43 protein-coding genes and 5 pseudogenes (2 of these 48 only partly in view) are annotated in these 57,671 nt (G+C 57.4%); 24 read left to right on the plus strand and 24 right to left on the minus strand.

The features are described 5' to 3' along the window. A protein-coding gene (locus tag KH389_RS26175) for an ammonium transporter (protein WP_043863350.1) crosses the window boundary here: on the minus strand, positions 1-887 show its 5' portion. The gene continues 439 nt to the left of window position 1, outside the view; only the first 887 of its 1,326 coding nucleotides appear in the window; its start codon is at positions 885-887; the stop codon falls past the left edge of the window. 41 nt (positions 888-928) lie between these two features. After that, positions 929-1,267, minus strand: coding sequence for a P-II family nitrogen regulator (glnK, locus tag KH389_RS26180; RefSeq protein ID WP_002555808.1), 339 nt, complete (start codon positions 1,265-1,267; stop codon positions 929-931). A gap of 341 nt (positions 1,268-1,608) precedes the next feature. Here glnK and KH389_RS26185 point away from each other — a divergent pair, with 341 nt between their 5' ends. Further along, entirely contained in the window at positions 1,609-1,872 is a 264-nt protein-coding gene (locus KH389_RS26185) for an accessory factor UbiK family protein (protein WP_213606529.1), read from the plus strand. Positions 1,873-1,914: 42 nt separating this feature from the next. On the opposite strand, the pseudogene KH389_RS27440 reads toward KH389_RS26185, so the two are convergent. Beyond that, positions 1,915-2,028, minus strand: a pseudogene (locus tag KH389_RS27440) (GNAT family N-acetyltransferase); the annotation flags it as partial. A gap of 156 nt (positions 2,029-2,184) precedes the next feature. Here KH389_RS27440 and KH389_RS26190 point away from each other — a divergent pair. Continuing rightward, positions 2,185-2,391, plus strand: a pseudogene (locus tag KH389_RS26190) (magnesium chelatase domain-containing protein); the annotation flags it as partial. Positions 2,392-2,444: 53 nt separating this feature from the next. Here the strand turns inward: KH389_RS26190 and KH389_RS26195 are convergent. Continuing rightward, positions 2,445-2,750: a hypothetical protein gene (locus KH389_RS26195; RefSeq protein WP_213606531.1), complete on the minus strand. Its 306-nt coding sequence runs from the start codon at positions 2,748-2,750 to the stop codon at positions 2,445-2,447. Between the two features lie 187 nt (positions 2,751-2,937). On the opposite strand from KH389_RS26195, the gene KH389_RS26200 reads away from it, so the two are divergent. Then, on the plus strand, positions 2,938-5,247 hold the full coding sequence (locus tag KH389_RS26200; protein ID WP_213606533.1) for an AAA family ATPase: 2,310 nt from the start codon (positions 2,938-2,940) through the stop codon (positions 5,245-5,247). After that, positions 5,244-7,118, plus strand: a complete 1,875-nt coding sequence (locus KH389_RS26205) for a UvrD-helicase domain-containing protein (RefSeq protein ID WP_213606535.1) — start codon at positions 5,244-5,246, stop codon at positions 7,116-7,118. Before KH389_RS26200 ends, KH389_RS26205 begins: the two co-directional genes overlap by 4 nt. A 367-nt stretch (positions 7,119-7,485) precedes the next feature. On the opposite strand, the gene KH389_RS26210 is transcribed toward KH389_RS26205, so the two are convergent. The 3 genes and pseudogenes from KH389_RS26210 to KH389_RS27895 form a co-directional block, all read right to left on the minus strand. After that, on the minus strand, positions 7,486-8,628 hold the full coding sequence (locus tag KH389_RS26210) for a hypothetical protein (protein ID WP_213606537.1): 1,143 nt from the start codon (positions 8,626-8,628) through the stop codon (positions 7,486-7,488). A 575-nt stretch (positions 8,629-9,203) separates the two neighbouring features. Further along, positions 9,204-9,359, minus strand: a complete 156-nt coding sequence (locus KH389_RS27445) for a hypothetical protein (RefSeq protein WP_244988740.1) — start codon at positions 9,357-9,359, stop codon at positions 9,204-9,206. A 60-nt stretch (positions 9,360-9,419) separates the two neighbouring features. Then, positions 9,420-9,527: pseudogene (locus tag KH389_RS27895) on the minus strand (hypothetical protein); the annotation flags it as partial. A gap of 675 nt (positions 9,528-10,202) precedes the next feature. Here KH389_RS27895 and KH389_RS26220 point away from each other — a divergent pair. The 3 genes and pseudogenes from KH389_RS26220 to KH389_RS26230 form a co-directional block, all read left to right on the plus strand. Next, the gene (locus KH389_RS26220; protein ID WP_213606539.1) at positions 10,203-10,841 is read left to right on the plus strand and encodes a helix-turn-helix domain-containing protein; all 639 of its coding nucleotides are present in this window, start codon (positions 10,203-10,205) and stop codon (positions 10,839-10,841) included. A 20-nt stretch (positions 10,842-10,861) separates the two neighbouring features. Continuing rightward, positions 10,862-11,377 carry a hypothetical protein gene (locus KH389_RS26225; protein ID WP_213606540.1) on the plus strand — a complete coding sequence of 172 codons (516 nt, stop codon included), beginning with the start codon at positions 10,862-10,864 and terminating at the stop codon, positions 11,375-11,377. A 673-nt stretch (positions 11,378-12,050) separates the two neighbouring features. Then, a pseudogene (locus tag KH389_RS26230) lies at positions 12,051-12,245 on the plus strand (IS5/IS1182 family transposase); the annotation flags it as partial. Between the two features lie 17 nt (positions 12,246-12,262). Here the strand turns inward: KH389_RS26230 and KH389_RS26235 are convergent. After that, a complete protein-coding gene (locus KH389_RS26235) occupies positions 12,263-12,739 on the minus strand; it encodes a helix-turn-helix domain-containing protein (RefSeq protein ID WP_213606541.1) in 477 nt (158 codons plus the stop codon). 176 nt (positions 12,740-12,915) lie between these two features. Between KH389_RS26235 and KH389_RS26240 the strand changes: the two genes are divergently transcribed. The 5 genes from KH389_RS26240 (at position 12,916) to KH389_RS27900 (ending at position 15,752) form a co-directional block, all read left to right on the plus strand. Beyond that, positions 12,916-13,650, plus strand: coding sequence for a metallophosphoesterase (locus KH389_RS26240; protein ID WP_213606542.1), 735 nt, complete (start codon positions 12,916-12,918; stop codon positions 13,648-13,650). Between the two features lie 76 nt (positions 13,651-13,726). After that, positions 13,727-14,044 carry a hypothetical protein gene (locus KH389_RS26245; RefSeq protein ID WP_122716538.1) on the plus strand — a complete coding sequence of 106 codons (318 nt, stop codon included), beginning with the start codon at positions 13,727-13,729 and terminating at the stop codon, positions 14,042-14,044. 98 nt (positions 14,045-14,142) lie between these two features. Next, on the plus strand, positions 14,143-14,640 hold the full coding sequence (locus tag KH389_RS26250) for a hypothetical protein (protein WP_213606543.1): 498 nt from the start codon (positions 14,143-14,145) through the stop codon (positions 14,638-14,640). 81 nt (positions 14,641-14,721) lie between these two features. Beyond that, entirely contained in the window at positions 14,722-15,351 is a 630-nt protein-coding gene (locus tag KH389_RS26255) for an HAD family hydrolase (RefSeq protein ID WP_213606544.1), read from the plus strand. Between the two features lie 134 nt (positions 15,352-15,485). Next, positions 15,486-15,752, plus strand: a complete 267-nt coding sequence (locus KH389_RS27900; RefSeq protein ID WP_213606545.1) for an antitoxin Xre/MbcA/ParS toxin-binding domain-containing protein — start codon at positions 15,486-15,488, stop codon at positions 15,750-15,752. 897 nt (positions 15,753-16,649) lie between these two features. On the opposite strand, the gene KH389_RS26265 is transcribed toward KH389_RS27900, so the two are convergent. From KH389_RS26265 to KH389_RS26280, 4 genes are all read right to left on the minus strand, one after another. Continuing rightward, positions 16,650-17,027, minus strand: a complete 378-nt coding sequence (locus KH389_RS26265) for a papain fold toxin domain-containing protein (RefSeq protein ID WP_213606546.1) — start codon at positions 17,025-17,027, stop codon at positions 16,650-16,652. A gap of 35 nt (positions 17,028-17,062) precedes the next feature. After that, positions 17,063-18,052: a protein NO VEIN domain-containing protein gene (locus KH389_RS26270; RefSeq protein WP_213606548.1), complete on the minus strand. Its 990-nt coding sequence runs from the start codon at positions 18,050-18,052 to the stop codon at positions 17,063-17,065. Between the two features lie 227 nt (positions 18,053-18,279). After that, on the minus strand, positions 18,280-19,008 hold the full coding sequence (locus KH389_RS26275; RefSeq protein ID WP_213606550.1) for a DUF4365 domain-containing protein: 729 nt from the start codon (positions 19,006-19,008) through the stop codon (positions 18,280-18,282). A gap of 465 nt (positions 19,009-19,473) precedes the next feature. Beyond that, a complete protein-coding gene (locus KH389_RS26280; protein WP_244988664.1) occupies positions 19,474-20,634 on the minus strand; it encodes a TauD/TfdA family dioxygenase in 1,161 nt (386 codons plus the stop codon). 75 nt (positions 20,635-20,709) lie between these two features. Here KH389_RS26280 and KH389_RS26285 point away from each other — a divergent pair, with 75 nt between their 5' ends. The 5 genes from KH389_RS26285 to KH389_RS26305 all read left to right on the plus strand — a co-directional run bounded on the left by KH389_RS26285 (position 20,710) and on the right by KH389_RS26305 (position 27,919). Next, positions 20,710-21,675, plus strand: coding sequence for a hypothetical protein (locus tag KH389_RS26285; RefSeq protein WP_213606552.1), 966 nt, complete (start codon positions 20,710-20,712; stop codon positions 21,673-21,675). A 2-nt stretch (positions 21,676-21,677) separates the two neighbouring features. Beyond that, on the plus strand, positions 21,678-24,983 hold the full coding sequence (locus tag KH389_RS26290) for a UvrD-helicase domain-containing protein (protein WP_213606553.1): 3,306 nt from the start codon (positions 21,678-21,680) through the stop codon (positions 24,981-24,983). Positions 24,984-25,025: 42 nt separating this feature from the next. Then, positions 25,026-26,171 (plus strand): hypothetical protein, encoded by a 1,146-nt coding sequence (locus KH389_RS26295; protein ID WP_213606555.1) that lies wholly within the window; start codon positions 25,026-25,028, stop codon positions 26,169-26,171. A gap of 45 nt (positions 26,172-26,216) precedes the next feature. Then, complete coding sequence (locus tag KH389_RS26300; protein ID WP_213606557.1) at positions 26,217-26,930, plus strand: hypothetical protein; 714 nt, start codon at positions 26,217-26,219, stop codon at positions 26,928-26,930. Positions 26,931-27,115: 185 nt separating this feature from the next. Next, the gene (locus tag KH389_RS26305; protein ID WP_244988665.1) at positions 27,116-27,919 is read left to right on the plus strand and encodes a hypothetical protein; all 804 of its coding nucleotides are present in this window, start codon (positions 27,116-27,118) and stop codon (positions 27,917-27,919) included. On the opposite strand, the gene KH389_RS26310 is transcribed toward KH389_RS26305, so the two are convergent. Next, positions 27,838-28,818: an IS5 family transposase gene (locus tag KH389_RS26310; protein WP_213605882.1), complete on the minus strand. Its 981-nt coding sequence runs from the start codon at positions 28,816-28,818 to the stop codon at positions 27,838-27,840. The genes KH389_RS26305 and KH389_RS26310 overlap by 82 nt on opposite strands. A gap of 48 nt (positions 28,819-28,866) precedes the next feature. Between KH389_RS26310 and KH389_RS26315 the strand changes: the two genes are divergently transcribed. Then, the gene (locus KH389_RS26315) at positions 28,867-31,521 is read left to right on the plus strand and encodes a hypothetical protein (protein WP_244988666.1); all 2,655 of its coding nucleotides are present in this window, start codon (positions 28,867-28,869) and stop codon (positions 31,519-31,521) included. A 515-nt stretch (positions 31,522-32,036) separates the two neighbouring features. Further along, positions 32,037-32,450, plus strand: a complete 414-nt coding sequence (locus KH389_RS26320; RefSeq protein WP_032856845.1) for a hypothetical protein — start codon at positions 32,037-32,039, stop codon at positions 32,448-32,450. A gap of 206 nt (positions 32,451-32,656) precedes the next feature. On the opposite strand, the gene KH389_RS26325 is transcribed toward KH389_RS26320, so the two are convergent. From KH389_RS26325 to KH389_RS26340, 4 genes are read right to left on the minus strand one after another with little or no spacing between them, the layout of a single operon-like run. Next, a complete protein-coding gene (locus KH389_RS26325; protein WP_213606559.1) occupies positions 32,657-33,079 on the minus strand; it encodes a hypothetical protein in 423 nt (140 codons plus the stop codon). Then, the gene (locus tag KH389_RS26330; protein ID WP_213606560.1) at positions 33,072-35,156 is read right to left on the minus strand and encodes a hypothetical protein; all 2,085 of its coding nucleotides are present in this window, start codon (positions 35,154-35,156) and stop codon (positions 33,072-33,074) included. Before KH389_RS26330 ends, KH389_RS26325 begins: the two co-directional genes overlap by 8 nt. Further along, the gene (locus KH389_RS26335) at positions 35,153-36,787 is read right to left on the minus strand and encodes a hypothetical protein (RefSeq protein ID WP_213606561.1); all 1,635 of its coding nucleotides are present in this window, start codon (positions 36,785-36,787) and stop codon (positions 35,153-35,155) included. Before KH389_RS26335 ends, KH389_RS26330 begins: the two co-directional genes overlap by 4 nt. Continuing rightward, a complete protein-coding gene (locus tag KH389_RS26340; protein ID WP_213606562.1) occupies positions 36,784-38,094 on the minus strand; it encodes a tyrosine-type recombinase/integrase in 1,311 nt (436 codons plus the stop codon). Before KH389_RS26340 ends, KH389_RS26335 begins: the two co-directional genes overlap by 4 nt. Before the next feature lie 514 nt (positions 38,095-38,608). Between KH389_RS26340 and KH389_RS26345 the strand changes: the two are divergent. Both KH389_RS26345 and KH389_RS26350 read left to right on the plus strand, forming a co-directional pair. Next, a pseudogene (locus KH389_RS26345) lies at positions 38,609-39,901 on the plus strand (YifB family Mg chelatase-like AAA ATPase); the annotation flags it as partial. A gap of 100 nt (positions 39,902-40,001) precedes the next feature. After that, a complete protein-coding gene (locus KH389_RS26350; protein WP_213606563.1) occupies positions 40,002-41,786 on the plus strand; it encodes a monovalent cation:proton antiporter-2 (CPA2) family protein in 1,785 nt (594 codons plus the stop codon). A gap of 3 nt (positions 41,787-41,789) precedes the next feature. On the opposite strand, the gene KH389_RS26355 is transcribed toward KH389_RS26350, so the two are convergent. From KH389_RS26355 to amaB, 4 genes are all read right to left on the minus strand, one after another. Then, positions 41,790-43,604: a M48 family metalloprotease gene (locus KH389_RS26355; protein WP_213606564.1), complete on the minus strand. Its 1,815-nt coding sequence runs from the start codon at positions 43,602-43,604 to the stop codon at positions 41,790-41,792. 5 nt (positions 43,605-43,609) lie between these two features. Next, on the minus strand, positions 43,610-45,610 hold the full coding sequence (locus tag KH389_RS26360) for a DUF4034 domain-containing protein (RefSeq protein ID WP_213606566.1): 2,001 nt from the start codon (positions 45,608-45,610) through the stop codon (positions 43,610-43,612). A gap of 245 nt (positions 45,611-45,855) precedes the next feature. After that, positions 45,856-47,142 (minus strand): L-pipecolate oxidase, encoded by a 1,287-nt coding sequence (amaA, locus tag KH389_RS26365; protein ID WP_213606568.1) that lies wholly within the window; start codon positions 47,140-47,142, stop codon positions 45,856-45,858. A gap of 112 nt (positions 47,143-47,254) precedes the next feature. Next, entirely contained in the window at positions 47,255-48,745 is a 1,491-nt protein-coding gene (amaB, locus tag KH389_RS26370; RefSeq protein WP_043863343.1) for an L-piperidine-6-carboxylate dehydrogenase, read from the minus strand. 139 nt (positions 48,746-48,884) lie between these two features. Here amaB and KH389_RS26375 point away from each other — a divergent pair, with 139 nt between their 5' ends. Both KH389_RS26375 and hglS read left to right on the plus strand, forming a co-directional pair. Beyond that, positions 48,885-49,784: a LysR family transcriptional regulator gene (locus KH389_RS26375; RefSeq protein ID WP_043863342.1), complete on the plus strand. Its 900-nt coding sequence runs from the start codon at positions 48,885-48,887 to the stop codon at positions 49,782-49,784. Positions 49,785-49,879: 95 nt separating this feature from the next. Continuing rightward, on the plus strand, positions 49,880-51,280 hold the full coding sequence (hglS, locus tag KH389_RS26380; protein ID WP_088514606.1) for a 2-oxoadipate dioxygenase/decarboxylase HglS: 1,401 nt from the start codon (positions 49,880-49,882) through the stop codon (positions 51,278-51,280). A 62-nt stretch (positions 51,281-51,342) separates the two neighbouring features. On the opposite strand, the gene KH389_RS26385 is transcribed toward hglS, so the two are convergent. Together KH389_RS26385 and KH389_RS26390 are read right to left on the minus strand one after the other, a co-directional pair. Then, positions 51,343-53,328, minus strand: coding sequence for a methyl-accepting chemotaxis protein (locus tag KH389_RS26385; RefSeq protein WP_058541724.1), 1,986 nt, complete (start codon positions 53,326-53,328; stop codon positions 51,343-51,345). 153 nt (positions 53,329-53,481) lie between these two features. Further along, entirely contained in the window at positions 53,482-54,426 is a 945-nt protein-coding gene (locus tag KH389_RS26390; RefSeq protein ID WP_043863339.1) for a LysR substrate-binding domain-containing protein, read from the minus strand. Between the two features lie 150 nt (positions 54,427-54,576). Here KH389_RS26390 and KH389_RS26395 point away from each other — a divergent pair, with 150 nt between their 5' ends. Then, the gene (locus KH389_RS26395) at positions 54,577-55,962 is read left to right on the plus strand and encodes a NorM family multidrug efflux MATE transporter (protein ID WP_058541723.1); all 1,386 of its coding nucleotides are present in this window, start codon (positions 54,577-54,579) and stop codon (positions 55,960-55,962) included. Positions 55,963-56,021: 59 nt separating this feature from the next. Here the strand turns inward: KH389_RS26395 and KH389_RS26400 are convergent, their stop codons facing one another. Beyond that, a protein-coding gene (locus tag KH389_RS26400; RefSeq protein WP_058541722.1) for a putative bifunctional diguanylate cyclase/phosphodiesterase crosses the window boundary here: on the minus strand, positions 56,022-57,671 show its 3' portion. It continues 15 nt past the right edge of the window; 1,650 of the gene's 1,665 nt are visible here — the last part of the coding sequence; the start codon falls outside the window, past its right edge; the stop codon is at positions 56,022-56,024.

Below are 57,671 nucleotides of genomic sequence, written 5' to 3' on the forward strand. Positions count from 1 at the left end.
AGGGCGCTGGGTTTGCCGTGGGTGATCCACTCGGCGAACATCCAGCCCAGCGCAGCGGCGGCCGTGGCGATCTGGGTCACCAGCATGGCCATGCCGGCGGTGCCGTTGGCAGCGGCTGCGGAGCCGGCGTTGAAGCCGAACCAGCCGATCCACAGCATGGCCGCGCCCATCAGGGTGTAGCCCAGGTTGTGCGGGGCCATCGGGGTGGTCGGGAAACCCTTGCGCTTGCCCAGCACCAGGCACGCCACCAGGCCCGCGATACCCGCATTGATATGCACCACGGTGCCACCGGCAAAGTCCAGTACGCCCCAGTCCCACATCAGGCCGCCGGCACCGGACCAGACCATGTGCGCGATCGGTGCGTAGACCAGGGTGAACCACACGGCCATGAAGATCAGCATGGCCGAGAACTTCATGCGCTCGGCAAAGGCACCGACGATCAGGGCCGGAGTGATGATGGCGAAGGTCATCTGGAAGGTGATGAACACCGCCTCGGGGAACAACGAGGTCAGGCTTGCGGGGGTGACGCCGGCCAGGAAGGCCTTGGAGAACCCGCCGACGAAGGAATTGAAGTTGACCACGCCCTCTTCCATACCCGTGGTATCGAACGCCAGGCTGTAGCCGTAGACCATCCACAGAATGCTGATCAGGCCGGTGATGGCGAAACACTGCATCATCACCGAAAGCACGTTCTTGGAACGCACCATGCCGCCGTAGAACAACGCCAGGCCCGGGATGGTCATGAACAGCACCAGCGCGGTGGCGGTCAACATCCAGGCGGTGTCGCCGGAGTTGAGCACGGGGGCGGCTGCCTCCTCTGCCATGGCCATGCCAGGCATTACGAGGGACAAAAGGGCTCCTAGCCCTGCGAACTGACGCAGAGTCATATTGTTATCTCCTGGGGCGTTGGGGTTTGGGGCGGCGTTACTTAGATCGCGTCGGTATCGGTTTCACCGGTACGGATGCGGATGGCCTGTTCCAGATTGACCACGAAAATCTTGCCGTCACCGATCTTGCCGGTGTTGGCCGCCTTGGTGATCGCCTCGATGACCCGGTCCAGGTCCTTGTCGTCGATGGCGACATCGATCTTCACCTTGGGCAGGAAATCGACTACGTATTCAGCACCGCGATACAGCTCGGTGTGGCCTTTCTGCCGTCCGAAGCCTTTGACTTCCGTGACGGTAATGCCCTGCACGCCGATTTCGGACAGCGACTCGCGCACGTCGTCCAACTTGAATGGCTTGATGATGGCAGTGACTAGCTTCATGAAACTCTCTCCCGAATTGGTGGACTTGCCCCAGGAAAACAAACCCGTCTCAAGTCTAAGCGCAGTGCCTGGCTTTGTAACGCTTCGTCGGCCTCAATCCCAAGGCCCGACACCAGTGCATGAGTCACTTGGCTCTAAGCAGAAACCTTGCCATGTCTGCCAAAGCCACCAATTACAACGGCTTGCGTGCCTTGCGTGGAATTGGCCAGTCGCCAGCAGCGCAAACACGCACAAAAACGGTGCGCTACCGATCGGGGGAATGCGCGAAAAGCGTGCGGGGCGAGCGGGCGTGGGGTGCGTGTTACACTGGCCGCCTCTTTGCATTTACCGGACGGACCAACATGCTCGCGCCCAAAGCCTTTCTCGATGCCCTGAGCGGCCAGGCCTCGCGCCTGTTCAGCGGTGACACCGCGCAGCCGCGCAGCGAACTGGAAAGCCAGTTCAAGGCGCTGCTGCAAAGTGGTTTCAGCAAGCTGGAACTGGTCAGCCGTGAGGAGTTCGACAGCCAGATGGTAGTGCTGGCCCGCACCCGCGCACGCCTGGAGGCGCTGGAGGCCAAGGTCGAAGAGATGGAAGCGCGGTTGAGCCCGGCGGCTGCCGAGTAGAGCGCAGCGCAGCCTTCGTCGGTAGGGCCGGCGCCTGCAGGGTCATGCAGGGGCCTGCCTCACCTTCTCATACCGCACATCCCCCTCCTCCAACTGCGCCACCACCTCCCACCCCAAGCGGCGATAGAAGCCATTGGCACGCACGCCGTCGCGGCCCGAAGGCTGCACCGGGGCGCCGTGATCTTGACCAGCGCCCCTGGCCCCGTCAACCGCTGCAAAACCTCGACTCACTCTCCCCCGCGCACCCTGCGCGCGCACCACTATCCTTGCCCCAGCCGCAGGACGCGGCATTGTCCCGATCATGGAGTGTGCATGTCCCTCGCCCTTGTCCACAGCCGCGCCCAGGTGGGCGTGCTGGCCCCTGCGGTCACCATCGAAGCGCACCTGGCCAACGGCCTGCCCAACCTGACCCTGGTCGGCCTGCCCGAAGCCACGGTGAAGGAAAGCAAGGACCGTGTGCGCAGCGCCATCCTCAACTCCGGCCTGGAGTTCCCCGCGCGGCGCATCACCCTCAACGTCTAAAGGTCAATGATTGAGGGTATGGACACGATTTGGAGCCCGTACGCATGGCGCTAGACATCATAGGTATGGACGTCCATAGCTATGACGATGTCCACACTGTTTTCTGCAATATTGAGATAGCCATCAGCATCGCATGCGGCGACGTCGCCGCATGCCAGGTGGATTTTCCAGACGAACAGGGAGCAATGCCCGAAGCGGACGAACCGTAAAAATGGCTCGCCACCAAGCTCATGAACATGCGCGTCGGCACGAACACAGCACTGGCACGTATGATCGCGGTATTCGGTGTTGAGAAGCCGCACTGCGCTTATCTGTTCACCAGCCGCCGCGCCAATCGGATAAAAGTGCGCGTACATGCCAACGCAGAAGGCTAGCGAGATCGAATAACTGCTGCCGCATCGGTGGACACCGAGTTGACCTGTGCAGGGTATATTTCCCGTACCCTTTCTTCTCTACGTCTATTGGAGCACTGCAGGCATTGGGCTAGAGTTTTAGATTCTATCAGCCCGGCGTATTACCTTACGCCGTCACAAGGAAGAGGCTATGCAGATCCAGTACTTGGAGATCGCGAATTTCCGCAAGCTCCTGTCCGTTCGAATAGATCTAGCAAGCACAACCACCCTTTTGGTTGGGGCCAACAACAGTGGTAAGTCCTCGGCGATGTTGGCGCTGCGTAAATTTCTGCTCTCGAAGGCGAGCGCTTTCCGCCTCCAGGATTTAACGCTTGCTCACCTCACGACCATTAATGCCATTGGTGCCGAGTGGGAAGAGGCTGACGAAACCTTTGAAATACCAGCGGCAAACCATTGGACGCACTGGTTACCTACCCTCGACTTATGGGTGGAAGCCTCGCAAGGAGAGTTGCATTACATCAAGGATCTGATTCCTAATTTTGCCTGGAAAGGCGGCTGCGTCGGGATGCGCTTTAGGCTTGAGCCTAAGGATATGGCCAAACTCTTCACCGATTATCGGAAAGAGCGTAACCGCGTAAAAACGCTGTTGCAGGAGATATTGAGCAAGACCGAGGAAGGAAAAACTCCGCCCACCCTCTCACTTTGGCCGCAAAGTCTGCACGACTATTTAAACCGGCGCTTGGGAGCGATGTTCACCATACGCTGGTATCGTCTCGACCCGGCACAGCTCTGTGAACCAGATCCCAAGACTCGTCACGCTCGCCTTCAAACACTATCTGCGAATGCACTTCCTCTGGAGAGCAATCCACTGACCGATCTCATACGCGTGCACGAGATCAATGCGCAGCGCGGCTTTGGTGATAGCGCCGAGGAGTCCGTCACTGAGGGACGAGGTGGTTCAGGGAAAAAACTAACGGAGCAATTGCGTGCTTACTACAGCCGGCATCTGGATCCTGGTGACAGCCCTGACATTTCGGACTTGGAAGCGTTGACTGCCATTCAAGCTGCTCAGTCGGCTTTCGATTCCCGACTTACCTCCAGTTTCGCTCCTGCACTTGTGGAGGTCGCAGGCTTGGGCTATCCAAATAATACTGACCCGGCGATCAGGGTAGAAACCCGGCTTTCCCCTACGGACGGCATGAACCATGAAGCTGCGGTTCTGTTCGAGTTGGATTCGGTCGCAGGCGCACCTGGTGCTCCTCCCATGCGACTCCCCGAGACATCCAACGGCCTCGGTTATCAGAACCTGATCTCAATGATCTTCCAGTTGATGGCATTTCGGGATGAGTGGCTGAGGAAGTACAAAAATACCGAGGAGCAGTCCGACGCAGGCGTTGAACCGATCCACCTCGTGCTGATTGAGGAGCCCGAAGCTCATCTCCATGTCCAAGTACAACAAGCCTTCATCAAGCACGCGTATCATGTCCTATGTAATGAGCCGCTTCTCAAGAAATACCCGAGGCTCAAAACACAGCTAGTGGTGAGCTCCCACTCCAGCCATGTTGCTCATGAGACTGATTATGCGAACCTTCGGTATTTCCGAAGGCTACCCGCAGGAATGGCTGGTGTACCTATACCGGTGTCAACCGTCTCTAACTTGAGCACAGTGTTTGGTGACAAAAACCGTCACAGGCAAACCAAAGAATTTGTGACTCGTTACCTGCGAGCGCAGCATGCCGATCTCTTCTTCGCTGACGCGGTGATCTTGGTTGAGGGCGCTGCGGAACGAATGATGTTGCCGCATTTCTTACGCAGTCAATTTCCCTTCCTTGATCGTTGCTACATCACCATCCTGGATATTGGAGGCAGTCACGCACATCGCCTAAGGCCATTAATCGATGTGCTGGGAATTGTGACCCTGGTGATCACGGATTTGGACGCCGGACTGAAGAAGTCAGCTGTACCCGTCAAGCGCAAGGCCAAACAAGAAACCAACAACCCCACCCTGCGTAGTTGGGTAACCGCCCTGGGAGTAGGGCACGATGTCGACACATTGCTGGATCTGGATGGGGAGCAAAAATCGCAGCATATAGACCACTTGTTTGCGATCCGTATTGCGTATCAGACACCCATTAACATCGTTCTACCTAAGACTAAAGGTGAAGTCCAGGCGCTGCCCAACACGTTTGAAGACAGTCTGGTGCTGAGCAATGTGCAGCACTTTGCAACGAAGCAGGGGCGGGGTCTGACCAAGGCTTTCGCCAAAGCGCTGCGTGATTCTGCAAGTGCAGACGACCTTGGTAAGGCTTTGTTCGACGCGCTCAGGTCGGGTGACAAGGCGGAGTTCGCGCTACAGGTGCTTGGAGACCCCGACTTCGCCACGGTCGCTGTTCCAGAATACATCCGGGAAGGGCTCGCCTGGTTAGAAGAAAAGCTGCAGAAGAAGAGCAAGGAGCTCTTGATTATCCCGACGGCCAGTGTCGAGGTGACTGCCGAATGAGTGCCATAAAGGATGTCGCCGATGAAGTCACGCCGACTGCGGATGACGTTATCCAGGAATGCCTGAACCTGGAGACGCCACGTAGTTTCTTCCTATACGCCGGTGCCGGCTCAGGCAAGACCCACTCACTCGTCGTAGCGGTGAAATCACTCAAGGAACGTGAGCGTCAGCGCCTCACGTTTGAGGGGCGGCAAATAGCGATCATCACGTACACCAACGCAGCCTGTGAGGAAATCGCACGTCGCCTTGAGCACGATCCGCTGGTTGAGGTCTCAACCATTCATGCTTTCTCTTGGAAGATGATCAAGGGCTTCAACGACGATATTCGTGAATGGTTACGTATCAAACTTGCGAGCGACATCGCTGAGTTGGACGACAGGCTCGGTCGGGCGAGAACAGTGAACAAGACGTCTCTGGCTAACCAGGCGAGCCGGGATAGCAAAGCTCGTCGTTTGGCGGCCCTTGATGAAATTCCTGAATTTACCTACAGCCCGACGGGAGACAACGTAAGTAGGCAATCGCTGAACCACAGTGAAGTCATCCAGATGTCTGCAGCGTTTTTACCCCAGCCGCCTTTACTCGATGTTATGGCGGATCGGCATCCGGTGCTGCTCATCGATGAAAGCCAAGATACGAATGGCGCTCTCATGGATGCATTTCTGAAAGCTCAGGCAGCGATTCCTGGGAGATTTTGCTTAGGACTGCTCGGCGACACGATGCAGCGTATCTATAGCGACGGGAAGCCAGGGCTTGATGCGGCGATACCACCAGATTGGGCCAAGCCTGAAAAACGTATCAATCGCCGTTGCCCGATTCGGGTTGTCGAATTGATCAACAATATCCGCGCCGGCGCCGATGATCATCTGCAGATACCAACGCCGGAAGCTGCCCAAGGTGCCGTACGTATGTTCTGCACCCGGCAAGCGCCCGGGCAGGATTTCAGCTTGGAAGACCAGATCGCTGAGCAAATGGCAGAGATCACGGGTGATGCTCAGTGGGCCACCGGCAGGGATGGCCGCAAGACGCTGATCCTAGAGCACAAGATGGCTGCCCGTCGGATGGGGTTTGAAGGCGTGTTCGCTCCGCTCTATGCAGTTGCACATCTGAATACCGCGCTGATGGACGGTACGCTACCCATCCTCAAGGTTTTCTTCGATGGGGTCGCTCCAATCGTCGCCGCAGCCCGTTCGGATGATTTCACGCTCATGGAGGCGGTGCGGCTGCGCTCTCCTTTGCTTGATCCTAAGCACCTGGAGGCGGCTGGCAACAATCAATTCGAGCTGCTGGAGTCTGTTGGGGTCGCGACCCATGCACTCTGCGAGATGCTCAAAGATAACAATCCCTTGATTGAAGAGGTGGCTCAAATCCTCCAGAGTTCGGGTTTGCTTGCGCTGCCTGATCGACTCGTTGCTGCAATGGCTCAAGGTGCCACTGCAGACCCAGTACCAGAAACGTCCGATCGCGAGGCGCTAGAAATCCATGCTTATCGGGTTGTCCTAGGGCGTCGTTACTCAGAGATGGCGGCCTTCGCAGGCTATGCAAATGGCCTCTCGCCCTACGGTACCCATCAGGGCGTCAAAGGCCTGGAGTTTCCCCGCGTGATGGTCATCCTGAACGACGAAGAAGCTGGTGGTTTTCTGTTCAGCTACGAGAAATTACTCGGTATTACACCTGCCTCCGCCACAGATATGAAGAATGAGAGCGAGGGTAAAGATACGTCGCTGTCACGCACACGCAGGCTTCTGTACGTCACCTGCAGTCGTGCAGAGGAGAGCTTGGCTATCGTGGTTTACAGCTCTCAGCCAGAGGCTGCGAGGGATAGAGTCATTGACGCTGGCTGGTTGACAGCCGAAGAGGTCGTAGTGCTTTAAAGCAGCTCTTGAGGGGGCAGGCACAGGCGCTCAACCTTGCAACGCTGCCGATTGGGCGCAACGCCTATTCACCGTCGCCTTCGGCGGCAGCTTCAACAAGATGAAGCTGCAGGACGGCTACCGGCCTGACTTACGCATGGTGAGTTGGCCGGACGCTTACCGTCAGCCCCTTTTTAAGCCCAAACAGGCGGGCACCGGTTATTGTTACCTCGCGTTCCGCTTATGAAAAGGATAGACCGTCCGTATTTAGCTGTACGTCAGCATCCGTAACCCAGCCTTGCAGTACCGCTCCGTGGGGCGGCACTGTAATCTTTAGCCCACATATTCCAGGTCTGGACTGACACCAGCATGGCTTAGCAAGCTAACGTTAAGGCTCAGATCTAACTGGCATTTTATATTTAGCCAATAGCGGCTCCAGCCTTATCAACTCTGCTTGAATCTCGCCAATGTAATCCGTTGACTCTGGCGAGTGCCAAGCACTCAGTAAACCTTGAGCATCAATGGGCTCACCACAGAACGCCATGTAGTTGGATTCGCACTCAGCAGCCCAGGACAGTACCGTTTCCTTGGCAGTATCGGTACTTAGGCCGAACTCTTCATCACTCAAAACTCCTGCACTAAACACATATACAAGGTAGAGCATTCTAATAGGTGGCAGAGGGTGAGACTGCCCCGCCTGGTACTTTCGCTCCCAACTTGTGTGCTGAAATAGCCTTAATGGCAAGTACATCACTTGAAAGGCAAATTTAGCCGCTCTCAGGGAATCTGCGTACAAGGACTCCAGCCCCTTGATAGCCGCACCATCCGAGCTAGTGATCGCCCCTTTTGAAAGCTGCTCCTGCACGACGCTGAAATAATTGAAGACCTCCTCAACAGCCCCTTCATCTGCGTCAAACTCTATCGCCTGCAGAGTCAGCGGTTCCAGGTTAGAGATTGGACGACCTCCGCTTATGCTAGGTCGCAAGCCAGCACTCTGCTTCAGCCCTAAATGGCCACGTGTAATATGACTAGCCTCATGCATGAAAATGCTTTCGACAAAGCGCACAGCCAGGAACGCCGAGAACGCCTTCCGAACGTTACAGATTGGCTCTAAAGCATGCAGCTCTGAGTCGGACATGGTGCTAGGCATATAGGTCAGCGATACCGAGCCCTTTTCAAGGTCTGGCGAGCCAACTTCTGAGAGCATGTCACGGCGTGCGGCCATCAGGCTTGCCAAACAGACGCTGTTGAAAATAAAGCCGTAGCTAACGCCGATGAAGGCGATTTTCTTTGGGTGAGATGCTGGTGAGAGATAGGAAAACGCCGCAGCCTCATGCGAGTTGTAAACAGCGCACTTCAGTTCGATGCCAGCCTGAACGAAATACATCTGCTCTACTCGACTTCGATACTGCTCCATGGCCTTGATGACCTGAGCTATCAGATGCCTAGTCCATGCGTCAGCGTGCCTTGGCAGATCCAGCCCACCACGGTATGTAATCTCACGCTGCAGATCCTCAGGAAAATCCATCATGCCTGTACTCCTTGGTTGCGCTGCCTGGCCGCTGGTTACTATAAAGCTCCGGGCTTAGACGACAACAGAGCCGCCCCGCTACACCCAGGCTCCTACCAGCGTTCAAAATTGTCAGCCGAAGAGATTACCTCACCGAAAGTGACCATTGCAGTACGAACGGGATACAAAAAAGCCCCAATACGCACAACGCGCAATGGGGCTTAAACGAGTTAGCGCCGTTCGCGACAACCCCAGCGGCCGCGGCAGGGCGACCGTCCCAACCAGTCCATTCTAGGCCCACACATTCACCACGGCCTCGCTGAAGAGTACGTATTCGATGGCATTCTGGAACTGCTTGGCGACCCAGAAAACGGCGGCGCGCTGTGCATCAAGGACGGATAGGTCTTACCCACCGCAAATGCCTGAGCATACTCAGCTTCGATCTGTGAAAAGTCGGCCCCTTGGAGTGCCTCACCGGCAGCGACCCTTGTCATTGGCGATTGACTGCTGCCTGAGCTCAGGCTCCTGCCCTTGGACTGGGGTCAGGTTGAGGTGGTCGTTAAAAGAGACTCATTGAACTGGCCCAAAAAGTCGTTTTAATGATCCATGCCAAACAGTGCCGCGATGAGCTCGTTTTTCTGTCCCGCAGGCTTGGCTGCAATTCTTGAAAATGAGTCGATCCGGTTTTTCTCAATGAAGCAGAACCGATAGTCATCGGCATCAGCCTCAATCGTGACTATGTTGCCGGTCAAATCAGTGGCTCTTAGTCGTGGGGACTCAAAGCGCCTCTCATGGACGTTCCGAAGATACTGGCCAGCATCTATTCGTTTCTGAGCAACCTCGTCTACAGCACCTAGTGGGGCATACTCAAAGGCTTCGCATAGACTGGTTTTTCCACTGCCATTGGGGCCGTAAAACAAAACAAGCCGCTTGGTGAGATCGAATGATTCAGGATTACGGAACCCCCTAAATGGCCCGACAGAGTTCGGTCAGATTTCTCCACCGCCACTCGGCACCCGCCGCGATAGCGTCAATCAAGGATAGTGCGCTGTTCGTTCTAGCAAATTGATCCCGAGCCAGCTCAGCGATACGAATTGCACGCTGACTGCGGTTGCGCGTCGTGACACCGACCGCGTCAAAATTGTTGAGCACCAGGTTGGCAATGCGGCGCGCGTCCTCTGAGGCGCCGGTCTCGGGGACATGGAGCCAGCGTACGAATGCTGATAATCGTGTGCTTCAGATGCCATCCTTGCTTCCTCAGTGAGAATGACCACGAAAAACGCCGCAGCAACCCATATAAACGGGGCAACTTGGGTGAAAATGAAAATAAATTTTGACTGCCTATAAGACATCCACGCCTCCAGGGGGGAGACGACAAAACCTCCCCCCTAGAGTCACTATAGCCTCCCAGAGGGGAGGCACTGGCACCCTACTAAGTAGACCCCTTCCCAATTACACCCATTACCAACACACCCAGTGACACTACACTCATTACACTTTAAAAGGGGGAGGCGCCAGTGTCTCCACCTCCCCCATTGTCAGCTTATAAATCACCCCACCATAATCGGCTCCGACAACTTGATATGGAGCCAAACATGGCCAAGGTACCCACCAGTAGAAAGGCAACAGCCGCAACACCAGCCCCCACATCCACTACGCCTGCAGCGCCCGCGAAGAAGACAATGTCATCGGAAATAGCTTCAGCTACTCCCAAGACTAAATCACCGGTTAAGCCTGCGGCCACAACTGGGGACGCCAAGACCAAACCGACGGCCAAAGCCAAAGCAGCCAAAACTGCAGAAGGAACTATCGAGGAACGCTGGGGAAAAGATCTCACTGGATCAGGTTGGACAGCAATCCCCAACGCGCTCTTTGTTTACTCCCAAGACCTGGGGCTCACGTCCCTGGATATCGTGATAATCCTCCACTTGGCGAAGTTCTGGTGGCGCAAGGGTAATGATCCGCATCCGAGCAAAAAGACTCTCGCTGCGATGATAGGCGTGAACCCTCGGACGATTCAGCGTGCAATCGCCAAACTGGAGGATAAACAGTACATCAAACGCACGGAGCGTAAGTCTGCGTCGCACGGTGGTAACACGAGCAACAGCTATTCCTTCACCGGTCTCATCAAAGCCGCCAAGCCTTTCGCCAAGAAACTGCGAGATGCCCGCGATGAGAAGGCAGCGGAATACGAGGCCACTAGCGTCAAGCCCGCTACCAAGTCAGCACGGTAATTTTTGAGAGGAATCTGAGCATGAGTTCAATCACCTACAGGCAGGGGGACGCGAGCCTCGCAGACGCATTCAGAACCCTGGCTGACCAGGTGATAGCGGTGCAAGACTCCGGCACGCCACGACACAAGCGTGTCTCGGTAGCCGAGTTCACTTATCTCATGACGAGCAAGCAGTTTGACCGCATCCGCAGCATATGTATGAAAATGGGCTGGCCGGTACCGAACTGTCGGGGCATCCACATTGACTACGAGGCAATCGCTCACCCTCTTCACGCTCGGATACAGAAAGACAACTGCACTGTCGAAGAGGTACTGGAGATTTTGATAGCTGCTTATTGTGGCTACAGTGAGATGGCCCTGAACAAGCCCAAGCACTCTCAAGGCATCCTTTTCAATCGGGGACGCCGTGTGAAGGTAGGAAAGGGACACTACCGCGCCTTGGCGGTCTACAGACTGTGCGAGGAGAAAGGAAGGCGATTCTTGGCACCGATTACGGCGTTCCATACGACGGATGCCAAGATTCGGAAAATAGTATGACTACCAAGGAAGGACGGCCTTGAAAGCTAGTCTTCCGTACCAAAACAGAACAACCTAACGCTTTCAATTTCCCTTCATATGGCCCCATCATGCGTTGGGCCTACGCAGCATCGCCGACAAATTTTCTGCTGTCTGGGTAGTCGATGATAATGCTACGGACGTCGCCAGTGTAATGCAATCCCTGGCCAGGCCACATGCCACTGTGCGTTGCGCTTACCGACAGGATGGACGAAAAGCCGATGACCCAATCTTTGCCCTGCAAGGCAGCGAGAAATTACCTGCTCGCTGCCTAGCCCCCTTCCACATCAGCCAAGGCATGGTAGACGTAACCCACCCAAACCTACCTCAGCAGTATTCGAGCCAAACCCCGACTGCGTCAAGTTTTGGCCCTACGGGCTTTCATTCTCAAGCCTTTGGCCCGTCGTGGGTCGGTGCGCTCCGCTTGCGCTTTTGACAGCGAATTGCTGGATACTGTCGTAGGCAACCAAGGTTAGAGAACTACCCACCTGCGCAGGGACTTGGGCGAATCTGGAGCAGGCCCTTGCTGACCTGGATACCGATAACATCATCTCCGACATGGAGTCCTAGAGAGCGTCCAGAAGTTAGGCCTCAGCCCTGACCACACCGCCTTCAAGCGGTGGGATCAATTGTAGGTAGCACAGCATGCCTCGGTAAGCCTAGGCTACCCCGCCTATTTGATCGCCCAAAGTACCGTCAACGCAATGTGATCAAGCGTACGTTTGGCTGGCTGAGGGAGAACCGAAGGATCGTGACTCGTTTCGAAAAGCTCGCGAAAAGTTATGCGGCGATGGTCTCGCTGGCCTGCGCCATGCGGTGTGTGAGACATCTTTTTTCAGACAGAGTCTAGTCGTGACTTCTGAGAGATTAGCCCGGCAAATCCTTGAGCCAGTAACGCCTGACAGTCGCTTCAGGCAACCCCAGCGCTCGACTCACCTCCGCCTTCGACATGCCACTGGCCTTGAGCTCTAGCACAGCTCGGATTCGATCTGGGCTGCTGGGTTTGCCTCGCGTGCGCTTTACCAGCCCTGCACCAGCGTCCCAGTGCTTCTTAAGGCCCTGCAAGCCTCCCAGGGCTATGAAGCTCTCCAAATCCTGCGAAGCCTTTGCCATGACATCGATAGGTGATGACCCATCTTGGAGGGCCTGACACAGTGCGACCAGTGCCACGAGGTCGAAATCTAGGGTCAGCGCGATCTTGCTCAGCTTGACCAAAGAGACCTGCGTTTTCCCTTGCTCCAATCGCGACAGATTCGCTTGGGAACTGATCTCGGCGAGCTCCTCCTGGGCCGATCCTCTAAGGTCGCGCAGAGCTCGGACTATTGCTGCTATCTCGTTCTGCATGCTGAGCGCTCAAAACGAAGAATAGGGCCACAGCGCCATGCGTCGATAAATATCGAAAGCTGGTAATAATGGCGGTCATCGTTTATCGTGGGCCGACAGATGACAGCCTCGCCGCGTCCGGGCGACCGGCCAGGGAGTGATCAATTTATTAGAAAGTCGACGTCAGCAGGCTAGGGATGAAGCTTCACATACTGTCTGATTTACATTGTGAGTTCGCCGATTTCGTCCCCCCTGTGGTGGACTGTGACGTGGTCGTATTAGCCGGCGACATCCACGTGAAGTCCAGGGGGGCCAGATGGGCCAGCCTGGCCTTCAGCACGCCTGTCGTCTACGCCATGGGCAATCATGAGCACTACAGCGGGAATATAGATCGAACTCACATCAAGCTGCTTGACGCTGCTGAGGCGCACGTCCACGTCTTGGAAAATCAGGTTTTAGAGTACGGTGATGTGCAGTTTCTCTGTGCTACGGCTTGGACAAGCCTGGCCGCGACCGGAGACCCAGTAGCTGCTTCTTGGTGTGCTCGTGACTCACTGAATGACTTTCGCGCTATCCGTGTTGGTGAACAGTACCGGCGTTTGCGCCCTGACGATCTGATCGCGAGAAATCGAGAGACGAAGGAGTGGTTAGAGGCTCAGCTGTCGCTGCCATTCAACGGTAAGCGTGTAGTTGTGACTCACCATCCGCCTCTTATGAAGTTCGTGAGTGACCAAGGAGCCGATCCTCACTTGCGAGCAGCCTATGGAAACAATTGGGATGGCCTGATGGATTTTAAGATCGATCTATGGATCTTTGGCCATACCCACGAAGCTGTGGATGAGGTTGTTAATGGCGTCCGGTTTGTAAGTAATCCTCGTGGTTATCCCACTGAAGAAACTGGCTTTCGGCCAGATCTAGTTGTCAGTGTATGAAGACTGACAGGGCTGCCGGCGTTTAGCTTTTTTCAGTAAGTGAGTAGGTTTCAAATTCGAACGTGATGGAGAATCCATGAGTTGTCTGAATTCCCAGGACTGGACGGCTGAGGGCGGAATACGACTGCCCATTCTGGTGTCAGCTAAGTTGGCGATTGCGCAGGCCCATGATTGGGGTGCACTAGTGGACGCGTACCTGGTAGATGCAGCTGAAGTTGGCGATCGTTTCGTTGCGTATGTGTATGGCGATCTTTCAGGGCAACTGGTTGATGGGATGACAATTGTCACACCACCTAGTGAGGTGATAGCGGAGGTTGAAGGCATGGCGTTATTGCGGACAGTGTCAGGCAACGATCATTACGTCATGGTCAGCCGATTGCCTGCCGCCGCTTGAGTGCCCACGCGTCGTCGAGGCCGACGTCTCAGCCTGCTTCATTAGGCCCCGCCGTCATCTAATCCATTAATAGTTAATGTGTGTTTAAGGGAAGAAGCATGCCCGAGTTAAAGAAACTGACATTGACTGTTAAGAACTATGATGCTCAAGCGAGCGGTGATCTAGACGCTCTCTATCGACGTGTTAGATATGAAGATGAGCACGGCACTACGCTCTATTTCAAAGAGGTTGTGATGCTGAAGTATCTTGCGAAGCATGGTGCTTTGGCGACTGATGCTCCGCGAACTTGGTACTATAAGCATGCCTCAAAGAAATCGATAATTGTTGTCGCTTTTGAGAAGCCTGGCGGGAAAGTCGAGTGCGACTTGGATGATCTGCGAATTATTGCAAGGTCGACTTTGATAAAGGGTGTGGTTATTTCGCTAGCAGCGGTTCCAGCTGGGATTATTGCCGCAACTGCCACCTTTGGAATTGGGCTTGTCATTATTCCTATGTTTCTGTGGTATGGGTACAGGAACGTATTCAAGCTTCCGAAAATGCTGGGTCGAAAAACGCTGTTGGATGAATTTTCAAAATTTGGCGTTACTCTTCGGTAGCTTGGTTTTTTGGTTGTTGAACTTGATTCTCGTTAGAGTGACTGGCTGTCTTGCGGACGCTGACCAGCGAAGGAAACTCAGATGAAGACCAATGCCGTTATCTTTGACGCCTTCGGAACGCTGGTCGAGATACAGCAGCCGACACATCCGTTTCTACAGTTACTGCGAGAAGGGCGACGCCAAGGCCGCTTGCCTCGCGCTGATGACATTCGAATGATCATGACCCGTTGCCTTTCTCTAAGAGAGGCTGCGCTGTCCTTTGGTATCAAGATCTCGCCCTCCCGGCTCGCATTTCTCGATCAATGCCTGGAGGAAGAGCTGGCAAGCATTCGGCCTTATCCAGACGCGGTTGAGGCCATTGAGCTACTGCTAGCTGCAGGGGTGAGACTGGCCGTATGTTCAAACCTGGCAATGGCCTACGGCCCAGTAGTGGAAAGGATTTTCCCGCACCTTGGGGCCTATGGTTTCAGCTATCGCATTGGTGTTATGAAACCGCAAGCGGCCATCTACCAGCACACCTGCGATCTACTTGATGTTCGGCCAGGAAATGAGCTCAGTGGTCAGAGACGGATCGTCATGATTGGCGACTCAGAAAGGTGTGATCGGAATGGGCCTGGCCAGGTCGGTATCAGCGGTTACCTGTTGCGCAGGAATGGAGACGGGGCTTCCAATCTTTCCCATTTTGCACGATCAGTGCTGAGTGATAGGTAGCTGCGAGCAGATGCTCAATTCGATGGTAAGCGTTGCGTCTGAGCTAAAGGGCCGCGCCACGAAGTGGCCTTGCCGGTATGCCCCCTGCACAGAGTACTAGGGGCGACCAGACCAGTATCTCCAGAGGGTGAAGCATGAACGAGGTTAGGATTGTCGGGCGATGCGTTCGCTCCCCGATCGGCTGCTGGAGTGCTAGACATCGGTGTTTTCAGGCGCGTTACGAGCAGGTCTTCTCAATCGCGCTTGAAGTGTTTGGAAGCCGAAAGAAGGCGCAGCGATGGCTTGTAAGGTCTTTAGTAGGTGTAGGCCGTCAGGCACCCTGCGGGGAGCTGTGCACACCTATGGGATTCACAATTATCCATGACGAGATTATGCGGCTTGATCACGGCATACGTGCCTAATCCCATTTAGCCTCCGCTGAGCAATTTCCTCAACGCTTGGCGGGGTCTCTTCGAATGAGATCGCAGTATTTAGAGCAATGGGAGTTCTTATATTTGAGAGCAAGAGAAAAGCGGCAGTGGCCAGGCGCCGCCTTTCCCACAGACTACCACCGGCTTTTACATCTGATATTTACGGCTTCTAGATCACACGGTTTGAGGGTCTGGTGTGAAGCTGAGGTTGGAATGTATGGGCCGGGGCCAAGGAGAAATCGCTTTCCTTTGCAGCCGCAGGCTGCTGCTTTCGCTTTGACGTCAAACCAATGGGGCTTTTTTGCTGGAATCAGTCCGTCTGAAATTCCATCCGTCTCGGACAACAGGCGTCTGCAAGCGTCCGTCACCGTCATATTTCTAGCGAAACGCATTCGCTGACCTTGTACGCACTTTGAAAATTCTGGCCTGTAAACCAAATTTTTAAACTGTAAAGTCCTGCGATTAACACGTTAAAAAATTGGTTTACAGGTTTCCGAGATGCGTCGTTCGAGTATGAGATTCATGGGCGGGGCGATCGCATACTGCTAAAAATGTGCGAACATTATCGTCCTTGGCGTCGGACTTCGGAACGAGTTTGCCGGACGCCTGCAGCACCTTGGGTTCGGGGCGCGCTTGGGGCTATGTTGCCATTTATTCATAATGACACCCTGCCATCGGATCCTATGACCGCACTGCCTGATAGTCAGCTCTGTCTAGAGAACCAGGGGCGATTCAGACATCCTCCCAAGCCTAGTGTCCCGTTCGGGTAATTCGTTAATCTACAGGCCCCGAAATCACTGGGCGAATCTATTTAAATAGATAAACTAATTAACCGCGCATGGCGCTAGCGCCCAGGGTCTCCGACTTGTGCAGAAATTTACAATCGACCTACCGCCCTGTGGATTTTACAACACCGACATTGAGCTGAAGCAAACTACAAAAAATGTTTTCCCAGTCGGATCTAGCGATACCACAGGGAAAGACATTGTCATATACTACGCCATTCACATCCACACCATAATGTAGCGTGGCGTCCGAAACAGACTTGTCGTAACGAGCAGTTTTCATCCATGAGGCGAGAGTTACACTAGTCAATGTCTCATAGAGTTCCCAATTTAACTTAAGTGGTTTTTCGTTACCTCTCTCTCCAGGTGTATCAATCTTTAGATATTCAGCCGCAAGCCCTAGAGCCTCACACTCTTGCCAGACTGCATCCGCGCACTCCACACACTTAAACTGACCGTACTCATTACAGATATTATTCACGCCCTCTCCTTTATCCGACCTACGTCAAAGGCTGATCACCCAATCGACGGCGAGGCATCACTTATCTCTCCAGCCTTCGCCGCTATCTTTTCGGTTAGCGCTATTTTCACTGCCTGATCCTGACTTTCCAGCATCCAACCGCATTCGTGCTCTTTGGGAACCAGTATCGATAACTCGGGACTTCCTAGACAGGTTCTTACCATGCAGACTCGATAAGTCATCATCTTGGACTTCATTTGCGAATATTCATTAGGCGTAAGCTCAAACTGAACGACATTCCCGATATGCCCCTTAACTTCAAGGTGCAAAATTTCATCTCCTTTGACTGCTTCGAGATCCCAGCCTCTGTTGTCTTTCTCCACAGAAGCGAGGGCATACCCAAGCATTTCGAAATGTGTCCATACTTTATCGACAGCTGCTTTTTCGATACGACTAATCAGATCCTTGTCAGCGGGTACCCGCGACTTCCCTTTTCTTTCCTTTTTAGCTAAAACAACGCTGACCGAGTTCAGGTACTTCCTCAGGTCAGCCAAGAAATTCAGGCTATTTTCTGCACCATCTCCGCCGTACCAGATATTGGCGTGCCCCGGAAATCCTTTACCATGGGCCGGGGCATAAGGAACCTCAAAGTCACGGGCTTCCGAATCCAGGAGCACCGTATTTTCAACATCGGCCTCACATAAATAATAAAGCGATTCCCAGTCACCCTGATGTCTCTGGCCTCGTCGTTTACGATAGGATTTATGAAACAGCTTTGCGTCTCTATACCAGCCCACTACTGCCTGCCTGCCACCAGGCTGCTTGGCAAAAAATACCACATCTACCCCATCAAGCTCGTCATTCTCGTTCCAGGCCTGCGAGTTATCCAGACGAAGAAGATCTACTCCGCTAAAATTTTTGGTCATGGCATATCCGTAAACCTTTCCACCCTCCGCTCGGAAGTTCCACATCTCGCCGCCGTTGCCATTTATATCAACGTGAGCACCACCGCCGCGTATTTCACCAACACCATCATAGGCAACCATGTGCCCGATCCTGAACATCAAAAGTGGTCTTTCTAGCATTTCCCTATCCTTTCTATCCAATGTGTTATCTCCCTAGTGCCCCGTTCGTGTAATTCGTTAATCTACAGGCCACGAAATCACTGGAGAAATCTATTTAAATAGATAAATGGATTAACCGTGCATGACACTAGAGGGCACTGTGAACATCAGCACATATCCTAACGCCCCATTCTAATCGTGCGGTAGTGCTACATACCGTTGATGCCATTTCGATAGCTTACTTCTGCATGATTCAAACGAGCGTACATTCTTAACTTCATTGTTTCAATCTGAGCAGCAGTGAAGCCGCTGATCCGCCAAGGATAGTGGCATCTGATTTCGTCAACTCTGGAAATTAGGTATGAAAACTTGTCGTAGTCACTTTTAATTATTTCCATTTCTTCTGCGGATATATCGAACACGTCTGACGCCATGGCATTATTGTAAATCTTAGTCGCATCAGAAATGATTTCGAAAACGTCCTTGAATTGATCTGGAGCAGAAAGATTTGCGATTTTTTCCCTCGCATCAGGCTTAAGCTCATCATTTACCAGATCAAATGTAATCTTTCGGGATGCGCCGCTGGTTTGATAGGCCTCAGTCGAACTTATCGGCTTCCAATAAACCTTCTCGGTGTTAAGGTCTACACACACAACGATGGTCGGGACAGAAAATCTTTGCCAATACGCAATATCGGCATCTTCGACATAGACATCGTGTTTAACAGCCGATGTCAGTTTCTCGAATGATTTGACTTGCAGCTTTACAACGTTGCCTGTCGCTCCATTGCTGTCATCACATATTTCTATCTCCGCATCAATACCTAAATCTATACCTTGTAATCTGCATGGCCAGTTGAGTGTTCTCGTGAATTTGAACGCAACTAAATGCTCGCCTGCGTCACCATTTATGGTTCGCTTTGGATAGAATTTTGTCATCATGCTCATCCTTGCATCGGGAATAGGGTGTGCTTGCCCGCCCTGAGGTAGATATCCCCGCCAGGCTGTTGTAGCAACTGCCTGGTAACCTTCACCAATCCGCAGGATTCCAGGCCGGTGGTGGGTGAGCTATGTTGAAATCTTCGTGATGGTCGAGCTCGAAGGGTATCGCCTGAGGCGGCGGCGCCTTGAAACGTGACATGCCAGCAATCCTTTACTAATTGATGGCTCCATTCTCACGTCACGACTGGCCGTGTCAAAAGCGCACTTTCCCATTTTACAGAATTTAATGATGCCGATGGTCATTAGGTGTCTGCGGCGAGGACTCCAGATGGAGAAGCTGAGCCGGGGTGATCCCTAGAATCGTGCAAGTGGCTCGACGACTCAATAGGTTTGGATTACGGATTTCGGACTTGCAGAGGCTCGCAGCGGACGAGCTCACTTGTGATAGCCAAGCGCTGAGGTTTACGGGTATAGCTTGAAGTCGCTGCCCTCATGCCACTGGCTAGGATCGATATCCGTGATTTCTAACCCGTAGGTGCGCAGGAGCCAGCGTGTTTGCTCGCCGTATTCACTTCCAGGCTCACTGCGGCCATGCAACGCAATGCGGTTGTTTACCAAGGCGATATCACCTGGCTGCAGTGGAACAGCGATTGCGCAGTCAGCACATGCGTGCTTTAGAGCGTCCATTGCCTCCTGCGCGGACTTGTGGCCGATGTCAGCAATCTGCGTGGTGCTGTGGCTGAATCGGATCCACCAGCTTCCATTCATTTGGAAGAGAAGCTGCGCATCATCGACATCAAGTTCGTCGCCCAGGATTTCTACCATCCCATCCTGGAAGGTCAGCTGCGAACCAATGATGTACTGGGGCTTCTGGAGTTCGTCGATATGCTCTTGGCTCAAGCGCGCCATGAGGTGGTCGAGAGGCATCACCGTAGTCGGAACTTGCTTCGGGTTGCGCAGTGCCGACAAGCACACAAAGTCTGGAGAGGGTGCAATGCGTTCATTCAGGGGGTCGCGGTATCCCCGCAACGGGAAGGTCACTCCATCCGTGTGCCCACTCATCTTGTCCGCTGATTTGACTGTGAATTTACCTCGGCCAGGCGGGAACACCACCAGGTTCACGAACAGATCGCCTCCGTTCTCGGAGCCATAGGAAACCGTGGCGGAATTGATAGCCGCAAGGCACGCGATCGCAGTTACTCGGGCAATGACCGTGCCTTCTGCTTCAGGCACCGGGCAAAAATCAATAGGGGTATCGGGTAGGTCATCTAGCCGGAAGATACCCTCCAGCGTCAGGCAAGGCTGTGCCCACGCAAAGGCTTGCACCTCTGCACAGCTGCTCCCCCGGCTATTGAGCTCGCGTTCGATCGCAGGCTGCAGCTCACGCCCCAGATCGCCAGGGCGCGCCAGGTACTCAAGCACTTGCTCATAGGTCACGTTCGCTCGCCATTCGATGACTGCGACACGCACTGCTTCTGTAAAGATTGCCTGGATCAATTGTGTCCCTACACGCGCGAGTGATATAAAAGTGATGTACGTCGGCGTGATTATCACGCACGATCCCACCAGCGACCAAATCCGTCTATGAAAATGCCCAAGCTTCAGCCTGCCGATTATCTCCAAGGGTGCGCTAGTTTCCTAGCCTGCCTTAAGCCATTCATGCACATGCGGGAGACCTCCCAGGGCATTGAGTGTGAGATGACTCTGGCTAATGGCCAGCCTGTAGTGGTCACCGGCAAGGACGAGCCGCACCTGCTGCTTGGCTTGATGTCCGTACTCGTCGAACTGATTCCTCAAGTTCCAGCTGACGAACGGTCAGCGATGCTACCTGTCTCACGCACAGTGCCTGCAGGCAAGCAGACTTTGGAGACGACCATGCAACCTACCGCTACTACCAAAATCACCGATGAACGAACCCAAGCTGCCCGCATGCAAATTGGTCTAACTACCAAGGTCTCGCTTCACGAATTGGTAAGAGACGTAGCAAAACGCCGTGGGGTATCGCTGTCGATCGCTGCGCGTGATCTGGTGCAGGACGGGCTGACCCGGTTCGATAAAGAATCAAGGACAGTAGATCCTTCGGAGCTGCTGACTGATTACGAGCGCACTGCCAATGATTACGCAGGTGCCGATTCGGAGAGTTGGATCATTCGGGCTGACAGGCGTCTGGTGATGAGAGCGCGTTTACGCGCAGGCGAATATGAGCGCTCGTTGTCATCATTCACCAACTTCCTTCTCGCCAACGCTTTGAGCCATTGCCCTCACGCTGCCGCTGTGCGTGAGGCAACGACTAGTTCGATTACCAGTGATGAGGCCATCGTAGAGGCTATCAAGGCGATCGAGCAGGTCAGTGGGGTAAAAGCCCGTGCTCTCGCTCCTCAGATCGATCTAGGTGAGCAACGCGGCCTGACCAACATGATCCTTGGTGGTTCTGTACTGGCGCCTGCGCGAGTCCTGGCGAAGCTGGCTGTCGTTTTGAAGAAGCCTTTGGACGTTGTGTCGGTAGCCTTGGAGCGTCGGTTCGCCACCCAATGCGTTCCAGCTTTCAAAGCGACTGATGGAAAACCCACCGTGCAAGCGGAACGCAAGGCGTGGAGTGTCGCAGTCAAAGAGCTTCAGCTGCCGACTGAGGAACAAGAGCGTCTCCTGAACCTAGAGGGCTAATTGTGAATCCATTCGACCGGGCACGTCGGCAAGCATTCGAAACCCGAGAAGCCCTGGTCGGATTGGCCGCTTCTCTAGGTGGCGTCAGCTCCTCTGAGCTCTTGGCTCATGTTGAGGACACGCTCGAAATCGCGATTGAGCGCTTACCTTTCGGGCACCCAGAGTTGGGTGGCGGCAGTGGGGTGCTCAAGCGAGAAATTCAAACAATCTACATCCGCAACGATGTGTCTCCAGGAGAAACGGCCTATCTCATCGCCCATGAGTTGGGTCACTGGTACCTCGACGGCGATCGCCCTGCACAGACGGTCGCTCATCTGACCAGCATGACGGATTCCTATGGGAGTCAGGCTACGGTGGCGGTGGAAGCATACGGTGCTCGTGAGCGCTTGGAGCTTCAAGCAAATGTGTTTGCTCGTGAGCTTCTGCTACCCCGTGGTGTCGCAAGCCAACTGTTCCATAGCGGTACTGGTGCCACGGTCATCGCGGCCACTCTGGAGGTACCGCTGGAGATCGTTCGTCTTCAGCTATTCGACGGCATTTTGCTCCCCATATTGCCTCCTGCTCCACCTCCTCCTCTGCCGCTTATGACGCAGGGGCAGCACGATGCTGCTACCGCGTCCGAAACCTTCGTCAACGTTGTTGCCGGGCCGGGTACTGGTAAAACGACGACACTGATCCATCGCATCAAGCACCTGGTCGAGCGCGGTATCCCTCCCAGCCAAATCTTGGTGCTGACCTTCACGAACAAGGCGGCTCATGAATTGGTTGAACGCCTGAAGGTGTCTGGCATCGCTGGAGCCGCCGACGTATGGGCCGGGACTTTTCATGCATTCGGGCTCGAATTCCTTCGCAAATACCATCAGATTTTCGGCCTGGAGTCCGACGTTCGGCTCGCAGATCCGCTGATGCAAGTTCGCCTGATGGTGAGCACGCTGCCCAAGGTGCGGCTCAAGTATTATCTGAGGCTACAGAACCCATACGATTGGCTACCTGGCGTTCTGGGCCATATCAAACGACTCAAGGAAGAATGCCTCACGGTTGCCGACTACCGCACGCGCCTGGCTGCACTGCCGCCCTGCGAGCCGGATGTAGCCAATGAGCGCGAAGACATCGCCACCCTGTTTGAAGCGTACGAAACAGCAATGCAAGCTGAGCATTTGGTCGACTACGTTGACCTCATTGCCCTCCCTGCATCCCAGGCCAAGCGGGATCGAACAAGCGTTGCTCAGTACATCGACCATTTCTCGCACGTACTAGTGGACGAGTATCAGGATGTCACCGAGGTGATGGTCGACCTCCTTCGTCAGTTGGCGCTGAATGCTCAATCATTCTGGGTCGTCGGTGATGTGCGTCAGGCCATTCACCATTGGCGAGGCGCGTCGATCCGTAGCTTGATGCACTTCGACACCACGTTCTTGAGCACCATTCCAGGAGCAACGGTGCGCCGCTACGCTCTCGACCTGAATCGGCGAAGCACCCCTGAGATCTTGGAGCTATTTTCCTGCGCAGGCATCCATCATGCACTGAATGACCGGATGCCTCTGGAACCAGTCACGGCGTATCGTCCCTCGATCGGGGTCATACCTACCCTGTATGAGTGCGACTCCAAGCCCTCCCAAGCCGTCACCATCGCTCAGCGCATTGATGGGCTGGTGCAGAGGGGTGTCCCGTACAGGGATCAAGTCGTGATCAGCCGCAAATCGGCAAACGTTGAGCAAATTGTTGAAGCGCTTGAAAACCTGAATGTGCCAGTGCTGCACATCGGCGATGTCTGCCAGCGCCCTGAGATAAAGAAGCTGCTGTGCCTGATGGAACTGCTGTGTATGCGACAGCCGCGCTCACTGGTCGGGCTGATCTCTGAGCCAGCGTTTCGAATGCCGCCCCAAGACATTGAGCACCTCATATTCCTGACCCGCAAAGGCGCGGGATTGAGCATGCAGCGAGGCCGTTGGCTATGGCTGCCTACGCCAGGCCTCTCGCCCGCTGGCCAGCAAGCCAAGTCAAATTTGGCGTTGCTGTTGAGAGGGCTCAAGCGGAATTCAAGGCCTTGGGATTTTGTCGCCAAAGTACTGCTCGATCAGCGCTACGGTCTTCCAAACCCTGCTGATCAGACCATTCAGGCCCATACTCAGCGCTTGGCAACATGGCTGTTCGTCTATGCCGTACGCAATGGTGACGGAGATATCCGCCAGGCACGGCTTTCCCAGTTCCTGCTTCGCGAGGAGCTTCGCCGTAGGATTGGAGAAAAACTAGGGGATCGCGGTTTACCGCCTGAAGCGCGAGTCCTGGATGCGGTGAGCGTTATGACCGTGCATTCCAGCAAGGGGCTTGAGTACCCAGCAGTTCACGTCACCGATGTTGACGACGCGTCATACGGCGCCAATCGACCCTATGCATACGATGTGCGGGGGTTGGATCTCATCCCTCCCGAAGTTTTGAACAGCACTGGGTCAGAGTTCATGTTCGAAGAGCGGGTAGAGCGCAATAACCTGCTCTATGTCGCCCTGTCTCGGGCCCGTGATTACCTGTATCTCTATGAGATCAGTGGGTGGCCACGTCCAGTTCCGCTCAATCGCGCTGCTCCCACTAGTCTGGTTAAGCGCTCGGGGGTGAAGGTACCGCCCGCACCCATCATACCGCTGCCGTTGGCTAGCAGCACCGTGGTACCCACTGTGAGCTATGAGGCGTTCCAGGCCTACATGAGCTGTCCCCTCCAGTACCACTATCGCTATGAGCTAGCGCTCACTGCCGAGCAGGAAATCGACGTCTCGATCCGTGCTCGCTGGGCGATTATGGACATGCTGTTGGCCGTGGCGAGGGACGGCACTGACCCCAACACGGCATTCCAAGCCGCATGGGCGTTACACGGACTTCCAGATAGGGCAGAAGACCCTGGCTTGATGGATGATGCGATTGCCGCCGCCAAGCGTGGGCTGGTGGTGGTTAACAGCGTCGGCGGTGCCGTCGAAGAAGGGATGGTTTCTGAAGTCAACGGTGTGCGCATTGAGCTCCCTTGGATGCTCGTCGATAAAGGGCAGCTGCACTGGATTCGAGCTCAGACGGGGATCCCATACACCCTGAGTCACCTACGGCCCATGATGCTCGATATCAATGGCTCTCGAAGGCCGAGTGCGAAGATCTACTCCATTATCACTGACCAGCACGTGATGGATGGCCCTTCCAAGCAGGCCGCGAGCACGTCCGTATACAAGATGGCTCAACGTTTTGCCGCAGGTGATCGATCCGCCTCCAGAGGTCGGCATTGTGGGCGCTGCGCCTATCTGAGCATCTGTGCAAGCATCCCCTGACTGACCTCCTTGAAGCCAATCGTAATTAAATTTCGACTCAACATGAAATTAACGCAAGGGATTGCTATGCAAAATTATACTGACTCTGTAGAGGAGTATATTAAAAGAACCATCTTTTCAAAAACGGGAGAGACGTTTCTCGATCTCTCAAGTCAGGAAGACATCCTTTATTCTGAGCTCAATGATATCGGTCAATGGTTATGTAAGGACTATATAAAGGGTGATTCAAGTTTCTATCTATTAGATAGTGTGCAAGTCCAAGCAGCAGCCGTCCACGGCCACCAGGCGGTTCTGGTTTATAAAGGAATGCTTGATTTGATATTCCGTACTTCCGCAATGATGGTGGGAGCAGAGCGGCGCCACAAATTCCCAGGCGAGGAATTTTATGAGCCTTGGAGAAACAATTTAAACTATTGGTTCAGATGTGCAGAATTTGATTGGTCGGATGAAAGATATTGGTGGCTTCATCGCGATGATTCTAGAAAGGCCTTTGAAATGTGTGCTGAGGGCTTATTCGTATTCCTCCTGCTGCATGAAATAGGACATCTTCATAATTTACACGGTGACAGGCGGATTGAGAAATCAAAGTCTGAAACTTCTACATTTTCTTTAGATGATGATGAGATTTTTGTACACGAAGCACTTGGATGCGGTGAGGCGATGAGCGAAGCCGATAGGCTGGCTTCACACGCTCGTGAGATAGTTGCAGATACCTACGCATTTAAGTTTATGATTGTAGAACTAAGAGATAGCTTACTTCCAGAGTCGGAATACTCCGGTCGTGACGAGGCGGCATTGCGCGCCCTGAATTTTGGCGTGTGCAACCATATGGTGGCCTCCTTGTTTTGGGCTTTTAGCTTTCAGCGGCCAATGCGCAATGATATCCAAGAAGATGACTACCCTTCTCATCTTTTTAGGTTGCAAAGTATTGAGAATTCAGCCCTTGAAGGTCAATTGGCTGGTGGTAATGAAGAAACACATCTTGGTATGGCAGTTGGCATAAAGACGTATACTGCGAAGTTGGTTTGTGCCGCTGGTGATGATGAATTCGTTACTTGGCGTGAGACGGCTAAAATCCCTGCAAATCAGGAGCACTATCAGAAGATACGTGGAGTGGTGGGTGAATGGTCAAATATTAAATTTGGCGTGCGTGATGAGGATTGGCTGCCCTGGCCGTTTTCAACCTGAGATCAGGTAACACCCAACTACCAGTACGCGAGGAATGTTTTCGTTATGACCTACATTAACTTGCCCAGTGATCAGCAAGCTGCAATCACCAATGTCGATGAGGCGGTGCTTCGATCAGCGGTACGCAAGTGTTTGGATGAAGAGCGCATGGGGCCGATTCAGGGCCTAGGGCTCGGTGACTGTGGGCCCTATGTAGGTAACAAGCTCCATGGGTTCCAGCGAGCGATCGCCGAGTACAGCAAGGCCAAGGCCCATGCCAAGCGCGAACGCACTCGACAGGATGCGCTGTATGCCGGCAATGACCTCATTCACGCTGTGCAGCAGATGAAAGAGCGGTTCGAAACAGAGCGCAAAGAGGGGGAGCTGTTTTTCATTGATGATCAGATCAGGCCGCCCTTCCATCTCAGCAAGCGGCTGTCAGTGCCCGTGTCGTTCCGCTGGCGAGCGTCATCGTCTGCGGACTGGAAGCACGGTCACCTGACGTTCGTCTACGATTTCTCCCCTCAGCCCAGCTACACCCTGCCGCTGCCCAAGCGCAAACCCAGCGCGGCGCAGGCAGCGAGGGATCTTGAAGACAGTCTGTACCGAGAATGGGAGCGTTTGAAGGCTCAGGCCCTTTTCTCTATGAGGGAGTTCTTCCGCGATGGTGGCGACGGTGATGCTGTGCCTGAGGTGTTCGCGGTGAGACCTAGTCCCCACGGTGGGGGGCTGAATAACTTCAGCTGCAATTTTTGGCAGGCCGAGAGGCCGGCATTATAAATTTGGCAAGCCATCAGCTTCGGTTCCGGTGGCTGGTATAAACGATCGTCCGCCCACCATGTCTGCGTGGGCGTCCCGCAGTGTCGTGAACCGCAGACCAACACGATGACGTCGAGCCTTTATTGACCCAGGGTCAAGCGTTGACCGCAGCCGGGCGATGCCGTTGGTCATTTCAGGAGTGAATGATGGAAAAGGAACAATCGGCTACCAAGATAACTGCTCCCAAGCCGCAAGACTTTCTGCGAGCGAGACGTCCGGAGCAGTTCTCGGACTCTTTAAAGCTACAGGAGTCGACTATCGATCGCTCCATGCTGGAGTATCACTTCGAGACCCTGAACAACCGAAGCCAAGAGCTTGAGTTCGAGATATTCGTACGCAAGCTGTGTGAGCGAGAAATCTGTCCCAACTTGGTTGCCCAGACCGGCCCTACTGCGGGTGGAGACGGTAAAACCGATACCGAAACGTACCCTGTAGCCAGCCAAATCGCCTTTTTCTGGGGATTAAACGAGGCTCCGGAGTCTGAGCGATGGGCATTCGGTGTCAGTACCCAGAAAGACTGGAAGACAAAATGCACGAAGGATGTCGAGAGCATCATGTCCACCGGGCGTGGGTACTCACGCATCTTTTGTGTCTCCAGTCGATTCATCAAGAACAGCCTGAGGGCGCAGCTTCAAGATGACCTTTCGGAAAAGCATGGCGTCACGGTCACAATCCTTGATCGAACCTGGCTGCTTGATAAAACACTGCAGCCCAAGAATCAGCAGCTTGCCATCGACTACCTAGGGATGCTCCGATCAACTTGCCGAAAAGCGGCGGCAGGCCAAACATTCTCCGGCGCGTACCGCTGTTTGCCGAAAGAAAGTCCCATGCACAGCGTTTTGAGGGCTTTGTCGCCCGGTCTTCCGTGTTACGCGCGTAACTCGCCCATACCCATCAGCTGCTTTCGAGCCATCCATAGGTTCGACAGAGCGAACAGCGTGGTCAACTGAGCCGTGTTCTTCATCAGCCCTCGAAAGCGCACTTTCACGTAACCAAATTGCCGTTTGATCACCCGAAACGGATGCTCAACCTTGGCCCGTGTCTGAGCTTTGCAGTACTCAATTTTGCGCTTGGCTTTGTAAAGCAGGCTGCGTTTGTTCAGCTTGGAATACGTGCTGCGGCGCGCGGCGACTTGCCAGATCACCTCACGATTTTCATGCTCTTCGCGCTTCTCGACACCGGTGTACCCGGCGTCTGCATACACCGCGTTTTCTTCGCCATGCAACAGCTCGGCGACCTGTGTGACATCGGCCACATTGGCTGCGGTGCCATGGACGTGATGAACCAGGCCGGACTCAGCATCGACGCCGATATGAGCCTTCATCCCGAAAAAATACTGATTGCCTTTCTTGGTCTGATGCATCTCGGGATCGCGCTTGCCTTCTTCGTTCTTGGTCGAACTTGGGGCATGAATAATGGTGGCATCAACGATGGTGCCCTGGCGCAACGACAGGCCTTTCTCCTGCAAGTAACCGTTGATGACCGCAAGGATCGCAGGTGCGAGTTGATGCTTCTCCAGCAAGTGCCGGAAGTTCATGATCGTGGTGTCTTCGGGGATCGGCGCGCTCAGCGTCAGGCGTGCGAACTGGCGCATAGGCGTGATTTCGTAGAGCGCTTCTTCCATGGCCGGATCGCTCAGGGAGAACCAGTTCTGCAACAGATGGATGCGCAGCATGGTTTCCAGCGGGTAGGGTTTTCTACCGCCGCCGGCCTTGGGATAGAACGGCTCGATCAGCCCCAGCAGCCCAGTCCAGGGCACGACCTGATCCATCTCGGCGAGGAAGCGTTCGCGGCGTGTCTGCTTGCGCTTGCCGGCATATTCGAAGTCGGAAAAGCTCATCTGGCTCATGGGTGGCTCGGATCAGGAGGTCAGGCGTATTTCAGCACATTTGGGGACTTGATCGGAGAATCCCTAGGTCTTACAGGCAGCATTGAGAGCAAAATTCAGATCGGCCCATTCGACGCTGACAAGCAGATCCAGCTAGCAGACATTGAGCGTCAGATCGAACAGATTGAAGATCCAGGCCGTTTGACGCTCTCCCAGGTCGACCTCTATATCAAGCGTGCCATCATCTACAAAGAGCTGGAGCGGGATGCTGTCTCTGTTGAGCACCAGTTCAATCTCGCTGTGCGGACAGCGAAAAAGTTTGGCACCCCGAGGCAGCATTTCGAGTCCCTTTATCAGCTGACATGGGCCGCGTATTGGTGGCTGGAAAATGCCGAGCTCTTCGAGGACACCTTTGAGAAAGCGCTTGGCGTGGCACAAGAGACCGACAACGTTGAGGTCTGGGAGAAAGTCGTAACGTTGTTCAATCTGGTTGTCACCACTCATCGAGACGGCAAGTGCACCCTCGATGTGGCCTGCATCGAAGCCACCATTCGAGAGAAATTGAACTCGATAGCCGGCGACGCGGATATGATCAGCGGCGCATTGCAAGCCAAGACATCACTGGCGCTCCTGGATCTTTTGGCTGCTAAAAGCGAGGAGCAGGTCAACAACACCTTCAGGTCTTTGGGCACCATCGCTGATAGTGCTCATAAGCTGATTGGCTACCCTATGGCTCGTCTCGTCAACTTGCTCGAAGAACTCGACGTGGCCTTTGGAGATCTCAAGGCCTACGAAGATCTCATGGATAAGCTCATTGATGATGCGGGTGAACGGGAAAATAGCCGGATAAAGGCAGATAAGTACCTGAGACGAGGAGCGCTGAGCAGCGATAAAAAGGATTACTACAGGGCAATCAAGTGCTTTGGGTTATCTCTGTATGGGTTGTATAGCAGCGAAAGCAAGACGGAAATGTTCGCTGCCCTTTATATGTTGTCCCATGCATACGAGAAGCAGGGCCTACTCTGGGCTGCCAGAGGTTCTGCGCTGATGGCAGCTTACCTCGTCACCTCTGAGGCACTGAAGGAGCAGCGGAGCAGTGCTAAGCAAGCTGCTATTTACCAGCAACTCATGTGGATTGAAGGTCAGCTTGGTCGCTTGGGTCAGTCATTAACTTGGTACCACCTGGCTCAACTAATCTCTCAAACACTGGATGAAGAGCTGTGGACAGAAAGTCAGAAAATGAGTTATGAGGTTCTCATTGGTAAGCTCTTTTTCAACGCCAATTTCTCAGATATTGAAAGACTAGCTTGGCTGCCGGATAAACTAAATCAGTTAGGTTTATGGCTCAGTGCCGATGCGCTATTGATTTGCTTAGGTCATGAAGATAAAGCAGGGCCCGAAGGTGAGCCTATTGATCTTCAATTTATAAATATGTGGCGCGGCATTGATATGGGCGCCCCGGTGGCCCCGCTCGACCTTTATATAGACCGCTGGACGACCATAAGCTCCTACATCCTGGGTTGTAAGGTGTCCGTATCCTTCCCCGTGAAGTCCCCTTGCATGGAGCTAGCGCAGCAATTACTGGCTGTGCTGGAAAGCTTCTGCGCCCCGATGATGGCAGACCATCTAGCGTCTACATTGCCCGCCGTAAATATTGATATCTCGCTGGAAGATGAGGACGAATTCATACTGCAGCATAGTTTCGATACTGCTGCACAGGTAACTTCTGCTGAAATACTCTGCTCGCCGTTCAGTATCGCCAATTTGACCGATGAGCAACGAGATACAATCAAGGATTTCTACAGTGAATTCTGCCTCCGTTTTGTCACCATCATCTGCCCTCAGATTGGCTGGACGAGATTGGAAGAAATGCTTCGAGGCGATAAAGCCTTGGAGCGAGCCGTTGTCTTCAACTGTAATATTGGATTGGACGGCTATTTCATGGGGCGTGATGCTGCCCCAGGAATTGCGACTCATCAGGATGAGTCCCTAGAGTTGCACAAGCCAACTCGTCGCGTGACTTGGTTTGAGCATCACAACATTGAACCCATGGACTGGCGACCTAAAGCTGACGTTTCCGAGGAGCGACCAAAACATCCGTTCCAATTTTCAACCCTTAAACATAGAGACTTGAAGATTTCATCTCTCATTCAGGTCAGTCTGTGGGATCAAGCTGGATGGAGGGGGGTTGGTTTTCAAGGGGGTGGAGGCCAGATTCCTGCTATTGTATTCCTATTTGAAAACCCAGTGGTTGGGGAAAAGATTTTTTCAAATATCGCTAAAACTGTTGGTGATAAAGATCCTGGCAATAAGTTGCGGATCGCACTCATGCGCGGAATTAGCAAGCAGAACCCTGCGCACTATCGAGTCGTGGTTACGAGTAATCTTGAGCAGAATGATGACGGCTCTTCGAGTATTCATTCGGCCTCATCCAGAATTCTTACGGTTACGCCGGATTCCTCTGAGAATCTTGATAGGTTCCTGAGCGATTATGAAAACTACAAAAGGTGCTATGTCGTCACGGTGGACGCAAAGGGGAGACCCACACATCATTTATCAACTTCAGGGCTTGTGGTTATAAATGCTTGGGAAATTGATGATAACCACCTAGAGATTACAGCGCTTCAACCTGATGACGATGTGTTAATCCCGGAGGGGGTCGACAACCCTCCGATCAGCCGTGCTTTGGCGAGGATTCGTTCATCGGAAGGCCGGAAGGCATAGACGCCCGAGGTGTGGTTACCCCAGGCGTGCATGCGTGTCGCCTGGGGAGCGTGTTTCTTATTGGCCAACGACGTATTGAGCTGTAGTCGGATTTCATTCGTAGTGCAACTCACCGAACAACCCAATCATGAGATCCCCTTCGAGCACCTCAAAAGGTAGTGTGACGTACTGATCTCGATGGCGAGGTAGCGCCTTTCCATCGTGCGGTGCGTTCTTCGTGTGCCCTTGAACCTTTTCCCCGACGACGCAGGTTCGAGCATTGCATCCCCCGGCTGGTATGGCCAACGGAGCTTGAGGCTTGTGATTACATAGGTGTGGTACGCAAGGCCAGTGAAATCGACCAGTACCAGCGCATCAGTGAATGCCCCTCCATCGCCAGGCGGGAGAACAGCGAGAGCACGTCAAGAGCGAGGGATGCAGTAAAAGCAGTAAGTTGAGTAGCGCTGCGGTGACTGTTCTGGGAAATTTTCCTTGAACTCATTCATTCCCAGTCCACTACCAAATCGGAGAGTCTGATGACAACGCACTCCCTTGTCGTTGCCAAATACCCGGCCCTGCAGTCCAAACGAACCCTGGCCCTGTTTTGGGTACTGATCGCGACCCTCGCGGTTGCAGCCACCTTCTCGGGGCCCCCGCCTTTCCTGCCTGAAGGCTTCGGCGCCGGCGAACGCTACTTAAGCGACCACATGCAGTTGCTCGCGGTGGTGTTCCTGGGGCTCTCGCGTTTGGCTGCCTTGTCAAAGCGGCCTCAGAAGCAACTGATCAAACGACTGAAGCGTGAGCATGGCCTCAAAGTGAAGCCTACGTGGAAGGCAGGCATCGCGGCTGGGAGATATCTGAATGGCGCGGCCTTGCTGATCCTCGCCTACTACCACACACAAGCCCTGGAGGCTCTTGTCTGGCTGGTACAGATGACGCTGCCTGTTTGACCTCTGAGTCTATCGGGAAAAGCTTCCTGTCGGGTATGGCAGGAAGCTCGGACGGCTCAGCCAGATGAATCAGGCCTGACGGCCACAAGTGCCGTCAGCTGGCCTTGCTGCGAAACTCTCTGCGCCTCCTTCGAGCGGCACAGCTGGACGGATCTGGACGGCAAGTCGGTATCGCTCACCTTGTCGGTTGGCGCACTCGACATAACCTACGTGAACACAATAGGAGCCGAGCCTTTGCCTGCATTGTCGTCTTCTTTGATTTTTGATGTCAGAAGTAGGATTCTGTCATTTGCTATCAAAAGCTTGGACAGCAGTAGGTCGCGTTCTTCTCGAAGGGAGTCCAGTTGGAGCATTGCATCCGCTAGCTGGGATTCAAAATGTGGATCCTTCCCCTCCGCAATCACCACCTTTGTGGACGTGCCCGTCGTTGTGGAGGCCTCCATTACAATCCAAGCCTGGATGTCTGCGACAAGCTTAGGATATCGAGACTTCCTCAAAGCAGAAGGGTCTCTCCCGGCCTCCCTAGCAACGTTATTCTGAGAGACCGGGCTGCCGGGAGGAAGGATCAGGGTGTTTCCATACTTAAGCCTCTCGAAGGCCGCACTGAAATCAAGCTCCGCCTTACCCATTATCATCACTCCGGAGAGTTTTGAGGGCTGCATCTATAGCCTTTATTTGGAACTCCATGGAAATATAATCCAAATCACCTGACTTGAAATCAACGAGGCGAGAAGTTAGGTCATCTTTAAGAGCGACTAATACAGCAACTTTACGTTTATCCCCCAGCCCCTCTGCGCAGGTACCGCAATCGCCTACAAAAGTAATTCCACCTGATGAACAATAGCCTTTTTTCAAACATATACCGAAGAATGTTTCTCGGATCGAAAAAGACCTTGTGTCGGCAGTCTCGCCCAGGCCTTTGATGTCGGTCACATCTACGAATTCGATGAGCTTCGCTTTATGCTCCTGACCATAGACAGAAACAAAATGATTTTCTTTAAGACCCACAGCAGCTCTTGATAAACTTGCAACAATTTCAGCCATTAGGCCCTTACGCATTTCAGCGCTAAGATTGCTCTGAAAATTTGATATATAATAGCGAGTCATCGATGTATCCCGGTGTTTCGCTTGATACTGAGTTGATGACCTGCTTACCCCAGATTCAGTGGCGTCTATCAGTAGCGTACGTCTCAGCTGATGAAGAGCAAAAGGCCAAATATTGCCAACGGCAAATTCTTGTATGTCCAATGACGGGGTATACTTTTTGGCCAACAGGAAGTCTTCTTCAGTAATAGTAAGCACTCTTGTATCAAAAAGGTTAGGGCATACCCCCTGCCAGCCATTGTAGGAAAAATCCTTACAGAGTTCGACGCTCTTATCTAATGCTTCACCCCTAGCACGGCCCCAAGGCTCATAAGCACGTAGGAGCAGAAGAGGGTTGAGCATATCGGCGCCTACGACATTGCCCCGATTAAAAATTTTTGCGCACCTCAATCTCATTGCTGAAACGGCACCCAGCGCCTTTACGACCTCACCACTATATTCATCAGTTACCCAAAGAGCATTGGGGTCATTGATTGTCTTTGATGTGCCGCCACAAAGAAAGTAAGCCTTACCTAGAACTTCATCATCATCTGAAATAAAGCAATTTGCTCTCAACTTAGAAAGCTCGCCTCTTCGCATGCCGGAATAATTAGCAAGATAGAGCAAGCCCACATAAGAAACAGCGGTCAAATACGATGAAAAAATTCTCGCCCCATCTTGAGAGATAATCGTATCAAGATCTCTCCCAATAGGTACCATCCACTTTCTCAATAACGGAGACAATCTATAGAAAGTAGAATAATGGTGAAAGGTTAAATACCTATGACCATCTTTACCCAATGGTTTGATATTATGCGTGTCGCTGGTGACGCGCCCCTTAACCCGGTTTCGCTTATAATCAGACCCTTCGTAAAGATCGATCAAACGGTTTTGGAGCCTATCTAGCCGCTCTGATGACGAGATGAAATCATCCATAAACTCCTTAAGCCGATCTTTCTGGTACTCCCAAATCCGCCATGGAATACATGGCGTTTGTTGAAACTCTACTGGCTCAAGCATTCGCTGCACCAAGGTGCTCTCCCACGGTGCCAAAAAATAAAAGCCTAAGCGACTACGTCCAACATACAAAACAGCAATGAGCTGAAGCATCACGCTAGCGCGACGGTGGAGCCCAAACACCTTGTAGGCCTGATCCTCATTCATTGGGGCTTCAAGCACATCCACATTATGCGAAGTCATTATGACGAAAAGGGCACGAAACTGCTTGTAGTAGTAGCTGTAAGTCTCAATCGAGATCGAGTGCCCACGGTTAATCCACAAGTACGCCATTACCATCTTAAGTGCTTTCCATCCCGAAGCAGAAATTTCCCCCTTCGCTGAATTTGAAACCCTATAGAAATAGAAGTTTTTAATTGTTCCAGACACACTTGAAAAATCCCATCGATCTTGACTATAGGTGACAAGCACCTGATCCTGTCCCGTGGACTCATCCTTTTTCACCAAAATAGGATAGTCATTATCTAGCGGAAACTTGAGCCCTGTCCCCATGCCTTGCAAGGCTTCCAGACTCTCCAGACCTTCCGAGCTTTCTGGGCGTTCTGGGCGTTCTGGGCGTTCTGGGCGTTCAAGACTATTGAACAACTCAGGATCTAACGCACTCATAAACTGGCCACGTCTAACAAATGAATAAAGCCGCTCCACCGAGGGTGGTAATTTCCCATTTGCGTCTGCTGCGCAGCTTTTGCTAACCATCCCGCACATTTCTTTCCAGCGGTCTCAAACGCGCCAATGATTTGGTCAAGGCGACTTATTGCAGATTCCAAGCCAGAAACATCCGCATTACTGCGCAAAGAAACCAACTTTTCACGCTCGCGTAAAACCTTATAAGAAAGAATAGACCATATATAAGAATATGTTTTTATGCCTTTGTAACTAATACAGAAAATGCAAAGATTCGGATTGACGCAATTTGGCTTCTCAAAACCCGCTGGTAACTCTTTTACAGGAATAGGCTGGCCAGTACATTCTCCCACGAGTGCAGCACGCTTAGCCTTCGCACTACTTCTATAGTAGTTCGACCACTCAGTGGTCGCTGTCTGGTGATTTGGGCGTTCATAATATCTACCGAAAGTTTCCAAATCATGCTGGCCTATCTCAGCGGCGAGGGCGGGGTCACCTGCTTTTCGGGCTAACCAGTTCTGCCGGGTTTTCCGGAGCTCTCCCGCTATAACAAACGGACGCTCCAGCTTCTTCATCAAACGAATTAGTGAACGAGGGTTAGGATTGTCGCTAACAGTTCTTCCGGCCTGTGGCAACTTACCGAATAACAGGTTGGTATGTTCGCTGATGCCCAGCGCTTTTCTGAACGCAAGAAAATCCAAGAAATAAGGCTTATACTCACCGTAAGCCGTGAATATAACTTCGCCTTGTTTTCGGCCTTTGTATGTGCGCGCTTCAAAACTGTCACCAACTGTGTAGAACTTTAGCTCCTGAAATTTGAGCCCTGCAGCGTCCGACAAGTTTATGGACGTCTGACTTATAAATAACATCAATTCAGTTTCCACTCGGACATTATATAAGGCATACCGAACTCTTAAACTTACATTTGTAAGCTTATCAGCCAGTAATTGTTCATGCTGAGTTAGGCCACTGTACAGCATTATCTCCTGACCATTTGACATCTTAAGCTGCGCTGGCAGAGGTCGCTGAAATGCTTCGATTCCTAAGCAGTTACGAATATCCATCAAGTCATCGATAAAGCGCTTAGCATCGCCAAGGTTTTGCTTATCTATTTGGGGGAATGCATTTTTTTTGCTAGGGGCCGTTAGCCCAGCATTTAATACAAAAAATTCCCGGCCCAGGCCTGTAGCGTTTCCGAGCAACGTCGCCATGCCACTAGCTTTCCCGTAACAGCCGTCCTCTTTAGCATCACCGCTATTAACACTTTTATAGAGGCTTTTGACCCATCCACAATATAGGCTGCAAGCATTTGCCTTGGTTGGGTCGATACCTAGTCCGTCACTGTACATATAAAAAGCCCGTACACGAGACACACCGCCTTCCAAAGTTCTGGGACTACCCCCTGATGAAACAATCCCATTCAATTCCGAGTGAAGGGCGTAGACGAGCGGGATGCGTGCAGTCACCACGAGCCCAAGGACGTTACCCAGACGATATTCTTCAAATTTCTTTGTATGGCAGCCAGCGCCATTCACGTAAAGGCAAGACCTCAACGTCAGTGGGATTCGCTCCTCCCCATAAACCACACCGTCAAATCCAAGATCGTCTATCATTTACTGCGCTCGTTATATCTGCCCATCATTGCTGCAGTGTATTCATTGGCATATTTGGCTTTGATTTTTGAATTTTGCAGAAACCTAACGTATTTCATTGTGGTTTCGACGTCTTTATGGAGAAGACAGTCCCTTGCGAAGCTCAAGATATCTGACAGTGGTATGCTGGGTTCGCATTCCATCCCACACTGAACTATCGCCACACCGAAGGTTGCACGAGCTCGATGAAAGTGAAAATCATCGAAGTTCAAACCCATCTTCCTCGCCTTTTCTTTTGCCGCAAAAACAAGAGAGTTTATGGCGCTGCGATCAGTATCCGAACGACGACCGTAGGAGTTTCCATTTTTTGTTATGAATAACAGTTCGCCACAATCCTCAGATGCTCTATTTTCTCTAATGATTCGCCGTATGGATTTGCAATATTCTTTCAGCTCATCTAAAAGCGCTGTGCCAATCATGACGGCCCCCTGCACCCCGAACTTAGTTGCAACAGGCGCGCCATCCACATTGGGCCCCACCTGTAACCAAGACAGCTCCGCATCAAAAAAATCAGGAGTGCCCCAGTTGACAGTATTAACTTTTAAATTACAGATTGACTCAATCCGTAGACCAGATTCAAACGCAATTCTAAGCATTAGATATAGGTCATAACTTAGATGATCGCGTGCAAAATCAATCAGCTCATTTCTATAGTCTATCGAAACTGGCATCAGCCCGCCTTCAACTCGACCTGCCGAGGCTTTGCGATTAGGAATAGCCAAGTTCGAAAAACTTACACTTACGGCTAACTCCCGGCCATATTGGTCAGGAACCTTAACTACCTTAACTCCGGTTACCTCAAAAGCAACGGCGCTAATGATCTTGTTTATCTGAGCCCATCTAAACAAGCGCAGCACGACAGACATTTTTGCGGAGACAGTTGATGGTGCTAGCTCACCGCTCTCTCTGGCGTCGATCAGGTGCTTTCTGTACCTGTTTATTGTCCTATCTGCAGGAATCAAGGGAAGATAATTCCATGGGCGCCCTTCGCCCTCTACAAATCGCATAAAAGTTATCAGGGCATAGGCCAAAGACCTTATAGACTTAATTCGTATGCCCTGAGTAGGGATGCTTTGGGCAAGAGCACCTAGCCAAAGATTCGCCTCATCCCATAACGCGCCTGTCGACCACCGCAGGATCGGGAACCCCAGGACGATGTAATTCTTCTGCCGCTTGAGGTCATGCGCGAATGGAAGGGCGTAGGAGGCGACACCTGGAGCCACAGTGATGTGAAAAAGGGTGAGGGTAATGAGCTCCACGAAAGCCATGCATTTCGATCCTTTAACCATATATTGACAACGCCACACCCGTACCGTATAGTTTAGTCATCTGGTCGACTCCAGAGGTATTATTTCGACCAGAAAAATGTGTATTTTACGCCAGATTCACCTCTCGTCAATCTTGTAATTCCCCCCATTTTTATATAAAAATCAGGAGTTTGGCTTGAGAAAAGCCTGATACGCCGCTCCGCATTCCCATCACGCTCCCCCGCCTTTATGTAGTAGCCATCGATAGTTCAGGCCCTCGGATTTCTCTAGCTCGTCAACCCTAACGGTATTTGCCCTCCTCACCCGCAGCCCATCTACAGAGCTTCTTAGATCTGATTGCTGGATCATTTCGATCCTCATTTCCAGCAAAAGCTGCCAGCTATCGCAGCGGGCAACACTTCACTTGGGGCACTGGAAATCCCTTTGGATCATCGAGACGTTATTGCTTAGTTGGGGCTGGAGGGCGTCCATATGGACATTTGTACTTTAGACGTCCATGCCCCGGTATTGACCTGTAAACCTCGCCCCCGCCGACCTGCCCAAGGATGGCGGACGCTTCGACCTGGCCATAGCCCTGGGCATCCTGGCCGCCAACGGGCAGATGCCGATCGCCTCGCTGCACGCGGTGGAGTGCCTGGGCGAGCTGGCGCTGTCGGGGGCGGTGCGCTGCGTGCAGGGCGTGCTGCCGGCCGCCCTTGCGGCCCGCGAAGCCGGGCGCGCGCTGGTGGTGCCACGGGAGAATGCCGAGGAGGCCTGCCTGGCTTCGGGCCTGGTGGTGTACGCCGTAGACCACCTGCTGGAACTGGTCGCGCACCTCAACGGCCAGCAGCCCCTCGAACCCTACAAGGCCAACGGCCTGGTCCTGCACAGCCAGCCCTACCCCGACCTCAACGAGGTACAGGGCCAGCTCGCCGCCAAGCGTGCCCTGCTGGTCGCGGCGGCCGGGGCCCACAACCTGCTGTTCAGCGGGCCACCCGGCACCGGCAAGACTCTGCTCGCCAGCCGCCTGCCCGGCCTGCTGCCACCGCTGAACGAGCGCGAAGCGCTGGAGGTGGCGGCCATCCAGTCGGTCGCCAGCCCGCTGCCGCTCAACAGCTGGCCGCAGCGTCCGTTTCGCCACCCGCATCACTCGGCGTCGGGGGCCGCACTGGTCGGCGGTGGCAGCCGCCCGCAACCCGGCGAGATCACCCTGGCCCACCATGGCGTGCTGTTTCTGGATGAGTTGCCGGAGTTCGAGCGGCGCGTGCTGGAAGTGCTGCGCGAGCCCCTGGAATCGGGCGAAATCGTGATCGCCCGGGCCAAGGACAAGATCCGCTTCCCGGCCCGCTTCCAACTGGTGGCGGCGATGAACCCCTGCCCCTGCGGCTACCATGGCGACCCCACCGGTCGCTGCCGATGCAGCAGCGACCAGATCCAGCGCTACCGCAACAAGCTCTCCGGCCCGTTGCTTGATCGCATCGACCTGCACCTGACCGTCGCCCGTGAAGCCACGGCGCTCTCGCACTGCACCGACAACGGCCCCGCCAGTGCCCACATCGCAGGGCAGGTGGCTGCCGCACGCGAACGACAACAACAGCGCCAGGGCTGTGCCAACGCCTTTCTCGAGCTGCCCGGCCTGCGCCAGCACTGCGCGCTGTCCGCTGACGATCAGCAATGGCTGGAAACCGCGTGCGAACGACTAACCTTGTCGCTACGGGCCGCGCACCGCCTGCTCAAGGTGGCACGTACGCTGGCCGATCTGGAACAGGCCGCACACATTGCGCGTGTGCACCTGGCCGAGGCCCTGCAGTACCGCCCCGGGCCTTAGGTGCCTTGACGCCCATCGGTTTGTGCAATGCCGGGCGCAGCCTCATCATGCGCCCTCACTGTTCAACGCTGCCGCCGTAGCAGCCCCCTGGAGCCGAGCGATGCCACACGAAGGCAGCCTTTTGCAAACAGCCGTCATCTTCCTGCTTGCCGCGGTCATTGCGGTGCCCCTGGCCAAGCGTTTGCAACTGGGCGCCGTGATCGGCTACCTGCTCGCAGGCGTCGCCATCGGCCCCCAGGTCCTGGGGCTGATCCGCGACACCGAAAGCGTCGCGCACATTTCCGAGCTGGGTGTGGTGCTGTTGCTGTTCATCATCGGCCTGGAGCTTTCGCCGCGCCGCCTGTGGCTGATGCGCAAATCGGTGTTCGGCGTGGGGCTGGCGCAGGTGCTGCTGACGGGCGCCGTGATCGGCGCCATTGCCCTGTTCGGCTTCGGCCAGCCGATGCCCGCCGCCGTGGTCGTCGGCCTGGGCCTGGCGTTATCGTCCACCGCCCTTGGCCTGCAGAGCCTGGCCGAAAGCAAGCAGCTCAACGCCCCCCATGGACGCCTGGCCTTCGCCGTGCTGCTGTTCCAGGATATCGCGGCCATTCCGCTGATCGCCCTGGTGCCCCTGTTGGCCGCCAGCGGCCCGGACACCAGCCACGGCGACAGCCTGGCACATGGCCTGAAGGTGTTCGCCAGCATCGCGGTGGTGATCGTCGGCGGCCGCTATCTGCTGCGCCCGGTGTTTCGCATCGTCGCCCGTACCGGGCTGCCGGAAGTCTCCACCGCCACCGCGCTGCTGGTGGTGATCGGTACTGCCTGGCTGATGGAAGAAGCCGGCATCTCCATGGCACTGGGCGCCTTCCTCGCCGGCCTGCTGCTGGCTGACTCCGAGTACCGCCATGAGCTCGAATCGCAGATCGAGCCCTTCAAGGGCCTGCTGCTCGGGCTGTTCTTCATCAGCGTGGGCATGGGGGCCAACCTGGGCATGCTGCTGCAGAGCCCGGGCCTGCTGTTGGGCCTGACCCTGTTGCTGGTGGCAGTCAAGTTGCCACTGTTGATGCTGGTCGGCCGCATCGGGGGGCTGAACAAGGGCAATGCATTGCGCCTGGGGGTGGTACTGGCGGCGGGCGGCGAATTTGCCTTCGTGGTATTCAAGCTGGGCAAGGATCAGGGCCTGTTCGACACCTACACCTATGACCTGCTGCTGATGACCATCACCCTGTCGATGGCCGTCACGCCTCTGTTGCTGCTGGCCTGCACGCGCCTGCTCAAGCACCGCCAGGCACCCCGTGAAGTGCCCGAGCAGTACCGGCAGATCCAGACCGACGCGCCGCGCGTGGTAATCGTCGGCATGGGGCGCATGGGCCAGATCGTCTCGCGCATATTGCGTGCCCAGAAGATTCCCTTCGTTGCCCTGGACACCTCGGTGGACGCCATCGAGCTGACCCGCACCTTCGAGCAGGCACCGGTATTCTACGGCGACCCGCTGCGAGCAGAAGTGCTGCATGCCGCCAAGGTGGGCGAGGCCGAGTACTTCGTGATCACCACCGATGACCCCGAAGTAACGACTTGCACGGCTGAACGGGTCAAGCGCCTGTACCCGCACCTCAAGGTGCTCGCCCGTGCGCGTAACCGCCAGCATGTGCACAAGCTGACCGATGTGGGCGCGGTGCCGATCCGCGAGACGTTCTACTCAAGCCTGGAAATGACCCGTCGCGCCCTGGTGGGGCTGGGGCTTTCCGAAGCGCAGGCAGCAGACCGTATCCAGCGCTTCACCGAACATGACGAGCAGGTGCTGGAAACCCAGGGCCTGGTGCGCAATGACCGCGCCAAGGTCATGCAGAACGCCAAGGAAGCACGGGCGGAGTTGGCGCGGCTGTTCGAGTCGGATGCAGACTGAGCGCTACAGCAACGCGCTCAAGCGCAGCTGCGACGCCTGCGAGCAGAACACCAGCCGCGCATCCCCGGCCGACATCACCACGGGCACCAGATCCAGGCGAATGCGCGGCAGCAGGCGGTTGAGCATTTGCTGGCAATCCCGGCGCAGGTAGCTGTCTTCGCCGGTCAGGCGACTGACCAGGCGGAAAGTCAGCGAGTCCCGCGCCAGTACCAGCAAAATGTAGCGCCGTGTGCCGGTCTCGCGCAGCAGCCACACGCCGGTCGCCAGTTTCAGCAGCGGCGTGAGCGTCTCGATCAGCTTGTTGCGCTCCACGGGCACCAGGTCGTGGGGCACCCACTCGCCTTCTTCACCGTCATCGTCGCTATCGGCACGCTGCAGGGCATCGGCCTCGCGCCGATAGTGCTCGGCCGCGCCGCGGTCATCGCTGCGCAGGGCCAGCACGCTGAGCTTGCGCAGGCTGTACAGCTGCAACGGCCCGCGCTGCTCGGCCACCTGCCGCCACAGTGCTGCGGCGGCGTCCGGGCGCCCGGCCTGGGCATGACACTCGGCCAGCTGATAGCGCACCGCCGCGTCCGGCGCCTGCTGCAGTGCATCTTCCAGCAAACGCAGCGCCTCATCGCCCGCCTCGCCAAGGGTGCGGTACAGCCAGGCCAGCCGGGCAATCTCGTGGCCCGACAGCGCACGGATACGCCGTTTGCGCTGCAGGTCGTGCTGCTCGGCCACCAATGCCTCGCGCTCGTCACGGGCGCGCTGGCAATGCCGGGCATTGTCATCGGCCTGCTGTTCGTCCAGGCGCTGCGCCAATGGCAGGTGCTGCTCGCCCAGCCAGGCCTGCGCCGCGCTGGGCTGGCTGCGCTGCCACACCAGTGCCGCGTCGGGCTGATCGGGTGCCCCCCCCAGCGCCGCCAGGCGGTCGGCCAGCGCCGGGTGGGTATCGCTGTCGTCGGTCTCGTTGCACAGTGCGCCATGCAGCCAGCTGCGGGCCTCGGCAATGTCCTGCGGCAGGCTCGGCGCACCGCTGCGGGCCAGGTCGGTCAATGGCGTGGCGCTGCCGGCAAGAAACACCTTGGGCCAGAATGCCTGCTCCAGCGCCCGCCCCTGCAAGGCCAGGCCGACCAGCGCCTCGCGCATCGCCTCGACCCCGCCTACCCGCGCCGCCTCGGCGTCGGCCTGGTACTCGCAGCGCCGCGCAAAATCCATGCTCACGGCCAGAAAACGCGGCACGTACCAGCCCACGAACAGACGCAGCGGCGCGCTCGACAACGAGCGATGGCGCTCCAGCCGCTCGCTCGCCGCCTGCCATTGCAGCCGTGCGAAATACACGCGGCTGGCATAGCGGCCATGACGCTGGGCGATGTGCGCGCACTCATGCGCCAGGATCGCCGCGCAGGCCCGCGGCGACAGCGTGTCGAGCAAGGGCAGGCCCAGCCACATCACGTTGCGCGTCCTGCGAAACAGTACGTGGTGCTGGCGGATACTGGCGTTGAAGTCGTCGTTCAGGTACACCGCATCCAGCGCAGGCGCGCCGAGTGCCAGGCGCAACCGCTCGATTTCCTCGAACAGCTGCGGCGCGTCCACTGCCTGCAGGGCGATGCCGTCCTCGCTGGAATCGGCACGCGTCGCAAAGGGCAGCTTGAGCATGCTGTAGCCGAACATGCCCGCTGGCAGGGTCACGAACCCGGCCAGCAGCCCCGCAGCACCGGGCAGCCACATGCACATCGCCAGCGGCAGCGCGCACAGGGCCAGCCCGCCCACCAGCAGAAAGCCGTTGCCCAGCAGCAGCCAGGCACGAAGTCGCAACCGTTGCAGTGCGGCCATGGGCGTTACTGCGCCGGCTTGGGCGGCAGGTCGTCGGCGCCGACCTTGCCACGCCCCAGGAACGCACCGAACACGCTGGTGACACTCTTGAGCAGGCTGTGGGAGTTGAGCACCTCGTACTGGACTTCTTGGATGCCTTCGTTGTCGGGCAACTGGGTCACGGCATGCTGCGCCCACTCGATGGCAGCGAAGCGGCTTTGCTGAACGCCCTGCCCGCGCAGGTAGGCCAGTGCGATCTCGGCACTGGTACGCGCCGAGACCCAGTCATCGTCACAGTCGACCAGCGAACGCAGGTACTTCACGCCGGTTTGCTGTTCTTCGGCAGTGCCGAAGTCGCGCAGCAGGATGCCGATGCGGATGCGCGCGCGCTGTTCTGCCCGCGACGATTGGCGGGCGCCTTCGAACAGGCGCAGCACCTCATCGAGGTTGGCACGCACACGCATGTCCAGCTCGTCGTCGAAGAGCTTTTTCCAGGCCAGGTTGAACATGCTCTGCGGGCAGCCGTCCTGGGCACCGCGTTCCAGCCAGCGCAGGCTTTCGCCCTCGTCCACATAGCGTTGCGGGGCCTCTTCACGGGCACCGGTGTGTACCTCGTGCAGGAAATAGGCCGCGCCCGGCAGGCCACGCTCGCCCCATTGCACCGCCAGGAAGTAACCCTCGTCGTGGCGCCCACCGTCCCACAGGAATGACGGCAGGCTGACGATGTCCAGGCCCGAGTCCCCCAGGTCGTGTTCGCCCAGCACCCGCGCGCGGTCCAGCAAGGCCGGCACACACTGCGGGTCCTTGTCGAAACCCCACAGGCCGAACTGGTGACCGACAGCCTTGATCGCCACCGGCACGCCCAACTCGTTCATCGCGCACATGCGCTCGACCGCCACCTTGAAGGCACCGGTTTCGTCGGCCATGTTGGCCACCATGGTGAGGTAGACGAAGCTGTGGAACGGCCCCTCGACATGGCGGAAGTACTCGCCTTCGGGGAAGGCCTGCACGCTCGCGACCTGCATCGCCATCGCACGTGGCTGGTTGTCCAGCGAATAGCTGCAGAACTGGCCGAAGTAACCCAGCGCATAACCGCGGTAGGCTGGCAGCAGGTCGCGCTGCAGCCAGGCCTCGAAGTGCTCGAGGTACTCGCGTGCAGCGTTGAATTCCTCCTTGGCGGGGTAATCCTCGTGGATGTCGTAGAACGCCAGCCAGCGGATCGCATTGCGCTGCGCTTCGCTCAGCGCGGCGCACAGCGGCCCGCTGGCAAAGCCTTCGATGTCTTCGTAGCTGCCGCCCCAGCGCGGCAACAGGTAGTTGGCATAGTTGAGCAGCGCTTCCAGGCAGTCCGGGCGCCACTCCATCACGCGGTGCAGCCAGTAATCCTGCCCCTGGTCCATCTCGTGCGCCTGGCGTTGCGGCAGGCCGGCCGGCAGCGCCGTGGGGGCCTGTTGCAAGGGCGTCAGGCCGTAGTGGGCCAGGTGTTCGACCGCCATCTCCAGCAGTTCGGGGTCCTGGTTGTCGCTGGCCATGCCCTTGGCAGGCTCGCCACCGAACAGCGCGTTCAGCCACGCCGGCTCGTGGAAGTGCGCGCACAGCTCCATCAGGGTGACGCCTGCAGCCACCGGCTGCGGCGAACGTTCGAGCGCCGCCAGCAGGTGCACCGCCGACAGTTCACAAGCCAGCGCCGCGCCCAGCCAGCAGTCGTCGGTCACGCTGTTGGCCCAGCCGTTGCCGCGGATATTGCCGGCGCGGCCATAGCAGTAGTTGCCCAGGAACAGGCGCGGATGGAAGGCATCCGGGCAGGCGGCGACCCAGGCCTGCAGAAAGCGTGCGATCTCCGGCGCCGGGGTCACACTGAAGTCGAACAGCGTGCCGGTGCGGGCGGTGTCCAGATAATGGTGGGTGCCAGGCTCGGCGCTGCTCCACTCGGCCTGCAGGGCATCGAAGTAGCTGTTCAGCTCGGCGAAGGACTCGGTACGAACCAGGTCACGCAGGTGGAGGCGAATATGGGGAATGTTGTGCAAGTGGCACCCTTCAAGTCCGTTTTAGCGAGCGCGTTCAGCGCAAAGGCGCTCATGATGGCGGCGAAGGCTAAACGACACTACCGATTGGATCCAGTCCAATTGAAAAAATCGCGGGTGTTAATGATTCTCGACCGGGCGCGAGCGGTACGGGGCGTTGAAAATGCGGGCAGGTGGACGGCATGCGGGCAATGCCGAAGGCCATCGACCAGGGCATCCCTGTCGATGGCCGCGCACTGGAGCGGGGGTTACAGCAGCACGCGCAGGCACTGCCCGGCGTGGTACAGCGAAAAGCCGGTTTCGTAGAAGCCGGTGCGCAGCAACGGGGCCGATACCGGTTTCATCGGGGCGAACGGGATCGGCAGTGCATCCGGATCGTCCTGCAGCAGGTACTGTGCGAAGGCCCTGCCGATCACAGTACCGGTGGTGTTGCCACGGCCGTTGTAGCCGGTGACCGCAACGATGCCCGGGGCCGGTTCGAACAGGCGCATCAGGTGGTCCGGGGTGAAGTCGATACAGCCGGTCCAGTGCATTTCCCAGTCGACCTTGCCCAGTTGCGGGAAGTAGTGCCCCTGGATGCGGTCGGCCCAGCTGCGCACGAACCACGCCGGCTTGTTGTCGACCCGGCCCATGCTGCCCAGCAGCAGGCGGCCCTGGTCGTCGCGACGGATGCTGCTGAGCACCGTGCGCGTGTCCCACGAGCCCTGGCCGTGCTTGAGCACGTTGTCGGCCGCAGCGCCCTGCAGGGGCTTGGAAGCCACCTGGTAGTAGTAGCCGCGAAAGTACTGCTTCTGCAACGCGGTCCAGTCGCCCTCGGTATAGGCACCGGTGGAGATCACCACCTTGTCGGCGCTGACCGCGCCCTGGGCAGTCTTCACCAGCCAGGCGCTGCCTTCGCGGGTGAGCCCGGTGACAGCGGACTGCTCGAACACCTGCCCACCCAGCCGGCGTACCGCAGCGGCCAGGCCCCGGGTGTAGCCCATGGGGTTGATGGTGCCGGCGCGGCGGTCGAGCAGCGCGGCGGAAATCTTGTCGGTACCGCAGTATTCCTGGCACTGCGCACCGGTCAGCAGTTCGACGTCGGCACCGCGTCGGCTCCATTGCTGGTGACGCGACTGCAGGTCGGCTACGCCGTTGGCGTTGTGCGCCATGTGCAGGGTGCCTTCGTTGCGTGCCTGGCAGTCGATGCCCAGGCGTTCGATCATGGCGAACACCTCGGCCGGGGCTTCACCCAGTACCTTGTTCAGGCGGCTGCCCTGTTGCTGGCCCAGGGTGGCCTCGACATCGTCGGGGCGGATCCAGGTGCCGGCATTGACCAGCCCGACGTTGCGCCCCGAGCCACCATGGCCGATGACACGGGCTTCGAGCAGCGCGACGGACTTGCCCTGCTCGAGCAGGTTGATGGCCGTGCACAGACCGGTGATACCCCCGCCGATCACGCACACATCGGCCTTGATCTGTGCCGTCAGTGCGGCGGCAGGCGCCGCAGGCGGAGTGACGAACTCCCACAGACATTCTTGACGCAGGTCGGTCATGGCCGCCTCCGTTGGTTGGCCTTGGAACGGGAAGCACCCTTCACCGGCAAGGCCGGCCCCTACACGGTTGCGGTAGGAGCCGGCCTTGCCGGCGAAGGGGCCGACGCGGTTATCAGTCGAACACGATGCCCTGCGCCAGCGGCAGCTCGCGCGAGTAGTTCACGGTGTTGGTCTGACGACGCATGTAGGCCTTCCACGAATCAGAACCCGACTCACGGCCACCGCCGGTCTCTTTCTCGCCACCGAACGCGCCACCGATCTCGGCACCGCTGGTGCCGATGTTGACGTTGGCGATGCCGCAGTCGCTGCCCGCCGCGCTCTGGAAGCGCTCGGCCTCACGCAGGTCGGTGGTGAAGATGCACGAGCTCAGGCCCTGTGGCACTTCGTTGTTCAGGCGCAGCGCTTCATCGAATTCGTCATAGGCCAGCACGTAGAGAATCGGCGCGAAGGTTTCATGGCGCACCACCTCGCTCTGACCAGGCATCTCGACGATCGCCGGGCTCACGTAGTAGGCATCCGGGTACTGCTGCTGCAACTGGCGCTCGCCGCCGAACACGCTGCCGCCTTCATCACGGGCACGGGCCAGGGAGTCCTGCATGGCGGTGAACGAACCCTTGTCGATCAGCGGGCCGACCAGGTTGTCCTGGCGCGGGTCGCCGATACGTACCTTGGCGTAGGCGGCTTTGACGCGGGCCACCACTTCGTCCTTGATGGAGCGGTGCACGATCAGGCGACGCAGGGTGGTGCAGCGCTGCCCGGCGGTACCCACGGCGCTGAACAGAATGCCGCGCACGGCCAGGTCCAGGTCGGCGCTCGGGGCCAGGATCATTGCGTTGTTGCCACCCAGCTCGAGGATGCTGCGACCGAAGCGTGCCGCCACGCGTGGGCCGACTTCGCGCCCCATGCGGGTGCTGCCGGTGGCGCTTACCAGCGGTACGCGCGGGTCGTCGACCAGTGCCTGGCCGGCGTCGCGGTCGCCGATGATCAGCTGCGCCAGGCCTTGCGGCGCTTCGCCAAAGGCTTTCAGGGCTTTTTCGAACAGCGCCTGGCAAGCCAGTGCGGTCAGCGGGGTCTTTTCCGATGGCTTCCAGATCACGGCGTTGCCGCATACCAGCGCCAGGGTGGTGTTCCACGCCCACACGGCCACCGGGAAGTTGAAGGCGCTGATCACGCCAACCACACCCAGCGGGTGCCAGGTTTCACGCATGTGGTGGCCCGGGCGCTCGGAGGCGATGGTCAGGCCATACAGCTGGCGCGACAGGCCGACGGCGAAGTCGCAGATGTCGATCATTTCCTGCACTTCGCCCAGGCCTTCCTGGGTGATCTTGCCGGCTTCGATGGATACCAGTTCGCCCAGTTGCGCCTTGTGCTCACGCAGCACTTCACCAAACAGGCGGATCAGCTCACCGCGACGCGGCGCCGGCACGTTGCGCCAGGCCAGGAAGGCCTGTTCGGCCTGTTCGATCTTGCCCAGTACCTGAGCCTTGGACTCCAGGTGCACCGAGGCAATCGCGCTGCCGTCGATCGGGGTGTGAACGGGATGGTTGCCATGGGTGTAGGCAGAGGCCGGTACACCCAGGCGGTCGAGCAATCCATCAACCATTATTCTTCTCCTGCAAGGCGGTGAGTGGTTGTAATTGGTGATGGGATCAGTATTAATCCGATCACTCTGGCGCTACAAACGACCTTTATTCTGCACATCATTCCGCCAGGTAATGATTCGACGGGTGAGTGATACCGCTATGTCCAAACGTCTGGTGCCGTCGATGGCCGCCCTGCAATGCTTCGAGGCGGCCGCCCGACACCTGAGCTTCACCCGCGCTGCGCAAGAGCTGCACCTGACCCAGAGCGCGGTGAGCAAGCAGGTGGCGCAGCTCGAAGACATGCTGCGCCATCACCTGTTCCTGCGGATCCGCCGACGCCTGCAGCTGACCCCGGCGGGCGCGCTGTACCTGGCCGAGGTGAACAAGATCCTCACCCAGGTCGACATGTCCAGCCGCTACATCCTGTCCTACGGTCAGCAGACCGAAGTGCTCAAGGTGGCCACCCAGCCGAGCTTCGGCGTGCGCTGGCTGATCCCGCACCTGAAGGGCTTCGGCAAGCGCTACCCGAATATACACCTGGATATCTGCAACGAGATGGAGCCTTTCGCCCTGCTGCAGAACACCGCCGACGTGGTGTTCTTCTATGGCCAGGGCACCTGGCCGGGGGCCACGTGCATCGAGCTGTTCGGCGACGAGGTGGTGCCGGTGTGCGCCCCGGAACTGCTGCAGGGGCATACCCTGACCGAGGCCGGCGAGCTGGCCGAGCGCGTGTTGCTGCAAAGCACCTCGCGCCCGGAGGCCTGGCACGAGTGGTTTCTGGAACAGGGCCTGCACTCGGCCAACAGCTACCACGGCCCGCGCTTCGATACCTTCTATATGTGCGTGGGCGCCGCGTTATCGGGCTGCGGCGTGGCGCTGGTGCCGCGCTATCTGGTGGAGCAGGAACTGGCCGAGGGCAAGCTGGTGATACCGTGGCCCTACGCGATGCGCAGCAGCGGCGCGTACTTTGTGGCGTTCGCCGAGCATGCCGCCGAGGTACCCAAGGTGCGCAGCCTGGTGGAATGGATCCGTGAACAGGCGACCGCGCCGAGGTCCTGAATTACAGGAATGATCCCTCGAATTTTTTTCGCTTGTGCCCGGCCTGCATTCCTCGCTTTCATGTAAGGGTGACTTTTACCACCAGGAAGCTTTCGATGCCCGCTCAAGATTTCGTCAGCCCGGACAGCATTCGCGCGCAGTTTTCCGCGGCCATGTCGCTCATGTACAAGCAGGAGGTGCCGCTCTACGGCACCCTGCTGGAACTGGTGAGCGAGATCAACCAACAGGTGATGACCCAGCAGCCCAAGGTGGCCGAGGCGCTACGCTGGACCGGCGAGATCGAACGCCTGGACCAGGAACGCCACGGCGCCATCCGCGTCGGCACCGCCCAGGAACTGGCGACCATCGGCCGCCTGTTCGCGGTGATGGGCATGTACCCGGTGGGCTACTACGACCTCAGCTCGGCCGGCGTACCGGTGCACTCCACCGCGTTTCGCGCGGTGCACGAGCAGTCGCTGCACATCAGCCCGTTCCGCGTGTTCACCTCGCTGCTGCGCCTGGAGCTGATCGACAACCCGGCCCTGCGCGAGCTGGCCGCATCGATCCTGGCCAAGCGGCAGATCTTCACCCCGCGTGCCTTGCAGCTGATTGCCCAGTTCGAAGCCGACGCAGGCCTGAATGCCGCCGACGCCGAGGCGTTCGTCAATGAAGCACTGCACACCTTCCGCTGGCACCACGACGCCACGGTCACGGCCGAGCAGTACCAGCAACTGCACGACCAGCACCGCCTGATCGCCGATGTGGTGGCCTTCAAGGGCCCGCACATCAACCACCTGACGCCGCGCACCCTGGACATCGATGCGATCCAGGTCGGCATGCCGGCCAAGGGCATTCCGCCCAAGGCCGTGATCGAGGGCCCGCCACCGCGTCGTTGCCCGATCCTGTTGCGTCAGACCAGCTTCAAGGCCTTGCAGGAGCGCGTGGCATTCACCGACCAGCAGGGCAGCGAAGGGGGCAGCCATACCGCACGCTTCGGCGAGATCGAGCAACGCGGCGCGGCGCTGACCCCCAAGGGTCGCGTGCTGTATGACCAGTTGCTGGACGCAGCGCGGGCCGACCTGGGCGGCGTGCCGGCCGAGGCCAATGCCGAGCGCTACATGAGCCTGCTGGGCAAGCGTTTCGAAGCCTTCCCGGACGACCTGGCGCAGATGCGCGAGCAGGGGCTGGCGTACTTCCGCTACTTCCCGACCGAAGCCGGCCTGAGTGCCCGCGACCAGGCGCAGCGGCCGACCTCGCTGAGCGCGTTGATCGAAGCCGGGCATGTGCACTTCGAAGCCCTGGTCTACGAGGACTTCCTGCCGGTGAGTGCGGCGGGGATCTTCCAGTCCAACCTGGGCGAAGGCGCGCAGAGCGAGTACGGCAGCAATGCCAACCGCGACGCGTTCGAGCAGGCTCTGGGCAAGTCGGTGCAGGATGAGCTGGCGCTGTATGCCGAGAGCGAGCGGCGCTCGCTGGCAGCGTGTGCGCAGGCGTTGAACCTGCCTGGGCTGATTTAACAGCTTCGCCGGCAAGGTCGGCTCCTACACTGCAGGAGCCGGCCTTGCCGGCGAAGGGGCCCTCAATGCCCCACCTCAAACCGCCCCACTTCTGCCCGCAGCTGCCCCGCCAAGCCCTCCAGCTCCCGCGCCGTAGCCGCCAGGTTGGCTGCCACCTCGCGCTGCTCGCTGTTGGCCAGCGCAATACTCTGCAAGTTGCTGCTCAGCAACGTCGCCGTGCTGCTCTGCTCCTGAGTCGCGGTGGTGATCGCGGCAAACTGCTGCCCCGCCGCCCGGCTCTGCTCGTCGATGCGCGCCAAGGCCTCGGCGACCTTGGCATTGCGTTGCAAGCCGTCCTCCATCAAGCGGTTGCCCTGCTCCATGGTGCTGATGGCGTTGCCGGTCTCCTGCTGAATGCTGGCGATCATGCCGGAGATCTCGTCGGTGGCTTCGCGGGTGCGCGCCGCCAGGTTGCGCACCTCGTCCGCCACCACGGCGAACCCGCGCCCCTGCTCGCCCGCCCGTGCCGCCTCGATGGCCGCGTTCAGCGCCAGCAGGTTGGTCCGCTCGGCAATCGAGGTGATGGTGCCGACAATGCCGCCAATCTCCTTCGAGCGCACCCCAAGGGTATCGATCACTGTCGCGGTGCTGCCCAGCGCCTGCGCGATCTGCTGCAACGAGGTGGACGCTTCGTCCATCGACGCACGGCCAATGCGCGTCTGCTGCGCGTTGTCCTGGGCCATGCGTTCGGTGCTGCCCATGTTGTCAGCGATGTTCAGGGAGGTGGCGCTGAACTCCTCGACTGCACCGGCCATGCTGGTGATTTCGCCCGACTGCTGCTCCATGCCCTCGCAAGCACCCGACGACAGCCCCGCCAGCGCCTGGGCACGCTGGCTGACCTGCTGCGAGGCATCACGAATGTGCAGCACAGTGCTCGCCAGCGCTTCGCTCATCTGATTGAAACTGCGCGCCAGTTGGCCGATTTCGTCGTGGCTGGCCACCGCCAGGCGGGCACTCAGGTCGCCCGCGCCCAGGGCCTGGGCCTGACGCACCAGGTCGGCCAGCGGCCGCAGCTTGCGGCGCAGCAGCCACAGGGTGGCGCCCACCGCCAGCATCATGGCCAGCAGGCTGCCAATGGCCAACCTTGCGCCCACGCTCCAGGTCACGGCACGAATTTCGGCCTTGGGCATGCTTGCCAGTACTGTCCACGGGCCGTCGGCAAAGGGCATGGCCACGCTGTAGAGGGTTTCGACCCCATCGTTCCAGAAGCGCCCTTCCCCTGCATGCGCGGCAAACCCGCCCAGTTGGTGGGCAGCCAGTGCCGTGTCGCTGACACCTGCCGGCGCCACCAACCAGTGTTGCTGTTCGTCCAGCAGCGCCAGCGACCCCGTCTGGCCGATACGGAAGCGTCGGAGGTTGTCGAACTGGGCGTTCTGCGCGTCGGTATAGTCGAAGCCGACGAACAGGACCGCGATGACCCGTCCCGACACGTCACGCACCGGTGTGTACTGGGTCATGTACGAGCGCTCGAACAGCACGGCACGCCCCACGTAGGGCTGCCCGGCCATCAGCCGCGCGTAGGCCGGGTGCTGGTGATCGAGCTGAGTGCCGATGGCGCGGCTGCCGTCCTGCTTGGTCAGCGATGTGCTGATACGAATGAAGTCCTCACCGCTGCGCACGAACACGGTGGCAACACCCGCCGTCATCTGGCGAAAGTCGTCAACCTCGCGAAAATCGTTGTTCAGCGCATGGTCCGCCAGGTACAGCGCCGGCGTGGCCACTCCGGCCACGCTGAGTGACTGGTCGGAGGCAAGCCGCAGCCCGCCGGCAAAGCGTTTTTCGAACAGGCCACTGAGGCGCTGGGTACTCTCGCGCAAGGTGCTGTGGAACGTGTCGAGCTGGTCGGCGAGCAGCCGTGCCTCGCTGGCCAGGTGTTCCTGGCGGGTGATCAGGTTGGCGCTGTCGAGCGAGCGCAGGGCAAACAGCGTACTGCCGGTAATGACGACCGCCAGCACGGCGGCCAGGGCAATACCGAGTTGCGAGGCAATTCGGGCACGGGGTTGGGACATGGAAGCTCCTGGCAATGGGGGCCGGATCATCCTGATCACGCTGCACCGTCGGCATGGGGAAGTGGAGCCATTCTGGTTGCGGCTCTCGACCCCACTGATTCGGCGGCGTCATCGATTACTTGAGTGCATCACAGGGATATTCTGCGCAAACGTTCAATCGCCGATGTTGGGCTCATTTGCCCCCAGTATCTGCACCTTGGGCAGGTCCATCGCACGGGCCTCGCCCTGCAGGAAGTCGCTGAGCCGGCGCAGACGCTCGCCACCGGGACGCGTGCGTGGCCACACCAGGTAGTAATTCAGGCCGCTGGCCACCGCCGTCGGCCAGGGCAGGCTCAGGCGCCGCTGGGCGACATCCTCGGCCACCATCAGCAAGTCCCCCATCGACACACCATACCCTCGCGCGGCAGCGATCATGCCCAGCTCGAGGGTATCGAACACCTGGCCGCCCTTGAGCGAGACCTGTTCGGTCAGCCCCATCTGCGCCAGCCAGCTGCGCCAGTCGCGCTTGTCGGGCGTGGGATGCAGCAGTTCGCAGGCCTTCAACTGCTCCACGTCCCAGGGCGTCTGATCAAGCAGCGCGGGCGCACCCACCGGTATCAGCAGTTCAGGGAACAGCGGGCTGACTTCCCAGTCCGGCGGAAAATGCCCGTCGCCCAACAGCACTGCGCAATCGAAGGGTTCATGGTTGAAATCCACATGGTCGACGTCCATCCAGGCACTGGTGAGCTGCACCTCGTTGCCCGGCTGCAAGTGGCGAAAACGGCTCAGGCGCGCCAGCAGCCAGCGCATGGTCAGGGTCGAAGGGGCCTTCATGCGGATCACCCCATCTTCGCTGTGCAGGGTGTTGCAGGCACGCTCAAGTGCGGCGAAACCCTCGCGCACACCGGGCAACAGCAGGCGCGCCGCCTCGCTCAACTGCAGGGTGCGGCCATTGCGCAGAAACAGCCGGCAGGCGAAGTGCTCCTCCAGCGTGCGGATGTGCCGGCTGACCGCGCTCTGGGTTATCGATAACTCATCGGCGGCACGGGTGAACGAACTGTGCCTGGCAGCGGCCTCGAACGCCCGCAAGGCGTAGAGAGGCGGTAAACGGCGTGACATGCGGGCGTGCTCCAGCAATGAAATACGGGTTGGCACGGATCATACTCACATGAGTTTTAATCATGCCAATGATCGTTTTTATCCTTTTGTGCAATGGCCCGCAAAGGCCGAGAATCCACGGCTCACCCTTCCCTTTTCAGGAGCTGCATCATGCAGGCTGCGCCCGTTACCGAACTCAAGGCATTGCTACGGCTGGCCGGGCCGCTGATCGCCTCGCAGTTGGCGCACATGCTGATGCTGCTCACCGACACCCTGATGATGGCCAAAATCAGCCCCGAGGCCCTGGCTGGTGGCGGGCTGGGCGCGGCCAGCTATTCCTTCGTGTCGATCTTCTGCCTGGGAGTGATTGCCGCCGTCGGTACCCTGGTCGCGATTCGCCAGGGTGCGGGCGACAACCCCGGTGCCACGCGCCTGACCCAGGCCGGGCTGTGGCTGGCCTGGGGCATGGCCATCGTCGCCGCGCTGGTGCTTTGGAACCTGTCGCCGGTGCTGCTGATGCTGGGCCAGACACCTGGCAACGTGGCTTTTGCCAGCCAGTTCCTGCTGGTGCTGCCGCTGGCCCTGCCCGGCTACCTGAGCTTCATGGCGTTGCGCGGGTTCACCAGTGCACTGGGGCGTTCGACGCCGGTGATGGTGATCAGCCTGGTCGGCACCGTGGTCAATTTCCTGCTCAACTACGCCTTGATCGAAGGCATGTTCGGCCTGCCGAAGCTGGGCCTGATGGGCATCGGCCTGGTGACCGCGCTGGTGGCCAATGCCATGGCCATCGCACTGGCGCTGTACATCCGCCGCCACCCGGCCTACGCGGACTTCCCGATACGCCAGGGCCTGAGCCGCCCGCACCTGCCGGCGTTGCGCGAGCTGTGGCGCCTGGGCCTGCCGATTGGCGGCACCTACACCGTGGAGGTCGGGCTGTTTGCCTTCGCAGCGCTGTGCATCGGCACCATGGGCACCACCGACCTGGGCGCGCACCAGATCGCCCTGCAGATCGTCTCGACCGCGTTCATGATCCCGGCGGGCCTGTCATACGCGGTGACCATGCGTGTGGGCCTGCATTACGGCGCCGACCGCCTGCTGGCGGCGCGTCAGGCCGGGCGCGTGGGCATCGGTTTTGGCGCGGCGATGATGCTCGGTTTCTCGCTGCTGTTCTGGCTGATGCCCGAGGCGCTGGTGGGGCTGTTTCTGGACCGCCAGGACCCGGCCTTCGCCGATGTGATCCGGGTGGCGGTGAGCCTGTTGATGGTGGCGGCGTGGTTCGAGCTGTTCGACGGTATTCAGACCATCGCGATGGGCTCTATTCGCGGGCTCAAGGACGCCAAGACCACGTTCCTGGTGGGGTTGGCCGGGTACTGGCTGATCGGCGCACCGGCGGCGTGGGTGTTCGCGTTTCCCATGGGCGGCGGCGCGGTAGGCGTGTGGTGGGGGCTGGCGCTGGGGTTGGCGTGTGCGGCAATCGGGCTGACGGTGGCGTTCGAGTGGCGGATGCGGCGGTTGCTGGGCAGTTCGCAGATGGCACAGGTTTCTGTACAACCTTGAGGGCCTGTTCGCCGGCAAGGCCGGCTCCTACCCTGTTTCGCGCATGCCGGCGACGGGGGCTACAGCGCCACTGCGCCCTGCCCCGCCCCCTGCACCAGATACTCGACCAGTTGCTCGATCGGCAACGGCCGGCTGATCAGAAAGCCCTGCACCTGGTCGCAGCCAAAGCTGCGCAGCAACGCCAGCTGTTCCTCGGTCTCCACGCCCTCGGCCACCACCTCCAGGTTCAGGTTGTGCGCCAGGTTGATCATGGCGTGCACCAGCTTGCGGTTCTCTTCGCGCTGCTCCATGCCACCGACAAAGCTGCGGTCGACCTTGAGCAGGGCGATCGGCAGGCTGTTCAGGTGCACGAACGACGAAAAGCCGGTGCCGAAGTCATCCAGCGAAAACCGCACCCCCAAGCGTCCCAGCGCGTCCATCGTCTGCTTGACCAGGTCGTTGCGCCGCATCACTGCGGTCTCGGTCAGTTCGAACTCCAGCCAGCCCGCATCCACCCCGTGCTCGACGATCAGCCGCCCCAGCGTGGCCAGCAGCTGGCTGTCCTGAAACTGGCGAAATGACAGGTTGACCGCCATGTGCAATGGCGCCAGCCCCTGCTCGCGCAGTGCCTGCATGTCGCGCAGGGCACGCGAGATCACCCAGTAGCCCAGCGGCACGATCAGCCCGCTCTGCTCGGCCAGCGGCACGAACTCGCTCGGTGGCAGCAGGCCACGCTCGCTGTGGCGCCAGCGCACCAGTGCCTCCAGGCCGACAATGCGCCCGTCGCTCAGGTCCAGGCGTGGCTGGTAGTGCAGTTCCAGTTCGTCGCGGCGCAGGCCTCGGCGCAGCTCGCTTTCCAGGTCGGCCAGGCTGCGTGCGTTGCGGTTGATGCGCTCGTTGAAGATGTGAAAGGTGCAGCCCTGGGTGCTCTTGGCCTGCTGCATGGCGATGTGCGCGTGCCACATCAGCGGATCGGCACCAGCCTGCGCACGGGCATGCGCCACGCCCAGGCTGCACCCCAGCAGCAGGCTTTCGCCGTCGATCCAGTAGGGTTCGGCCAGGGCCTCGGTGATGCGCTCGGCCATCCACTCGGCACGCTGCGGCTCGCGCCGGGTGTCGATCAGCAGGGCGAATTCGTCGCTGCCCAGGCGCGCCACCTGATCGCCTGCCTCGAGCTGGCGCTTGAGCCGGCTGACCACCTGCAGGATCAGGCGGTCACCGGCCTGGTGGCCGAGGGCATCGTTGGCGTGGCGGAAGTTGTCCAGGTCCAGGTGCCCGAGGGCCACACCGCGCCCGTCGTTTTCGGCCAGGCGCGCGGCCAACAGGGTCTGGAAACCCTGGCGGTTGGCAATGCCGGTCAGCGGGTCCTGCTCGGCCAGGCGCTGCAGGGTGGCTTCGAGCACACCCCGCTCGCGCACATGGCGCAGGCAGCGGCGCAGCATGTCGCCGCTCAACTGCTCGAACACCAGCCAGTCGCTCACACCCGGCGGCGCCTCGGGCGGCTCCTGCTCCAGCAGCAGCACCATGGGCAGGTCGCAACGCCCGGGCGCCGGCTGCAAGCCCGGGGTGGCCAGCACCAGCGCGTTGCGGTCGCGGGCGAACAGGCTGTCGACCGCGTCCCAGCCGGGTGCGGTCACCAGCACCGCGCCACCGCCCAGCGGCAGCAGGCATTCACCAAGGGCAACGGCCCAGTGCGGCCCGTCCGCCAGCAGAAGCAGACGCAACGGTTC

The sequence above is a fragment of the Pseudomonas qingdaonensis genome, assembly GCF_018398475.1.
GTDB classification, from domain to species: domain Bacteria; phylum Pseudomonadota; class Gammaproteobacteria; order Pseudomonadales; family Pseudomonadaceae; genus Aquipseudomonas; species Aquipseudomonas palmensis.

Excerpts from the sequence above, each read along its gene's own strand:
- glnK (WP_002555808.1), bottom strand. The coding sequence starts at position 1,267 with ATGAAGCTAGTCACTGCCATCATCAAGCCATTCAAGTTGGACGACGTG.
- KH389_RS26185 (WP_213606529.1), top strand. The coding sequence starts at position 1,609 with ATGCTCGCGCCCAAAGCCTTTCTCGATGCCCTGAGCGGCCAGGCCTCG.
- KH389_RS26195 (WP_213606531.1), bottom strand. The coding sequence starts at position 2,750 with ATGTACGCGCACTTTTATCCGATTGGCGCGGCGGCTGGTGAACAGATA.
- KH389_RS26200 (WP_213606533.1), top strand. The coding sequence starts at position 2,938 with ATGCAGATCCAGTACTTGGAGATCGCGAATTTCCGCAAGCTCCTGTCC.
- KH389_RS26205 (WP_213606535.1), top strand. The coding sequence starts at position 5,244 with ATGAGTGCCATAAAGGATGTCGCCGATGAAGTCACGCCGACTGCGGAT.
- KH389_RS26210 (WP_213606537.1), bottom strand. The coding sequence starts at position 8,628 with ATGATGGATTTTCCTGAGGATCTGCAGCGTGAGATTACATACCGTGGT.
- KH389_RS26220 (WP_213606539.1), top strand. The coding sequence starts at position 10,203 with ATGGCCAAGGTACCCACCAGTAGAAAGGCAACAGCCGCAACACCAGCC.
- KH389_RS26225 (WP_213606540.1), top strand. The coding sequence starts at position 10,862 with ATGAGTTCAATCACCTACAGGCAGGGGGACGCGAGCCTCGCAGACGCA.
- KH389_RS26235 (WP_213606541.1), bottom strand. The coding sequence starts at position 12,739 with ATGCAGAACGAGATAGCAGCAATAGTCCGAGCTCTGCGCGACCTTAGA.
- KH389_RS26240 (WP_213606542.1), top strand. The coding sequence starts at position 12,916 with ATGAAGCTTCACATACTGTCTGATTTACATTGTGAGTTCGCCGATTTC.
- KH389_RS26245 (WP_122716538.1), top strand. The coding sequence starts at position 13,727 with ATGAGTTGTCTGAATTCCCAGGACTGGACGGCTGAGGGCGGAATACGA.
- KH389_RS26250 (WP_213606543.1), top strand. The coding sequence starts at position 14,143 with ATGCCCGAGTTAAAGAAACTGACATTGACTGTTAAGAACTATGATGCT.
- KH389_RS26255 (WP_213606544.1), top strand. The coding sequence starts at position 14,722 with ATGAAGACCAATGCCGTTATCTTTGACGCCTTCGGAACGCTGGTCGAG.
- KH389_RS27900 (WP_213606545.1), top strand. The coding sequence starts at position 15,486 with ATGAACGAGGTTAGGATTGTCGGGCGATGCGTTCGCTCCCCGATCGGC.
- KH389_RS26270 (WP_213606548.1), bottom strand. The coding sequence starts at position 18,052 with ATGGTTGCCTATGATGGTGTTGGTGAAATACGCGGCGGTGGTGCTCAC.
- KH389_RS26275 (WP_213606550.1), bottom strand. The coding sequence starts at position 19,008 with ATGACAAAATTCTATCCAAAGCGAACCATAAATGGTGACGCAGGCGAG.
- KH389_RS26285 (WP_213606552.1), top strand. The coding sequence starts at position 20,710 with ATGACTCTGGCTAATGGCCAGCCTGTAGTGGTCACCGGCAAGGACGAG.
- KH389_RS26295 (WP_213606555.1), top strand. The coding sequence starts at position 25,026 with ATGAAATTAACGCAAGGGATTGCTATGCAAAATTATACTGACTCTGTA.
- KH389_RS26300 (WP_213606557.1), top strand. The coding sequence starts at position 26,217 with ATGACCTACATTAACTTGCCCAGTGATCAGCAAGCTGCAATCACCAAT.
- KH389_RS26305 (WP_244988665.1), top strand. The coding sequence starts at position 27,116 with ATGGAAAAGGAACAATCGGCTACCAAGATAACTGCTCCCAAGCCGCAA.
- KH389_RS26310 (WP_213605882.1), bottom strand. The coding sequence starts at position 28,818 with ATGAGCCAGATGAGCTTTTCCGACTTCGAATATGCCGGCAAGCGCAAG.
- KH389_RS26320 (WP_032856845.1), top strand. The coding sequence starts at position 32,037 with ATGACAACGCACTCCCTTGTCGTTGCCAAATACCCGGCCCTGCAGTCC.
- KH389_RS26325 (WP_213606559.1), bottom strand. The coding sequence starts at position 33,079 with ATGGGTAAGGCGGAGCTTGATTTCAGTGCGGCCTTCGAGAGGCTTAAG.
- KH389_RS26330 (WP_213606560.1), bottom strand. The coding sequence starts at position 35,156 with ATGAGTGCGTTAGATCCTGAGTTGTTCAATAGTCTTGAACGCCCAGAA.
- KH389_RS26335 (WP_213606561.1), bottom strand. The coding sequence starts at position 36,787 with ATGATAGACGATCTTGGATTTGACGGTGTGGTTTATGGGGAGGAGCGA.
- KH389_RS26340 (WP_213606562.1), bottom strand. The coding sequence starts at position 38,094 with ATGGCTTTCGTGGAGCTCATTACCCTCACCCTTTTTCACATCACTGTG.
- KH389_RS26350 (WP_213606563.1), top strand. The coding sequence starts at position 40,002 with ATGCCACACGAAGGCAGCCTTTTGCAAACAGCCGTCATCTTCCTGCTT.
- KH389_RS26355 (WP_213606564.1), bottom strand. The coding sequence starts at position 43,604 with ATGGCCGCACTGCAACGGTTGCGACTTCGTGCCTGGCTGCTGCTGGGC.
- amaA (WP_213606568.1), bottom strand. The coding sequence starts at position 47,142 with ATGACCGACCTGCGTCAAGAATGTCTGTGGGAGTTCGTCACTCCGCCT.
- amaB (WP_043863343.1), bottom strand. The coding sequence starts at position 48,745 with ATGGTTGATGGATTGCTCGACCGCCTGGGTGTACCGGCCTCTGCCTAC.
- KH389_RS26375 (WP_043863342.1), top strand. The coding sequence starts at position 48,885 with ATGTCCAAACGTCTGGTGCCGTCGATGGCCGCCCTGCAATGCTTCGAG.
- hglS (WP_088514606.1), top strand. The coding sequence starts at position 49,880 with ATGCCCGCTCAAGATTTCGTCAGCCCGGACAGCATTCGCGCGCAGTTT.
- KH389_RS26385 (WP_058541724.1), bottom strand. The coding sequence starts at position 53,328 with ATGTCCCAACCCCGTGCCCGAATTGCCTCGCAACTCGGTATTGCCCTG.
- KH389_RS26390 (WP_043863339.1), bottom strand. The coding sequence starts at position 54,426 with ATGTCACGCCGTTTACCGCCTCTCTACGCCTTGCGGGCGTTCGAGGCC.
- KH389_RS26395 (WP_058541723.1), top strand. The coding sequence starts at position 54,577 with ATGCAGGCTGCGCCCGTTACCGAACTCAAGGCATTGCTACGGCTGGCC.